The following is a 57,671-nucleotide window of genomic DNA, read 5'->3' on the forward strand; positions in this document are numbered from 1 at the left end:
GCGTGTAACGTGAACGTCTTCAATAAGATTTAGTTGTTGTTCGACAAAGTTTGCAGACAATAATGAAATCTCGTGCTCAGAAGAGCCACCGCCGCATAGTAAAAGAATATTTTTAATCATGAATCCATCTTTCCGTGACCTACAAAAGATACTATTTATTATGATAAACCTTTGAAGTGTGACGTACAGTAATTTTAATGTGAGGAATGTTGTTCGAATAGGATTTGAGCAAATAAATAAGGGAGCTATTCGCTCCCTTATTTGATGTGTTAATTTAATTTGTTAAGCGTTGGGTAAGCTGAGTTTTTGATTGCATCAATGCTTTTAACAAATGGTCTTAACTGCTGAAATTGAGCTGGCAAAGTCGAAATCGCTTGCTTGGCTTCTGCGCTTGTTGCGTAGTCTCCGTATAAAACTGAGAACCACTTAGTACCGTTGACGACTTTGTAGTTTTCCCAAATTGGCTGACCGTTCTGTGGCAGCTTATTTGCAAACTGATCGACTTTAGCTTGGCTACCCACAGCTGCGACTTGAATGGTATAGCCGAATCGTTGAATGCCAGCTTGCTTTTTACTTGGTGGTACGATCTTAACTGGCTTCGCCTGCTCTTTTGGCGTTAGCTTGACTACTTTCTTTTCTTCAGGCTTTGCCGTCATTTTCACAACAGTTGGTTGTACGTCTTTTTCTACTACAGCGTTTTCAGACGCCATAATTGGTTTAGAGATACGATCTGATTTGTAGTCCTCTCGGTAACTTTCTGAGGTCACATCCGTGATGTAAGTTTCAGATGCACAAGCAGAAAGCAGAACTGACAAGCCGATGATTGCGATTTTTTTCATGAAGTAACAAATGCTCTGGATAAATATTACGATAAATCATGCCGATAGCAGGGCCGTTTATCAAGCATCAAATACAATAATCTGTGATTTTGATGTGATGAATAACACAAACTCCATAAGCATCGTACACATTTTCTGCAATGTCTGGTCTGAAGATGTTTTATCAGTAAATTATTCGTTTATGATTGATATGAAACCGAGAAGCCAACGTGACTTACAAACGGCTAGGAGTCAGCATGAATAAACTACATAAACTCTTTAAACCCAACTCTGTGGCCGTTATTGGGGCATCTCAAAAAGCATTGCGAGCAGGACATGTTGTGATGCGCAACCTTCTACAAAGTGGATTTGGTGGCGCGATTATGCCAGTAACGCCGCGATATAAAGCCGTATCTGGCGTGATCGCTTACCCTAATGTAGCTTCCCTGCCCTATACGCCAGATATTGCAATTTTGTGTACGAACGTTTCACGTAACGAGCAGTTGCTTAAAGAGCTAGATGAGAGAGGCACACCGTTTGCGATTGTTATCTCTGATGACCCTAAGCCTTTAGATATCTCATCATTGAACATTCGAGTCTTAGGCCCAAACAGCTTAGGTATCATCCTTCCTTGGCACAATTTTAACTGCACGTTTTCCCCTGTTGCAGCTAAACCTGGAAAAATTGCTTTCATCTCACAATCCGCGGCGGTTTGTACCACGGTTTTAGACTGGGCAAATGATAAGAACATTGGTTTTTCTTCGTTCATTTCGATTGGGCGTGGACAGGATATCGATTTTGCAGATTTGCTCGACTATTTGAGTATGGATGGAAACACAGAAGCTATTCTGCTTTATGTTGATAATATCCAAGACGCTCGCCGATTTATGTCTGCTGCGCGCGCCGCTTCACGTAACCGACGTATATTGGTGCTAAAAGCGGGCCGCTCTAAAGAGATGAATACTTTTGAGCAGCAAGACGGAGATACACTTGACGTAATTTACGATTCTGCTATTCGCAGAACTGGTATGTTACGAGTCAGCAATACGCATGAGCTTTTTGCCGCGGTTGAAACACTCACGCATTCTGTGCCACTTCGTGGAGAGCGTTTAGCGATCATCACCAATGGCGGCGGCCCTGCTGTTATGTCCGTTGATACTTTGATTGAACGTGGTGGCCAACTCGCAACGCTTGATGACGCTTCCATTGAGCAATTACAAGCAGTACTTCCATCCAACTGGCGTGCTCGAAATCCAATTGATCTGTCTGGTGACGCAACCCAAAAACGCTATATTGATACCATTAACGCACTGATGAATAACGACTGTGCAGATGCGATATTGATTATGCATAGTCCTTCTGCTGTTTCTGATCCTCTTGAAACTGCTCAAGCCGTTATTAATGCCATCAAATCTCACCCTCGGCATAAGCATTTTAATATCTTGACCAACTGGTCAGGAGAACAAACGTCGAGAGAAGCGCGACTGGCATTTACTCAAGCAGGTATTCCAACCTATAGAACACCTGAAAGTGCGGTTGTAGCATACATGCACTTGGTCGAATACAGACGAAACCAGAAACAACTAATGGAAACGCCAACGACGGCAGAGCCATTACATTCTGGAAGTGTGAGTTCAGCAAAAGAGTGGGTAAACGAACGACTACTGGATAAAAACACAGTCACCTTGGATACGCATCAAACCAGCCCATTATTTAAGCTGTTCGGGTTTAACGTTTTGCCTACGTGGATTGCATCTGACGACATTGAAGCTGTTCATATGGCAGAAAATATTGGATACCCTGTTGCGGTTAAATTACGTTCTCCAGACATTCCTCATAAATCGGATGTTCACGGTGTCGCTCTAAATTTAAGAAACAGTCGAGAAGTTTCCAACGCAGCGCTATCCATTTTAGATACCGTAAAGCTCAGTTACCCTTCCGCCAATGTACATGGGCTGTTGGTACAAGGGATGGCAAAGCTCGGCAGCGCTGAAGAGCTACGGATTAGTATTGCAGTAGATAAAGTCTTTGGACCAGTGATCTTGCTTGGTCAAGGCGGCTCTGAGTGGAATATAGCCCAAGATGCCGTCGCTGCACTTCCTCCTTTGAACATGACGCTTGCGCGCTACCTTGTCGTTGTTGCCCTAAAGTCTGGAAAGATTCGCCTGCAGAAACACAAAGATGCGCTCGATATTACTGAGTTGTCGAAGTTCTTGGTTCGTATCTCCCAAATGGCAGTTGAGTTACCAGAAATACAAAAACTGGATATCCATCCAGTACTAGTGTCCGGAAGCGATTTAACTATCCTTGATGCAGATGTCACACTGTGTAAGTACGAAGGAGACGCCCAAAAACGGCTAGCGATTCGCCCTTTCCCGGCAGAGTTTGTCGAAACGGTGACGCTTCGAGATGGCCAACCTATCCTGCTCCGTCCTATCTTGCCAGAGGATGAGCCGCTGCATGCTCAATTCATTAATAGCGTATCGAAAGAAGATCTCTATAAGCGTTTCTTTTCTGAAGTTGGAGAGTTCAACCATGAGGCTTTGGCAAACTTTACTCAAATCGACTACGACCGCGAAATGGCGTTTGTTGCGGTAGCGTTTAATACTGACGGACCGTCTATCATAGGGGTAGCCCGCGCATTGATTACACCAGACAATAGTGACGCTGAGTTTGCTATTTTGATTCGTTCAGATTTGAAAGGAAAAGGTTTAGGCAAAGTGCTGATGCAGAAAATAATCAGCTATTGCAAAGTTAAAGGCACAAAGCAAATGTCTGGAATGACCATGCCAACAAACAGAGGGATGTTGATGTTGGCTCAGAACTTGGGGTTTGAGATCGATGTCCAGTTTGCAGACGGTACGGCAGATATGGTGCTCCCTTTAAATGGAAAAGCTCAGCATTAGCGATGACTTTTACTTCTTACATTCGATAATCAATGGGAATCTAAGAAGTAAAAGTTACGTTGTTACTTTAGTTTCCAATTCTTTTTTAAGTACTGAATACACCAGGATTTTGCCTCACCCATAGTGTTCCGGCGCCATGCCAAAATAATATCCATCGGCTGTTCTTCAGTGCCTTCGATTCGTTTCAATACACCACTATCAATAAGAGGTTGTGCAATTTGGCTTGGTAATGTACCAATACCTAAACCTGCAGTGAGCGCTTCTACTTTTGCCGTAAAGTTGGTGACGGTCAAGCGAGGCTGTTTTTGAATGATATTAATTGAGAGCGCTGGTTGCTCACGTGCGGTATCTGCAATAGCAATAATCCGATACTTTTCTCGCGCTGCTTCATCAAACTTACCACTACGCTTGTGAACATAGTGATCAGCGGAAGCTACCCAATACATACTCATTTTACCAATTTTTTCTGACTTAACTTCTTGAGGAAGCGTATCCAGTGATGGGCAAATCAGTAAATCAGCTCTCCCCGTATTCAACGACTCCCAGCTACCAGCCAGAATCTCCTCTTGCAGCCTGACTCGAGTTGAGCTGACCTCGGCCAACGCATCAACCATCGGGAAAAAGTTGGATATAGGAATAATGCCATCGAAGGCAATGGTAATATCCAGTTCCCAGCCATTCGCCAATAACGTTGCATCGTTCACTAACTTTTCACTGGCTTGTAAAATGGCTCTTCCTCTTTCAAGAATAAGCTTACCTGCTTCAGTAAAATGGGCTTTGTGACCAGAGCGATCGAAGATAATAATGTCTAAGTCTTGCTCGAGTTTCTGGATTTGATAGCTCAGCGATGACGGGGCTCTGTCTAACTCATTCGCAGCAGCAGCAAAACTCCCTCTTCGATCAATAGCATCTAGAATATGGAGTGCTTCTAACGTAATTGGACTCTGCACATGGCCTCTCTTAATGTGATATCCATCACATTCGTTGTATTTGTATGAACTTATCAAGAACTAACGACAAATAATATAACATATTGATAACTAAAGACTAGGAATGCTCATAGCCAAAGAAGAAGATTCAATACAAACCAATAAATGACAATGGTAATGATAGTAATTACCATTTAGATCCATTAATATCCGCGTGTTGTTACCTATTATGGATCTAAGGTATTGAAGCCAATGTATAAAAAATCAATTTTGTCAGCCTCCATTTTAGTTGCCCTTTCCCATACTGCTTATGCGGAAGAAGCTTCTAAGTTTGAAGAAGTCGTTGTGTCGGCCACCCGTACCAACCAAACCATAAACACTGTTGCTGCTTCTGTTGCTGTTGTATCAGAGAAAGACATCGAAGAAAACATGGTAAAGGACTTGAATGACCTATTCGAGTATACGCCAGGTGTTACTGTTAATGGCACTCAACGCCAAGGCGTCCAAAGTATTAACATTCGCGGGATGGAAGGTAAACGAGTTAAAATCTTAGTAGACGGTGCATCTCAACCAGGTGTATTCAGCGGTGGACCATATTCGTTTATCAATTCTAGTGCCGTTACTGTCGACCCCGATATGCTAAAGAGTGTCGAAATTGTTAAAGGAGCAGCTTCTAGCCTACATGGTAGTGATGCAATTGGCGGTGTTGTCGCATTCGAAACAAAAGATCCGAAGGATTTCCTCAAAGATGGTAAAGACTTTGGTGGTCAAGCTAAACTCTCTTATTCATCGGAAGATAACTCTTTTAGTGAGCATGTAGCTTTAGCAAAGCGTTTCGGTAATACAGAAGCACTTATAGCCTTTACACGCCGTGATGGTGCAGAGCTACAAAATTTCTCTAAGGCGCCTTACGATAACTATTCTGTGGACAACCAAAATTATTACAAAAACGATCTATTGGTAAAACTTCAATCTCAATTGAATGACGCTCATCGCTTGGAGTTCTTGGGAGAAGTTATTTACAACGAGACTGACTCAGAGATCGCACATAAAAGTTACAAAAACTTCAACGCTGAAGACACAACCAAGCAAAATCGCATTGGGCTCAAGCACATTTGGTTTGCAGATGCAGCTATCTCGGATACGCTCACGTCCAAGCTTACATGGATTGGTAAAGAAGAAAACGGCGTCTCTAATCGCTTTATCGAAGCCAGCCCTGGTTACCCACCTTACGTACCGCCTAGTGGTGACAACCAACAGAAAAAAGATTACGAATATACTGAAGACAAATTTGAATTCGAAACTCAGTTAGATAAAGAGATTCAAAATCACTATATTGTTTACGGAATATCGTACAAACATAGTGACATCAGTAATACCAATCGCGAGTTTAATTCCGATCCTGGCACGCCAGATACTGTTTACGTTTACACACCGGATGCAAAAGAAGAAAGCTTTGGTTTATTCTTGCAAGATGAAATTTCGCTTCTTAATGACAAGCTAATTCTGACTCCAGGTGTGCGTTACGATTACTTCTCTACTAATCCTTCAAATACTTCTGAAGAGTCATTCGAGAAGTTTAGCGACTCTGCATTAACTGGTCGTTTAGGAGCAACTTACTCTATATCGCAACCAGGCACGATCTTCGCGCAAGTGAGCCAAGGGTTCCGAGCGCCATCGTTCGACGAGCTTTACTACACCTACGATAATCCGGCTCATGGCTATACCAACCGCCCTAACCCAAATTTGGGATCTGAAAAGAGTTTGTCTTATGAGCTTGGTTACCGTCATAACACTGCAGCGTCGGCAACTGAAGTAGCGTTCTACTACAGTGATTACAGTGACTTTATTGAGCAAACGTCATCAAACAATGGTGGTTTAACTGAATTCACAAATATCAATATTAGTGAAGCAAACATTAAAGGGGTTGAGCTCTCTAACCGTCTTGATTGGCATGCTATTGCTGGTCTTCCATCAGGCGTGACAACTCGCTTTGTTGCAGCATACACAGAAGGTGAAGATGGTGATGGTAATCCTTTGAACAGTGTAAACCCATGGAATGCCGTAGCTGCTGTAAATTACGATTCACCAAATGCACTTTGGGGGACAAGCCTAAAAGTAAACTACACGGCTAAGAAATCGAACAGTGATATCAACTCTGATGGTGATAAAGGCGGAATCAAAGACCAAGTTGCTTTGCCGTCTGCGACAGTCGTTGACTTAACGGCGTACTACAAACCAATGAAAGATATAACCATTCGTGCTGGTGTTATGAATCTAACGAATGAAGAATACCATCTTTGGAACGATGTTCGCGGTAAGACTGAGTTAAGTCGAGACAAAACGCAAGCTGAGCGTAATTACAACATTAGTGTTAAATACGAGTTCTAAACCTTAAAAACACAAAAGCCAGCGTAATGCTGGCTTTTTTTATGGCTTTCATTTCAAAAATGTAAAGAAAAGTATGAAAAATGAAAGTTTACTGTTTTGCCATCTCTTTTTTCACCATTACTGCTGCTGCAATGATGAAAGTGATGATCAGACCGAGTTCCATGAACTACCCCAATAGCTATGAGAAAATTTATAACCCAAATTAAGAGTCGGGCATAGTTTAACAGCTCTATATATACTTGCTACCTTTTAACCAGTAATTTACGATTTTTTCCGATTAGGATCAAAAAAGACGCAATCACGCGCCTTTTTGTTACTATTATGTAAATTAAAGATTAGGCATCTGGATAACCTTGAGGGTTAGTAGACTGCCAGCGCCATGTATCGCCAGTCATTTCTTCTAGAGTGCGAGTTGCTTTCCAACCTAACTCATTCATCGCTTTTGATGGATCCGCCCAACACTCTGCAATATCACCTGGACGACGCTCAACAAGTTGGTATGGGACATCTTTACCACTTGCGGCTTCAAATGCTTTCACCATGTCCAGTACACTGTAGCCGTTACCAGTACCGAGGTTATAGATATGAAGGCCAGCTTTGCTACCTACTTTTTCTAATGCAGCAACGTGACCATCAGATAAGTCCATTACATGAATATAATCACGTACGCCTGTGCCATCTTTGGTCGGATAATCACTACCAAACACAGAAAGGAACTCTCTGCGCCCTACCGCAACTTGAGAAACAAACGGCATTAAGTTGTTTGGAATACCTTGAGGATCTTCACCTAGCTCGCCTGTTGGATGTGAACCTACCGGGTTAAAGTAACGAAGAAGTGTAATGCTCCAGTCAGGGTTCGCATTTTGGAAGTCGGTCAAACACTCTTCTACCATTAATTTGCTGCGCCCATATGGGTTAGTTGCGCTAGTTGGAAAGTCCTCTGTGATGGGTACAGATGCAGGATCACCATATACAGTCGCTGATGAACTAAATACCAACGATTTAACTCCGGCTTCACGCATTGCATCAACCAATACTAAAGTGCCATTAACGTTGTTGTCGTAATACTCTAAAGGTTTTGCTACAGACTCACCGACGGCCTTTAAACCTGCAAAATGGATAACAGCTTCAATATTGTGCGACTTTAGTGCTTCTACCATCGCCAATTTATCTCTGATATCGGCTTTAATGAAGGTTGGCTTTACACCACATACCTTTTCAATTCGATCTAATACCGTAGATTTACTGTTGTACAGGTTGTCTAGAATCACTGGCGTCATGCCAGCTTCGATCATTTGAATACACGTATGACTACCGATATAGCCCATACCACCCGTAACGAGTACTTTCATTTTATTATTCCTTCTGACGCGAATTGGGTTAGTTTAAAGCTTTGACGTTACGATTTAAACTGTCTCTTGTAATTCGCATCCCATTAATATTGCTTGGCCTTTTCCGGCTTTCTTTGCTTGATACATTGCCGTATCCGCACTTTTTAAAACTCGAGTAGCATCGCGCTCATTTACGCCGACTAATTTTACGCCGATACTAACGCCAACTTTGAGTAAGTGACCTTTGTACTCAATTGGAGCACATATGCTCTCGAGCAACTGTTCTGCTATTCGGGTGACCACTTTTTGATTGGCGGGATTTACCAACATGACAAATTCATCACCAGAAAGTCTTGCGATTAAATCACTATGTCTCGTCGCAGATGTTAGACGCTCGGAAACTTTTTTCAAAACTTCATCACCTGCATCATGACCGTAGGTATCGTTAACTTCTTTAAATCCATCCAGATCGAGGTACAAAACTGCAAATTCGTCACGCAAGTATCCAGAGCGTTGTACTAGTTGTTCCAACTCTAAATGGAACTTAGATCGATTGGCTAACCCCGTTAAAGCATCGTGATGAGCTAAATGCTCCAATCGTTCCATCTCTTTTGCGCCGGAAAGGTCGGTAAGAACAATAACCAGATCATAGAAACCATAGTCTTCACACTTAACGATACGATTGACTCGAGCAAACATCGGTACAAACTGACCAATATGGTTCTTCTCGATAACTTCACCTTGCCAAACGCCATAATTTTCTATCGACTCGATGATACTAGGCATCATTTCCTGTAACTTGCGCCACTTTAGCGTTTGGATGAATGACTTCCCAATAAGCTGATCCACCTCTAAGCCGACTAATTTAGTGACGGCAGGGTTTGCCATCGTAATGACACCGCGATGATTAAGAACAATGAGACCATCTTGGCTGCTTTCAAAAACGCGTCCCGCAACACGTTGCCGGTTTATGGCTTCTTCAATTTCGGTGATATCTTGAATCGAAAACAGTAAGTATTCATGTGTCGAGAGGCGACGACTGGTTAGGCTCAACTGCTGTTCGTTATCTGCATTTTTGAGGTGAATATCATCGCACTCTAGGCCTCGACTCAGGATCTGACTCAGCTCATTCGGTGTTTTGGTTTTAATTAGATCACGAATATTGGCATATTTAAGTTCATCTAATTTTTTTTGAAATATTTGCTGGGTCGCCGTATTACAATGAATAACACGTCCGGAATTGTCTGTAATAACTAATGCATGCTGAACAGATTCGATAACCTCTTCTGAAAATGCGCGCTTTTGTTCTAGTGTGTCTAGCGAATGTTGCCGCTGCTTCTCACGTACTGTTAACCTATTCATCATTTGATTGAAAGAGCTCGCGAGGTCTCCAATTTCATCCTTGGCGTAATAGCGAGCTTGATGTTCCGTGTTTCGTCCGTGTGTCACATTCTCTATTACGCGGTTGAGTTCCATCACGGGCTTGAGAACAAGCCTCTCGATACTTATGTAAAAAACAGTGCCACCAGCGATCAGAAACAGAAGAAGTAAAGCGCCATCTTGAAGTGAAGATTGTATGGCTTCTACAATTGGGCGATGAGAAAGCGTAACTCTCATGCTACCAATGACATAGCCATCATGGATAATCGGCTCTAGAACATAAAGAAATTTGGTTGATAAGGCATAGCCTAGAGCGTGCAACCTACTTCTTTCGGTTTGACTGGGAACGGGTGCTAGTGCCCCACTTATCTCCATAACAGCGAATGGTTGGTCATCTTGGTCGTAAAGTTTGACCCGCGTTACATTTGGCTGGTTTAAAAAGTTGGCGAGAATAGTTTGAGCTTTTTGCTTGTCCTTTGTTGTCAGCGCATCTTTAATTGAGAAAGAAACATTGTTAATCAGCTTTCTTGTCTGCTCGACCAGTTCATGCTTAGACGATTGGTATACAGTATACGAGGTGTAACCTTTTGAGATAACAAAGATAGCCGTTAAAAAGACCAGAAGAGGCCAAATAAGCTTCGCTCGTAATGACATATATATTCCTGTCGCAGACAACCACAAAAATGACAGAAGAACCATTATGCAATCTATCACCCATGAAGGGCGACAAGATTAACACGATGCTAATGCAAAATAACCTTAAATTCTCAAAAATTGGATGGAAAAGAAACGAAATACCTCAAAATTCGGATCAACTCAAATAACGGCAACATCTTTATGGACTAACGTGATCTTTTTCGTCACCTATCTGCTCAAAAAGCCTCGTTTTCATGATAGAAGAATGAAGTGAGTCACTGAACCTAGATGCATTTTCCTGCATCGTAAACCCATTGCTTGTGTAGAAATAAAACGTATGACATTGAATAAACAGCAACTTACATTGAACTGTGATATGGGCGAGAGCTTTGGCTCTTGGAGTATGGGCGCAGATGAAGACGTGATGCCCCATGTTGATATGGCGAACATCGCGTGTGGTTTTCATGCCTCCGACCCTAATGTCATGCACGACACTATCACCCTAGCGAATGACAACGATGTTGATATTGGCGCACACCCAGGTTACGCCGACCTACAAGGCTTTGGCAGACGAAGCATAAGCATGACGGGTGATGAAATTACGAACATGGTTATATATCAGGTTGGTGCTTTACAAGCATTATGCCGGGCGCAATACACAGACATCAGTTACATAAAGCCTCATGGTGCTCTATACAACGACATGATGAAAAGTGATGCGATATTTAGAGCGGTAGTAAAGGCGGCAGCACTGTTCAAAGTACCGTTAATGATCCTAGCTTCACAGGAAAATGAAAAATACTTAGAAATCGCAGACGATTATGATGTTCCCTTGCTATTTGAAGCATTTGCAGATCGTTTATACCAAGATGACGGCTTACTGACTCCTAGAACACAGCCCAATGCCGTGTTAAAAAGCGAGCACGCGATACTTGATCAAGTCCGGACCTTAGCTGACTCTGGGCGTGTCAAAACCGCTTCAGGCGGTTACATATTATTGGAAGCCGACACAATTTGTGTTCATGGTGACAATGAAGAGTCGATCGCGCTGATCCAAAAGATCCGCCAAAGCCTATACGCTGGAGGAAATTAATGCATAAAGAGAAATTTAATATCTCTTTGATCTCCGAGTGCAGTATTTTCATTAAGTTTGATGAGAGTATTTCTGAAAATGCAGTCGGAGAGCTTGCTCGCAGCATAAGAGAAACTTTCGCTTCAATTGTTATGAACGTTGTCCCCTCCTATCAAACTATTCTCATTGATTACTTACCTTTTCGAATCAACGAAAAGAACTTAGTCAATGAGCTGCAACAAATCGTGAGCCAGTTTGATACTCAATCACTTAAGCTTTCCCAGCCGAATCACATTACTATCCCTGTATATTACTCTGAAGAAACCGCGTTAGATCTATCTCGTTTTCAAAAGCGAGGTCTGTCATTAGACGATCTTATTACCCTGCATACGAAAACCGAGTACGCGGTTTCTGCAATTGGCTTTGCTCCAGGCTTTGCATTTCTCTCTGACGTTGATACTCAATTGCACATGGCAAGGCTTGCCACACCAAGAACTCAAGTGCCGGCCGGAAGTGTAGGAATCGCAGACTCTAAAACGGCCGTCTATCCATCAGATAGTCCTGGCGGATGGAACATTATTGGTAAAAGCCCGCTTGCGCTCTTCTCCGACTCTCCTCCTTTTATACCGTTTGAAGTGGGTGACAAGGTCACCTTTAATGCTATTTCAAAACAAGAGTTTATCGATTTAGGAGGCGTACTATGAGTTACGGTGGATTACTGGTGGAAAAGCCAGGACCGCTCTCTTTAGTTCAAGACTTTGGTCGTTTTGGCTTAGCGCATGTCGGTGTGACTCAAGGTGGCCCGGTCGACGACTATGCTTACAGTTGGGCCAACCATTTGCTTGGTAACGTAGTCAATTGCGTTGCGATTGAAATTACTCTGGGTAACGCTTGTTTTATTGCATTGCATAACTGCCACCTTGCTATATGTGGCGGTGACTTAAATGCGAAAATAGATGGTGAACCTATTTCAAATTGGTCTGACTTTACGTTGAAAAAAGGACAGAAGCTTCAGTTCGGAGTCGCAAGGAATGGACTTCGCTCCTACCTAGCGGTTAAAGGTGGATTCAATGTTGCTCAGCACTTAGGAAGCGCATCGACCGTCTTGCGAGAATCTCTAGGTGGTTATGATTCAAATGGTGGCGCTTTGAAAGCTGGTGATATTCTTCCCTTTGTCCCTCATAACTTACCGAAACGTAAACCAAGGCAAATGACGTTTCGCTTTAAGCCAGATTACAACTTACCCATTAAGCTGAGAGTGATTGAAGGCTATCAGAACGAGGACTTTGATGAAGACGCTCGCCAAGCATTTTATAACAAAGCATTCATCATCTCCCCAAATTCGAATCGCATGGGCTACCGTCTTGAGGGCAATAACATTCGTCCACCTTACGAAGGCGTCCTATCAGAGGGAATTGCATTAGGTTCAATTCAAGTACCTAGCGATGGTAACCCTATTGTGCTGCTCAACGATCACCAGACTATTGGCGGGTATCCTAAATTTGGCTGCGTAGCTCGTATTGACTTACCTAGACTGGCACAGGCGAAACCCGGACAAAAAGTCAATTTTGTGAAAGGAGATAGACTAGGCTTGCAAGAAGTATGGTGCCAATGGGCTCAGTTTTTTGGGTATTAATACAACCACTGAGCCCAAACACAGCCGATTATGCAGGCATACCATAACGCACTGCTAAAGCTTGTGGATAGCCTCGCTCTTGAGTGAGTTTAATCGCGTACTGCTCGACCTCTTGTTCAGACCACTTCACAGCGACCGGATGCTGTGTTTCCACATTTTGGTTAGGATCGATGTCAAACCAGAATTGAAGCATTTTTTGCGCTGCGAGTAGTGTCGATGACGCTTTTACCACCTCTATTCTCGCGTAGTGGTTATCTTCAAAAGTCACATCTGCCGCTCTGAGTACTGGGTCTGTTCCGGGAATTTGCTGAGCGCCAAATAATGCTTTTCCTCCTTTTACAGCAGAGTGATAGTCGGGAATGAACTGTGCCATGTGTTTGATGGCGTTGTTCGTTCGCTCTTCTAACACTTCTTCTCTCCAGCCGTTACGGATCTTCGAGAGTAAAGGCATAGGCAGTTCAGGTTGAGCAGATGAGTTCGTGCTCTCCACTAAACCATCTTCAAACAGCGTGATTCCTTTTGTCATACCATGAAGTTGAAAGTAACCATCGCCATAAGGCGTCAATTGAGCCATTCCTTTATCGGTTCCACGCGGGCCATGAAAAATAACTTCTGGCCATTGTTGTTGACAGTCTGCCCACCTCGTAACGTAAGCGGCTTTAAACTCCACCAACCTGTCACGCTTGGCACCAACTGTGTTGTCAATTGAGCCTGTTTCAAAGCCACACGCGTTAACCAAGTAGTCGCATGTCATCAGGTAATCGATACCTTCACGTTCATAGCCAAGTTGCCAGTGTTCCCCCATCCAATCGGCTTGCTTAAACGTTGCTTGTGTGAAGACCGAAGCATTAGGAAGCGTATCTAGTGTTAAGTTGGCAATTGCGGCGAGGCGAAAAACACTCCAACCATATTCTTGAACTGCGACAACAGGATACTTTAGCGCTTCAAGATCAGCATGTTGAGCAAAAGGAATGCACCACTCATCGAAGTTTGTAGGATGACTTGGTTGAGTACGTTGCGCGAGAGCTTCTAGCTCCGCTTTTGAATACAGTTTGTAGTATTCGCTTGGCTCGCCGAGCACTTTATTACTCTCATCTTTATCAACGAGCGTCTGATAAGCACTTTTCACAACCTCTAATCGCGGAACTAGTGTGGATGGGTCTCCACCATCGGAATGAGGAACCGCGATGATTGTCGGACGAATATTCAGTGAAAGCGGATACAGGCGAACAGTATCGATAGATTGTGCTAACAAGTCTAAGCATTGTTGCTCGGAAATCTCTCGATATAAATTACCACCAGCATGCAAATGACAAATGGGTGGACCATTTACTAGTGATACGCCCTTCTCTATTACGGAAACTTTAAAACCCAGCTCCGCAAAATGAATTGCTGCTGTTGCACCTGCTACACCGCCACCAACAACAGCGATATGCTTATCTTTATAACTTGGAAACTCAGACTTCATTGCTTCACTAAAAATTTTATAAGGAAAATTCTTTACTAACGGTGGATTCTACTCGTGTTTGGACTTGATTAAAATCACAAAAAGTTCATGGGTTTGCGAAATATCCAACAGCGCCTGTAAAGTGCATTAAAGTAGAAAAAATTTGCGAAAAAGTACTTGACGACATGGTTAAGAAGACACTTTTTTGTGTCTATGTGAATAAGAATTTCACTGTAAGACCCATGGCGCAAAGCCTGCAGAAACACCCCACTTTTTACCCCATTTAGTTATCCCAAAAGTTATCCACTGTTTTTGTGGATAACTAAAATAAAAGTGTCATGGAGTGTTCCAAACTTGATAACACTCGCTGCGATTAAGTGTTTACTGGCGTTAACAATCTTTTCAACAAACTCATCACTACAAGTGCCAACGTAACAAATGTTGCAAGCGGTAAAGCTATCCACAATTCGGGGTGAATTTGTGCATTGAGATCGAACCCATATGTCATGACTGCGGCCACACAAACTTCCGCAGCGAATACCGCAACACCACTAGCAATCAACGCCATAATTCCGTACTCGGCCCACAGGGTTGTGTTGATCCGTTTCTTACTTGAACCTAATGTGCGATACAAACGAATCTCTTGTTGGCGTTGGGACAAGCTTAACCTCAGTAGCGTAAAGATGAGCAGCAGACCAGCAACAACGCCTAAAAGAGCAAGGATGGTGATTGCTGATACGATTTGCTGAATCAAAGCCTGAATTTTCTCGCCCATAGTTCGGATATCTAAAACAGAGACCGTTGGGTGAGCACGTGACATTGACGTCAACAACGCTTCATTTCCTTCTTCAATCCTATAACTGATGAGGTAAGAACCAGGTAAATTAGCCATCACGTCAGATGAGAAAATAAAATAAAAGTTAGGCTTCATGTCACGCCATTCGACATGACGGATGGTATCTACTACTGCATCGTAATTCTGACTGTTTATTACAAAGCGCAGCGTATCACCGAGTTTGATGCCTAAGTCATTTGCTACATCCGCTTCTACAGATACACTCCCTTTGTTTGTCCATTCACCCGAAAGCACGTCATTATATTCTGGTAGGGTATCTCCCCATGTCAGGTTTAGCTCTCGACGTATCGCGTCAGAACCTTCTCCTTCGTACTCAACCTCTTTAACATTTTGACCGTTAATCTCTGTTAGTCGTCCACGAATTATTGGATAAGCTTGTGACCGCGTAACTCCATTTTTATCTAGGGTTTCTAGGTAGTTATCGAGCTCATAATCACCAATGTTTAAAGCGAACACATTTGGCGCGTCTGCAGGTAAGGTTCTCTCCCAATCAGCGAGAATATCGCTGCGCACAAGCCAAATGATAGACAGCAACATCAAAGATAATGCCAAAGCACCAAACTGTAGACCGCTGGTTACTGGCGTCCGGTTGATACGACTCAACGCAAGCTTCATTGCAGGATGGGTTGACACACGTGCAAACAGCTTTGTGAGTGTGACGCTAACTGCTGCGAGTACCACAAACAGTACCGCTATACCAGTGAGCACGATCCAAACTAAGGTGTTATCTGCATACAGTAAAAGCAATGGAACAACGGGAACTAGAACAAGTAACATTCGCTTCCAGGAACGTTGCGCTTTGCCCTGCTGTAGCACTTCTAACGCGGGAGTTTTAATCAAGCCTAACAATGGTATACCGAGAGCGGGAACAGTAATCAAGACTGCAGAGATAAATGCCACCAAAAATGGTGTGACGCCGTAACTAGGGAGTGGATCGGGTAATAAGTCTTTGAGTGGAATGCGTAATAAATACTCCAACCCGCTCCCTAGCAGTAGGCCGACGACACTGGCACTAATGAGAAGGATTGTGACTTGAATAAATAACCACTTTTCAATCCATCGGCGGCTCGCACCAAGACTTTTCAACATCGCGATAGTTTGTGTCCGGCTGTTCACGTAATTTTGACAAGTAAGAACCAATGTTGTCGCCGCCATAATGATGACAATCGCTACGGTCAACGACAGATACTGCGTCGTGCGTTCAAAAACCTCATTACTACGACTGGCAGTATCTTGCGTGCGCCAGCGATCGCTCGGAGAAAGCTGCGTATCATCTTGCAAGCTCTTTAGTGTTTTGTCATCGGCTTGTAAAAACAGACGGTATTGAACTCGGCTCCCAACTTGAATTGCTCCTGTTTTATCTACGTCACTTTGATGAATGTATGCAGAAGGCATTTGCTGAAATGGATTAAAGCTCAAGCCTGGTTCCATCAATACTGCGCCTGATACAGTAAACTCGGCATCGCCTATCGTGACGCTGTCACCTGATTTTACGTTTAGTTGAGTCATAATCCGCTCATCAAGCCAGAGTTGGTTCTCTTTAACGCGACCGGCTGGATTATTTTCAAGAACGAGCTCTCCCATTAAAGGGTAATTATCATCCACCGCCCTTACAGAAATAAGCTGCATACCATTATCGCTAAATGCCATAGTGGCAAAGCGTGTCATCGTCGAACGTTCAAGGCTTTCAGTCGAGGCTAACAACATGTCCGGAATGGGATTAGCAGACACAAACACCGCATCTGCCGTTAATGCGTCCTTCCCCTGCTTGACGATCACCTGCTCCATTCGTTCTGCTAATGCAGAAAGCGCAAAGATACTCGCAATCACGAGAATAAGAGCAACGCTAATAGGCCAAAGATTCCCCTGCCTTATTTCGCCGAAACTCCAGCGTATCAAACTTTTATTCGGCGAGTGCTGTGTTGTACTGTTTTGCTCTGTGGATGTTGCTTCACTTGATGATACTGCAGACATTATATCTCCTCCTTAAGCTCACCCGCCTCCATACGATAGATACGGTCACATCGGCTTGCTAGGTGACCATCGTGTGTTACTAAAATCAGAGTTGTCCCGTGCTGTTCATTAAGATCGAATAGCAGCTCAATCACTTTGTCTGCGGTTTGATGGTCAAGATTGCCGGTAGGCTCGTCTGCGAACAACAGTTCAGGCTGTGTCATAAATGCACGCGCTAGCGCAACTCGCTGTTGTTCACCACCAGATAACTGGCTTGGTAGATGGTCGACTCGTTTTTCCAATCCAACAGCAGATAATAATTCCGCTGCTCTTGCTTCATCTTCGGCTTCACCACGTAAAAGACAAGGAAGCGTGACATTACGTAATGCACTCAAACTCGGGATTAACAAGAAACTTTGGAAAACGAAACCTAAAGAGTCAGCCCGAATTTTCGCACGTGCTTCATCGTCCAGTTTTGATAATTCATGACCTAATAAAGTAATTTCGCCTGATGTCGGCGTATCAAGACCAGCTAGCAACGTCATCAATGTTGACTTACCTGCACCGGAAGTTCCGACGATGGCGATTTTTTCTCCTTTTCGGATGTCAACATTTACGTCTTTGAGGATTGTTAATTGTTCTTGATTAGTAGAGACTTGTTTAGAAACCAAATTGGCTTGAACAATAGGTGCATTAAGTACAGGTGTTTGCATGATTCGTATACTTTCCTTAGTTCTATTTTTTTGTTTTTCCGCTACTGCACATGCGAGCGAAAAGCTACTTGTCTTGGGTGATAGCTTGAGTGCAGGCTATCAGATGCCGATCGAAGAGAGTTGGCCTAGCTTACTCCCTGATGCGTTGTCAGAACATGGTCAAGATGTAACAGTTATTAATGCCAGCATTTCTGGCGATACAACCGGCAATGGCTTAGCACGGTTACCTCAGTTGCTAGCTCAGCATAGCCCTGACATGGTACTTATTGAGTTAGGTGCCAACGATGGCCTAAGAGGTTTCCCTCCTAAACTTATTACGTCGAATCTTTCAAAAATGATTACCATGATAAAAGATTCTGGTGCGGACGTTGTCATGATGCAAATTCGGGTTCCACCTAATTATGGTAAGCGCTATAGCGATATGTTTTACGATATCTACCCTAAGCTTGCACAGCATCAACAAGTTGCCTTGATGCCATTCTTCTTAGAGCATGTTGTCACCAAACCAGAATGGATGATGGATGATGGCCTTCACCCAAAACCAGATGCACAACCTTGGATCGCTGATTTCGTTGCTCAAGAATTAATTAAACATCTCTAATTTTAATGGTCTAGCTCAATAAGTTTTACGTAACTTTACGTTAATCTATTTTCAATTCCACTCATCGAGGATAGATAACAACATGCGAATAGAACCGTTAATTCAAGGTGTTGTTGCTCGCTCTGCGCACCCCAAAGGGTGTCATGCATCTATTAAAGAGCAAATTGAATACGTAAAGCACGCCCCACAGATCAAAAAAGGCCCAAAACGGGTTTTGATTATTGGTGCCTCCTCTGGTTTCGGCCTAGCGGCACGAATAGCCCTAACGTTCGGTGGCGCTAACGCCGATACCATTGGCGTCTCATTTGAGCGTGGCCCTTCAGAGAAAGGGGGTGGGAGTGCGGGTTGGTATAACAACGTCTTTTTTAAGCAAGAAGCAAATCAAGCCGGGCGTACCGCAATAAATATTGTTGGCGATGCATTCTCTGGTTCGGTGCGCAATCAAGTGATTGAAGCCATTGAAACGTACTTTGAGGGTGAAGTTGACTTAGTCATCTATAGCTTGGCAACCGGTGTTCGACCTAAACCTGAATCTGATGAGTTTTGGCGCAGTGTCATTAAACCTATTGGTGAACCTGTCACTGGCGCTTCTATCATGCTCGAGAACGATAAGTGGATAGAAACCACCTTAACGCCTGCAACAGAAGAGGAAGCCAATGCCACCATTAAAGTAATGGGCGGAGAAGACTGGGAAAGCTGGATTGACACACTCATCAATAACGACTCTATCGCAAACGGCTGCAAAACCATCGCCTTTTCTTACATGGGCCCTGACATTACGCACCCAATTTATCTCGATGGTACGTTAGGTCGAGCGAAAATCGATTTACACCAAACCAGTCATTCATTAAACCTCAAACTCGCCAACTTTGACGGCGGTGCTTACGCAACCGTGTGTAAGGCGTTGGTGACGAAAGCCAGTGTATTCATCCCTGCGCTAAGTCCCTACCTGTTAGCGCTTTATCGAGTGATGAAGGAAAAAGGTACTCACGAACGCTGTATTGAACAAATGCAGCGACTGTTTACTACGAAGTTATACGATCAAGAGAAAGTGCCAGTTGACGGCGAACGCTTGATTCGAATAGATGACTTGGAACTTGAACCGCAAGTTCAACAAGAAGTCCACGCTCTTTTAGAACAGATGAATGCTGAAAACTTTAAAGAGATTGGTGATTACCAAGGTTTTAAAGATGAGTTTATGAAGCTCAATGGCTTTAACTTTGAAGATGTCGACTATTCGCAAGACATTTCTATTGAATCGTTAATGTCGCTTAAGCCTTGATACTTGTTACCTGTTTCAAGGATGAGATATGTGACAACTATTCCTAGTCCTGAACACTTTTCAGGACTTTTTTTTGTTTCGAGCCCTAGCCACCCTATACTTAATTAAAAAGCGAGAACAAAATAGAGCAGTCTGCATTTTTAATTCACAGGAAGTGAAACCACGTAAAGGATGACCTATATGGGGAGATTGCAAACATTAGACTACGAAATCCCTGAGTCTATGCGAAGAAGTTGGCAGGAAATCGTCAACTTACTGGCTCAAATAACACACGTACCCACCACATTAATTATGCGTATCCATCCGGATCGCATAGAAGTAAATACATCTAGCGAAACTCTAGGTAATCCTTATCGTACTGGCGATGCAGAGCTGCTTGGTAACGGTTTGTATTGCGAGCAAGTTATAGAACAGAAAGGCGAGCTTGTAATCCCCAATGCGCTTGAAGATGAAGAATGGCAAAATAACCCAGACATCAAACTAGGCATGATTTCTTATTGCGGCTTACCGCTATTCTGGCCAAATGGGGAGACATTTGGAACAATCTGTATGCTTGACTCTGAGAGAAACGAGTACAACGATAGTTACCGTCAGTTGCTTGAAACTTTCAAAGATTCAATCGAAGCACAGCTTTCAGTTGTGTACCAACAACATAAACTTCAGCGACTTAACACCGAGCTAAAGAGTCGAATTGAAAATCGTACCACGGATTTAGCCCAGTTAAGTTACTCCTTAACACAAGAAATTGATCGCCGTAAAGCCGCGGAAAAACAAGTGAGCTACCAAAAAACACATGATCAGGGGACTGGGTTTCTAAATCGCTCTGCACTTGAGAACATTGTCCAATACACCTTACAGTCCCTTGATAGTGATCAGCAATCGCTTGTGGTCATCAACATTGGTTTTAGTAACGCTCGCAGTATTCAGACCAGGCACGGGTTCGAGGTCTTTGACAACATTTTAAAAGAATTTCACTCCAGATTAACCAGACACGGTGCTAGCGGATTTATCACTGGTAGACCAAGTTCGAATGACATGGTTTTATTGATTTGGGGAGAGGATATTGAAGCTCGGTTAAATCAACTATTAGATGATATCACTAAAATTAGCGTAGATGGATTTGTCTTCAACAAAACAGAAATACATTTGCACACGTATATCGGTATAGTTCAAGCTTACAAAGATTGCAGCAATGCTAAGCGTATCCTTCAACATGCATGTTACGCGATGCTTCTATGTAAAGAATCCGGCGAACCTTTTAGTTATTTTAGAGAAAATCATTCGGCGGATCTCAATAGTCACAATGAACTGGAAAGTTACCTTTTACAAGCAGTGCGTAACGACGATTTAGTGTTGTACTTTCAACCTCAAGTAGACTCCAAAACACGTAAATGGATTGGCGCAGAAGCCTTGCTTCGCTGGAGACATCCAATACTTGGCGACGTTTCCAACGAAGCATTGATACATATGGCGGAACAAAACGGGCTTATCTTTGAAGTTGGCTCTTTTGTTCTGCGTACCGCGATAGACAAAGCGAAACAATGGTCTGAGTTAATCGATAACTTCAAAATTGCCGTCAACGTTTCTCCCATTCAATTACAAAACGTAAATTTTGCAGAACAAGTGCAACACCTACTCGACACTTTCCATTTGCCAGCACACTTTCTCGAACTCGAAGTAACCGAGAGCGCTCTAATTGCCGATGAAATAGTAGCACGCACAACGTTAAATAAGTTGCACAAACTAGGTGTGACATTGTCACTTGATGATTTTGGTACAGGATATGCCTCGTTCAGCTATTTAAAGAAATATCCGTTTGATGCCATCAAAATTGATAAAAGCTTCGTCCAGCAAATGGAAAAGTCAGATGATGATCGCGAGATCATTTGTTCAATCATACACATTGCAAAAAAACTGGAACTCCAAGTAGTGATCGAGGGCATTGAATCCCACCAACAAGAGCAGTTTCTTATTGGTGAGGGTTGTGATATCGGACAAGGTTTTCTTTATGGTAAACCTATGCCTTGTAATGAATTTGAGCAAAGTTTGTTTAATCAGCGCCTTTCTGGCGGGCAATACGCCTACTCTTCCTAAGCATTCTCTTTACTATGAGGGCGGTGGTTTCTATAATCGCCGCCCGCTTCTATTAAAAGGCCAATATCTTCATGGATCAGTTGACTGCCACGCTTAAGAAAATTGAAAAGCAGAACTACCGAGCTTATCAGCAAATCAAAGGTCAATACGACTTCACTGATTTCACTTTGTTTATCGATCATGTACAGGGTGACCCTTATGCATCGGCGTCACGTTTTCGTGCGACTCGCGCATGGTCTTTGACTGGTCTTGAGTGGCTAAGAGACGAGTCTCCTGCATTTCAAAGAGGTGCACGTGATTTTATTGCGCGTAGTTTTGAACAGTTTGCTAAACAAGAAAACTCAGTATCAATTTCACTGACAGGCCAAACTGTACTGGATAGCACCGCGGTGTTGTTTACTGAAGAAGGTATTGAACTGCGTTTTCGAGTTAACTTACCGGCTGAAGGTCGTTCAGTATTGGGGAAAAAAGCCAACAACATACTGACTTTCCACCTGCCTAAGTTTATCCGTCGAGCAACTTTAGAGCGTGAACTCGACAAAGCCGCTTTAATTAAGCACTGCCAAGTTGTTGAAGACCAAGATGCCCTGCGAGAACAGTTAGAGGCCAATAACTTAGTCGCGTTTGTCGCAAACGGCAGTATTCTTCCTCGAATTGCAGGTAATTGCGACCTTCCAATGAAAGAAGCCGTTGAGTTTAAAGCCCCTGAATCTCTACAAGCCACTTTACATGCGCCAAACAAGGGCCATGTCACAGGATTAGGAATTCCAAAAGGTATCACACTGATCGTAGGTGGCGGCTTCCACGGTAAATCTACCTTATTAAATGCAATAGAGCGTTCAATTTACGATCATATTCCAGGAGATGGCCGCGAATACATTGTTGCCGATAACAAGGCTATGAAGATTCGTGCCGAAGATGGCCGATGCGTACACCACTTGAACCTGTCGAACTACATCAACCATTTACCGATGGGTAAAGATACGGCGGACTTTTCTACTCAAGACGCATCAGGCTCAACGTCGCAAGCCGCTTGGCTTCAAGAGTCTATTGAAGCGGGTGCAAGCACATTATTGATTGATGAAGATACTTCTGCTACCAACTTCATGATTAGAGATGAGCGTATGCAGGCATTGGTGGCAAAAGGTGATGAGCCAATTACTCCTCTCGTCGACCGCATTGGTCAATTACGAGATGATCTTGATATCTCTACCATTATCGTTATGGGTGGGTCGGGCGACTACTTAGACGTTGCCGATACCGTCATTCAAATGCACGACTACCAAGCCGTTGATGTGACTGAAAAAGCGAAAGAAGTTATCGCTCAGCACCCTACTCAACGCCATAACGAGTCAGAAGAACGTTTACAGACCTTCCCACCTCGAGCACTGAACCGCGTTGCGTTGATGAATATTCTGACTGACGGCAAGTTCCGTGTGAATGCGAAAGGCAAAGAGTCACTTCGATTTGGTAAAGAGTTTACTGATCTTAGCGCTTTGGAACAGATAGAGTCAGCCGATGAAGTCAACACAATTGGCTGGTTATGGTTCCAAATTGCTCAACTTCCAGGTTGGTGTAATCATCCGGCGAAGGAGATTGAAGAAATGCTGTCTGGTGAGTGGCATGCCGCTCTTCCTAAACAAGGCGACTTAGCCAAACCACGCACACTAGACGTTATGGCTGCCCTCAACCGCATGCGAAAATCTCAGTTTAAGTCATCATGCTAGTTTTGATACGCTGACAGAGACAGTTCAATCAAAAGGCAGCTATAGTTAGCTGCCTTCCTTTATCTTTATTCTTAGCGAATCATTCGTTTCTCAGTACATTCCACGCTTCACAAAGAACTCTAAATCTTTCTGCATCGCCATTTTCTCGATCAGGATGCCAACGAAGCGCGAGTTTTCGCCATTGTTTTCTAATTTCCGCAGGCGTAGCGTCAGTGTTAAGTTCAAATAGTGACAGTGCCTTTGTCTTATCTACGCTGGCTACTGACGAACCACCGATGAACTTTTGATAAGTTGTCCAAAATTCATTCAACAGTCGACGCACTTCATCTTCGTCCGCTTCGTAATTGCGCCAATCTAAGTAATACTCACGCAAAGGATCATGAATATCGATCTTATGCCTCAAAGCTTCCATCGAAGACATGAGCTGAATATCCATGGCTTCGACTTGAAGCCAGCTATCCGGATACAGAGTGTCTTGCAGTTGATATAATGCATTCATGATCAGGAAGTTTCTTTTGAATAAATCCTTATCGGGAGAGTCGTCCAGCTTTGAAATATAACCTTGTTCACCCAACGAGCTTGCCAAGGTGTGCACTTTCCAATTAGAGGGCTGTTTTCTCAGAATTTCTAACATTGGCCAAAGCAGCGGATTTTCTATTGCATGAGGCTCAATACTATTGACAGTACGTTGTCCTTCCATTCATCCTCTCTGACACGAGTTTAGGGCCCCATTCACGGCACAAAAAACATAGTTTCCACTTTGTAGCATAAATGCAAAAAGGCCGATAGTCATTCACCATCGGCCTTTGTAAGGAGATCACGTAAAGGTTAAATAACCCCTAGCTCACGTAAACGTTCCATAAGGTAGCTATGTGCAGTGTAGCGCTCAGATAACACCACTTCCGGCTTTGGATGCAGGAACAACGGTAATGAGATACGTGACTTTTCTTGACGGCCACCCGTAGGGTTGATTACACGGTGAGTCGTTGAAGGGAAATAACCACCTGACGCTTCTTGAAGCATATCACCAATGTTGATGATTAAGTTCCCGAAGTCACATGGTACATCGATCCAATCACCCTCTTTACTCTTTACTTGCAGTCCAGGTTCATTAGCAGCAGGCAAAACCGTTAACAGGTTAATGTCTTCATGCGCAGCAGCACGAATAGCGCCTGGCTCTTCTTCGCCTGTCATCGGTGGGTAGTGAAGCACGCGTAGTAATGTTTTGTCACTGTTATTGATCATTTCTGACAACGCGATAGAGAACTTCTCTTGAACGTCCTTAGGTGCGTACGCTTCAACCCAACCTAATAGCTCTTGAGCAAATGCATTGGCACGCTCGTAGTACTCTAAGATTTCAGCTTTAAGCTGCTCTGGGATCTGCCCCCAAGGGTAAACATGAAAGTACTCTTTGATGTCTTTCACTTTGTGCCCTTTCGCCACTTCAGACACAGAAGGTGGGAAGTAGCCATCTTGGGTGTCTACGTTAAAGTGAAAATCATTCTTTTGATCTGAACAGAAAAACTCATGCCAGTTTTTGTAAATTGACTCTACAAGCTCTTGTGGAATCGGGTGGTTTTTCAACACACCAAACCCCGTTTCTCGTAGAGAGGTAACGAACTGTTGAGCAGCATCGTCAGCAAGATAATCGACAGTTTCCAGTTTCATGGCTTTACTTCTTTTTTATTAGACTGAATCATGGATTCTATGGATGGGCATGTTGTAAATCAAACTTTAATGAAAAGTGCACGCGCAAACGTTTTAATGTTGAGCAGTTTGCCAATAAATCAACATTTTCAGTGATCAAAAAACCCATTAAAATATCAATTGCACACCGTTCAATTAAGTGCAATCATTAACACAATCTATGGAGTCCCACTGTAAGATAAATTGAAGGATCAAATAACTCTATGAAAAGCACCTCGACACTCTTAGGATTAACGATTTTTTATGCCATCGTGTTTTTATTTTCTGCGTTGGAACCTAACTCACGTGCAGTTTGGTTTGCGGAGATTATCCCGGCGATTGGTATTCTTGTTGCTATTTGGGCGATTTCGATTCGCTATCAGTTCAGTAATACGGCTTACTTTTTAATGTTCATCTGGCTCTGTTTGCACACTATCGGTGCGAAATATACGTTCTCCGAAGTGCCGTTTGACTGGTTTAACGACATGATTGGTTCAGAGCGAAATAATTTTGATCGCGTTGCGCACTTTTCAATTGGCCTTTACGCATATCCGATCGCTGAATACTTGATAAACAAAAAACGGTTCAACAAGGCGTTCTCTTGCTGGTTTGCTTTGTTTGCTATCATGTCACTTGCTGCTGGCTATGAGATTATCGAATGGTGGTATGCGGAGTTGGCTGGTGGCGATGAGGGAATTGCCTTTCTGGGCTCGCAAGGTGACATATGGGACGCCCAGAAAGATATGTTGTGCGATACCGTTGGTGCAGTGTTGTCGTTATTCTTAATGTCGGCTCAACGTCGATTCTCTCAACCATTCTAAATAAGGGTTAAACCCATCAACAATTGGAACCTGTACGATTTGAGCGACCTCGTATTCGTGCAGGTTTTCTATTTTCTCTTCCACCAATTCATAAAGTTCTCGACGAGTTTTGATGACTAGCAACCATTCGTTGTCAGTACAAACCTCCCCTTTCCAAACGTAGTGGCTTTCAATAGGCATTGTTTGAATACACGCGGCTAATTGGGCATCTAGCAAACCTTTAATGATCTGATCTCGATTTTTTTCATTACTGGTTGTACTTAAAACCATGCAATAGTCATGTTTCATACTCATTTTCTAGCCCTTCATTATTTCATTGTCACTTTGCCGCCAATCATTTTGTAAGCGGGGGTTCCTCTTACTAAAGTATCTCTTGCAAACTCTTGTCCGCAAGCGGGGCAAATACATGGGGTTTGTGTGAAATCGTCAACAATGCGCTCTTTGAAGCATTTAACCAGTGCGCCTTTCCCGCCTTTACGGTACTTAAATAGTTGAGTTTTACACTTTGAGCAATAGATATCGACGGTTTTCGTCGGCTGCTTCTTATTCGGTTTCGCCATGGTTACTTTCTATATCCGGTTTGACCCATACATTATTAAAATCAAACCAACCTAAGGCATTACACTTTGCATTTTGTAACGCACCGCTGTGGTCTTTATTCACGCCTAGCCAACAGTGAAACATAGGAATCACCTGACAGCTTTTTACTAACTGTCGTCCTAGCTCACGCGCAGGAAAGTCTGTGTGCATCCCAGCACGCCATTGATCGACAAGTTTAGCCCATTCACTAAAATCGTAACCTGAACTGAACTTCTCAATATCACTGTAATCCAGGAGCCAGCCCGCCAACGCGTCATTTCGGTTCGTTGCAATGCCCATAGCTTTCACCCAGATATCCACTTCCTCCGGTGCGGGCGGTTGAGAATCATAACGAATAAACTCAACCTCTATACCGTGCGGTTTTAAGAGTGTCTTGATGGCCTTGGCAACTACTGGAAACATCGGATGCTTTTTCTGATACGCTACGGAAATTACCTTATTAGCCTGTGGTACGCTGCCCGCTTCTGCTGGCCTAAGATCAATCCAACCGGGCTTAAGGCCAAAGGCTTGCAATACTCCCAGTTCCATCACTTTATCTTGTGGGACATGCGCGTAAATCTGGTGACTGTTGAGGGTTTGCGAGAGGAACTCTGCCCAACGTGGATCTTTTGCAATCCCAGTGTTTTTGTTTAGTAATAGGAATGTACAGCCAGGGTCCAGCTCGACTTCATCGGATGAACCTTGTTTATCCATCTTCGGCTTTGACAGGCTTGGATAAACCATTGAAGAATAGGCTTCATCGATTACCCACACCTCCACTTGGTCAAGTAAAGGGCGAAAACCAAAGTAGCCATCAAAAGCAGTCAAAATAAGACGCTTATCATCATTCATTTTAACTTGGAACGGCCCTGTCCCTATCGGTTGTCTATCAAAGCTTTCAGAACGCAAAGCACTCGGTAGCAAAATTTTTGCTTGCGACTCACTCAGAGCCAGAGGCAGGTAGCGATCAGGACGGACGAGCTCAATATCAACGGTCCACTCTTGTGGTGAAGACACCCGCTTTATGTGAGAAAACAAGTTCAAGCCATTTAACGCAAGCACACTTTCAAGAACACAACTGGTTGTTAACGGTTCACCATTATGAAAGCGTACTCCACGACGAAGATAAAAACGCCAATGAGTATCAGAAATTGCTTCCCACGTGTGGGCTAAATCTGGTTGAAGTTGTTCATTTTCATCAAGGCGAGTGAGTCCGCTAAAAATTTGTCTGGCGATGTGCTGTTCAGAACGCCGCATCGGTTTCTGCGGGTTTAACATCGACAATGGTCGATAATAAGGCAAACGCACGACCTGCTCGCCCTGTCGATGCTGAAGCCCTAAATAACCTTGGATAACCTGCGTCAATCGTGCCGCATCGTTATCAAGCGCATCTAGAGCCTGACCGATTTTCCCTTCATCGAGATAACGCCTGGCGAGGTTTTCGCTGACGTCGCTTCGATTACGTTTAAAAACGAGTTTCGAAAGTTTTCCTCGACCCGCTGCCGGATGCCACTCAATCCAGCCCTCTTCTTCAAGTTTATTTAGAACAATACGAGCATTACGACGTGTACAAAACAACGCTTCCGTGATGTCTTCGAGCTGAACGTCCGTATCGTGACCGGAAAATTTTTCAAACAGTGTTTCGAACTGAACACGTAAACGAGGGCTACTCATAAAGAGGAAATTCTTATCTTGTTGTCGATAAGCTAAGTTTCCTCATTTTTTCCAAAAAGTGCAAACATCACACTATAAATTATTGAATATCGATACCAATTTCTCGCGAAAGTTCAGCCAGTTGTACCTCGTTGTCCAGCTTGATAGACCATTTGCACTCTGCTCCATGAGATAAAACAACGTTCGCTCCTCTACCCAGCAGCTGAATTGCATCGGTTTGCGCTTGCAAGGTTACCATTGCACTGCCGGAGAGCTTAATCACTATTTCACGCTGGGTTGCAATGATTTTTCCTAATGAAAACTCAATCACCATCTTAGTTTATACCGACTTTGTTTTGTGTTGTTTCACAGCGATGGTCAAGCGACTGGTACACACTAAACGGCCTCGCTCATCAGTGATATCGATTTGCCACACTTGCGTTGAAATACCCAGATGAAGCGGTTTTGCCGTACCAATCACATGACCACATCGCATGGCTCGCACATGGTTCGCGTTAATATCTAAACCGACGCAGTAGCTGCCCTCATCGACAGAGAAGTTTGCAGCCAATGAGCCTAATGTTTCTGCGAGCACGACTGATGCACCACCGTGAAGCATTCCTAAAGGTTGATGAGTAAAGCTGCATACGGGCATGGTTGCTGTAAGGGAGTCGTCAGTGAAATCTGTATATTTAATTTGTAGGTGCTCGATCAGGGTATTTTTTGACGTGGCATTCAGAATCTCTATGCTTACGGGCTTTTTCCATATACTCATTGTTTTACTCTTAGTTTCACAAACTGGTTTGTTAGGTTGTAACGATGTGCTAAGAAGCTAGCATAGACGCTACCTGGGCATAACTTCAAGACGTAACATCTCACCTTATTTATTAATCAGATGAATAACTTGATCCATGCATCATGTTACTATTTGGGTATATACTATTGCTTCAAAACAAAAAATTAAATGGAGCCTGTTATGAAGGTATGGATGAAAGCCTCTGCTCTTTTAACTATCGCGGGTTTAACAGCGTGTAGCGCATCACCGATGGGTCGCAACCAGATCCTGATGTTTTCAGATCAGGAAATGTCATCGCTTGGCGCTAAATCTTTCGAACAAATGAAGAAAGATATCCCAATCAGCAAAGATCGCAAAACGAATGCCTACGTTCAATGCGTTGCCAAACACATCACTGACACCATTCCCGCTCAATCTGGATTTAAAGACTGGGAAGTCGTTGTTTTTGATAGTGAACAAGTCAATGCGTTTGCTCTACCAGGTGGGAAGATCGGCGTGTATACCGGGCTTTTAGATGTCGCGAAAAACCAAGATCAGTTGGCAACAGTCATTGGTCACGAAGTCGCTCACGTCCTCGCTGACCACAGTAATGAACGTCTCTCACAAAGTCAGTTAGCAAATGCAGGGTTGTCTCTAGCAAACGTTGCCATTGGCGCTTCCGAGTACAAACAGTATCAACAAATGACGATGGCGGCACTTGGTGTCGGTGTTCAATACGGTGTTATCTTGCCATACGGTCGTACTCAGGAATCCGAGGCTGATATTGTCGGGCTGGAATTCATGGCAAAAGCAGGTTTCGACCCACGTCAAAGTGTCGATTTATGGAAAAATATGAGTGCTGCATCAGGTGGTTCTCAACCACCTGAATTCTTCTCAACCCACCCATCGCACAGTACGCGCATTAAAGATTTACAAGCAACCATAAATAAGCTGCCTGCGTATAACGCGAAAGCACCAAGATGTGGCTAATTCATTGCTACTATCGTCTACTACTTAAGCTTGCCAAATAAAAAAGCTCCCTAGGGAGCTTTTTAATGATTCTAATCAAGTGCCCAATATCTGTAGCGGCAAACTTAACAAACTATCTCCGAGAGTGGCAAAGTACCAGATGATAGAAACAAAACCTCCGACAGAGACCAAGTACCAAGCAAGTGAAAATAGTTGCCCATAACGGGTTAATGGCAATAAATGGCTTTGATGTCGAGCTCTCCATTCCATCACCACTTCCAACATTCCCATTAACAATAAAAACCCTAGCAACGTCAGACCGAAATAGTAACTGATAAAAATGCCTAATAAAGCGGTCGCAATACTGCCAACTAACCCGACCCAAGTATTCATTGAGAAGGTAATACTTTTGAGCACATGGCCACCATCTAATGGTAAAATAGGCAGCAGATTAAATAGGTTTAGCAAGGCGTTAAACACAGCAAGCCCAGCGAAGATCACCTCACCAGTCATCCAATAAAGCAAAGTAAAAACAACACTAAGTACTAAACCGAAAAATGGTCCCATGATTGAGATAACCACATCCTGCCAGCGCGTGTTTATCTTTTCGTCACTTAGCGCCAAACCACCTAGGAATGGAATCAAATAGATCCCTTTGGTCTTCATTCCAAAATACTTCATCGCTCTAATGTGACCATATTCATGAAAAACCAAACAAGCGATCAACGCTAGCGCGAATTCGATGGAAAATAGCCAAGAATATGCAGCGAGACTTGCAGACGCTAACGCCACTTTAATAACTTTCGCACTTTTAAGTGCTTTCATCCCAAGAGATACGAGGCCTATTACACTTAAACGCTTTTCGGATGGTGGCGTAACTTCTGGCACTTGGCGCTCGATGTCTTTTTCATTTCGACAACCTTCGTTGACGAGCTCACCGTTAATTGTGACCTTGTAACTCAATTCAAACGGTTGCCATGTTAAAGAACACTCTAAATGACAGTTCAGGATTTCCTCACCCGCAGAGAGCTTAAACTGGTGTAGACAAGTCTCTGCGGTATTGTCACTGGCATCGATTTGAGACACCAACGTATTATCCCAATATAACTGCTGCCACCCAGCCATTGATCCTTCGAGCCTTAGCGAACGACCTAAAAATTCAACATTCAGTAATTCCAATGCGGTTCCTATTGCGTCTATTGAATAACTACATAGCGAGCGCGAATTATGCCTGTGAAGTGAAGAAACAGCAAAGCGAGCTATCTCTTGATTTGATCGTTATTTAACTATAAAGCTCGCAAAACAATTCTGGTCGTACCATTCTCTTCAAAAATATAACGATAATACATGCCCTTACAAGCCATCGTTTGACCTATGCATCATATTTAAAACGCAAAATACGCTCAAACTTTGACAAGTTATTAAACATACAATTAACATTAAATTTACATCACCGTTGTATTTCGCGTATTAACAATTGGTGTAAGTACCACACAACAATTACAAGGACTTCGGTCCAGCATTATGACACCCTAGGAGGGTCAAGGATGAACAAGAAGCACTGCTCTCTGCTTACAATTTCAATATTGTTTGCGTGTAATGCCCACTCAGCGGGCTTCCAGGTAGCTGAACATTCGGCATCTGGTCTTGGTCGAGCATTTTCAGGGGAAGGGGCTGTCGCAGATAATGCAAGCGTCCTTGCTCGTAACCCTGCAGCAATGACACTTTTCAAAGAAGCTCAATTTTCGGGCGCGTTATCTATCATCGACCCTGAAGTCGATGTATACGACACTGTAAACAATGAACACGCGAAAGATGTCGCCCCTTTACAGATCGTGCCAGCAGGTTATTACATCAGCCCTATCAATGATAACTGGGCTTGGGGTATCGGTATGTTCACAACATACGGTGTTGCTACTGACTATCCAAATGATATTTCCGCTGGTGATATGGCGGGTGACACTTCCCTACTTTCAGTAAACATCAACCCTAATGTCGCTTACCGTATCAACGAGTCTTTCAGTGTCGGTGGTGGTATCAACCTAGTATACGCTGAAGCAGAGCTGACTCGCCACAAAGGCGCACTTGCCGGAATTTTAGGTGGTAATAAGTCCGATAACCTTGTCGGCATGGAAGGTGAAACTTTCGCTTGGGGTTGGAATGTCGGCGCTTTATTTGAGCTAAATGAAAACAACCGTTTTGGCTTTGGCTACCGCTCTAAGGTTGATCTAGATTTTGATGACGGTGAGTTTAGTAGTTACGACTCTGGTCGAGCTTCATCACCAAAAGTTGATGGCCGTTTAAAAATTTCTCTCCCTTCAATTATCGAATTATCGGCTTTCCATCAACTGAATGAACAATGGGCTGTACATTACGGCTGGCAACAAACCGACTGGAGCACATTTAAAGAACTAAAAGCGACCAGTAACGAATGTAATGACGGAGTATGTTTCTTTAAACCTGAGAAATATGAAGACAACAATCGCTACTCCGTTGGTGCAACTTACATACTTAATACAGACTGGACATTCCGTGCAGGCTTTGCGTACGACGAACAAGCAGGTGAAGCAACATTGAGTATCCCTGACAGTGACCGTTTTTGGTACAGCGCGGGCCTAACTTACGCAATGAATGAGAATTTAACTTTCGATGCAGGCTTTGCACTTGTTAAGAGTAAATCAGGCTCTTTCACTGAGAAAAATGCTCTGGGTGAAGAGATTAAGTTTGACTCAGAAGGTACTGCTTACATCAGCGCGGTACAGATGAACTACACCTTCAAATAATGGGATTACGGAGTAAACCAATGAAACACACGTTTAAATTATCAATGCTTTGTTCTGCAATCCTTCTTGCTGGTTGTGGTGATGATACCTCCAGCTCTGGTACTTCCGACAAAGTTCAATTTGAAGATGAAGTCCAAGCATTGCTTGATCGCGAAACATCCATCAGTTTTACGCTTCAAGGAGCGAACGCAGATGTACCGGCACCGTCTTACTTATTAATGGACACAAGCGATGGTACGCTTGGTCTGCCAACTGATGGCGATGATGCTTTAACCAACCCTAGAGCCTCAATGAACACGATGGATGGATGGTCAACGTCTATGCCAATCGTTCTTAACTTCAACGGCGACGGTTTTGCAACGGGCATGCTGTCGTCTGGTGTTAAAGTCATCAAGATTAACCAACGCTTAACCGAGTGGGACGGTAAATCTAACCCAATCGAAGAGGTACTCGTTCAGAATCAGGACTACGTAGTTCAAGCAAAAGGTAGCTCTCTATACATCCAGTTCTTGGCTGCACTTGATGAGTCAAGCGAGTACATTTTTGCGGTTACACAAGATGTTACTGACGTGAATGGTGAGCCAATTGGTACATCAGCCAGTTATGCGACAGGTAAATCGAAAGAAATCGTTTATGAAACTGGCGACCTTGCTTCTGTTCAAGCAGTCACTCAGGCGGTTGAAGGCATTTTTGGTCTAGCTCAAGTTAATCCTAACGACATCGTTTACTCCTCATGGTTCAGTACCCAGTCTGTAGGTGATACGTTAGCGGCAGTCAAAGGAGTAACCGCTACTGGTTTTTCTACTGGCGCAAACACACTAAATACCGTTTACAAAAATGACTCAAACGAAGGTTCAGTAGACTTATCAACGGCCTACACAATAACGCTCGGTGAAACCCAAGACTTTAGCACTGCGCTAGACTCTGACGATGACTTTAGTAAATACATTAGCGATCTAGACGCAGCTAAAACGGCAATTAAAGGCCTTTACATGCAATCAGGTGCCGATGTAAGCGTGACACAAGGTGTGGTAAGACTGCCTCATTACTTGGAAAAAGGCGCAAGCTGGAACATGCAACCAATGGTATCTGCGATGCCAAGCCTAGCGAAGCTAAGCGCAGCATTAGCGGATCCGAACGAGCAAGCAAACATGGTTCAGCAGCTATCAACAGGCGTTTTTGCAAATGATCCTGTTGATGTGACAAAGCTTGCTACAGATCCTACAGAGCAGCTAAAACTTGTTGGAGCTAAGCTTACTCTTACCGATGGTACCCAGCTTGATAGTGAGCGTATTATTACTCGCTACTCGCCTGTTCCCGTAGTGAAATCGGTTGAAGATGTCGAAGTACTGGTCTTCACACCTAAATCTGGCGTCGCGACAGACGTTGTGATTTATCAACACGGCATCACCTCAGCGAAAGAGAATGCGTACGCGTTCGCGTTCAATATGGTAAAAGCAGGTGTGGCAGTTATCGCTATTGACTTACCTATTCATGGTACGCGCAGCTTAGATGAACAACGTTCCGCAAATGCGAATGTACTGGCTTATCTAAATCTTTCCAACTTAGCCGTTGCGCGTGACAACCTACGTCAGAGTGTTCTGGATGTGTTAGGTTTGCGCGCTAGCTTAGTAGTATCTGCTCAAGGCGGTCTTTTTGCTGGAGGTCCTCTGCAAGGCTTCAACCCAATGACGGGTTCAAAAGTCAAAATGCTAGGTCATTCACTTGGCGGTATTGTAGCTACATCTGCCGTTGCAGCAGCAAACAATACACTGGGCAGCCCTTCTGCGGATGCGCTGTACACCTTTAGTTCTGCATCAGTACAGAACTCTGGTGGACAAATTGGTAATTTGTTACTGGGTTCAGACAATTACGGCCCTCAGATCAAACATAACCTCGCTTATGCAGCATCAAAAGACTATGCGAATTACGCTGATGCATCATGTGCGGATCTAGAAGATAAAACATGTTACGAAGCTTTTGAGGCTGCGGCAACGGAAGCTCAAGTAGCAGCGCTAGAAGCAGGTTTCTCACAATTTATCTATGCAGCACAGACTACACTAGACACTGTCGATCCGTTCACAAACGCTTCAGATTTAGTGGCATCTGGTTCGCTAACGACACCATTCTTTATGACAGAAGTGGATGGCGATAGCACAGTACCAAACAGTGTTCCAAATGCACCATTCGCGGGTACTGAACCGCTTGCTAATAAGCTAGGGTTGAAGACTGTGAACAGTACGGACACTGATGTGAATGCAACTGCGAGCTTTGTACAGTTTAATGCTACTGCATCGCACAGTACTTTTGCTTCGCCAAATGGCACTCTGTCTGATATTGATCATCATGTAGAGATGCAGATGGAAAACACTGACTTCTTAATGGATGACGCACTAACAGGTGTCACTAACACTTCTGTTTTGAAGTAATCGCAACATCCTTCCTACCAAAGCCCAGTTTCTACTGGGCTTTTTCATTTCAATTCTATTCAAACCCACTCATATTTCCTCTGCTATAGTTAAATCGATGTCTTTGCCTAACTCACTTGTTTAAAAGGAAAACTCTATGCGCGTATTGACTGTTATTGCCACTGTATTACTTCTTGCTGCATGCGGAAGTAGCCAATATCTGATGTCGACAAATGAAGGGAAAATTATTACCTCTTACGGTAAACCAGACCTGAACGAGGAAACGGGTATGTACGAATATGAAGACATGGATGGTAAAGAAATGAGTATTTCAAAAGAGCAAATTGTCCAGATTGTCGAACGTTAACGACAGGCCCTCTGTAAATTAGAGGGCTATGTTCTAGCCACCCTCTCTCTACATTTACCTCTTTTAGGCTTGTAATCGTTGTAGAAATTGACACAACTAATTCATAAGCCAAAACAATTAATAGTGTCTTTTATACTTCCGTATTATTTATTTAGCGAATATTTTACATCTTCACCTTAATCAGGTTGGAGTATTGTAAAATCTAGTCTTTAATTCGCTAACACCCTTTTATTTCTCAGGATAAAGTGGATAATACCGCCACAAAATAACATTACTAAGGTGAGTCCTTATGTCTATTGAAGCTACTCTGCTTGCGCGCTGCGAGTCAAAATGTGAACTGTGTTCTTCTGAATCTCAACTAACTGCATACGCTGTCCCACCTCACGGTAATGTGACGGTTGATACTGCCATCATGGTTTGTGATAAGTGTCTGGGTGAGATCGATGAGCCAAAAGACATTAACCACTGGCGTTGTCTAAACGAAAGCATGTGGAGCCAGGTTCCTGCTGTACAAGTGACTGCATGGCGCCAACTCACTCGCCTAAACACAGAAAGCTGGGCTCAAGATGCTCTTGACATGATGTACATGGAAGAAGAGCAAATGAACTGGGCAATGAAAGGGATGTCTGCTGACGATAAAACGGTTGACTGTAACGGCACTGAACTTAAGAAAGGTGACGATGTAACAGTAATTAAAGACCTACCAGTAAAAGGCACTAACCAAGTAATCAAACAAGGTACAGTGATTCGTGGTATTAGCCTTGGCGATGATCCAAAGCTAGTTTCGGGTAAGGCAAATGGTGGTCAGTCGATGTACGTGATCGCAGAATACTGCCGCAAGAAGTAATATCTCACTTCAGTCAAGTCAAAACGGGGCACCAATGGTGCTCCGTTTTTCTATACAACACTTAATCTACTATCATGTCTACCTCCTCTAGAGTGTTTCTTTTCTAAGGCGTAGGTTGAGTAGGCATGTTATACAAATAAAAAAATACCGGCTCATAGGCCGGTATTTCTTACACTATTTCAATATTAACGGTACATACCGATGTCTTTTTGAATATGTGTTGACAAGTCTTCTGCGTAGTAACTGCGTGGCGCAGTATTATCTACAAATAGAATGTCCAGTAAGTGAGCAATCAGTCCTTTGAAGTTAACCGCGTAGGTTTTCTTATCCATAGAGGTTGGTAAAGCTACATTTGTCATTTGCATTGCTTGTGCCATGATTGCCTCTCTTTAAAAGCAGTAGTCTGTTTAGTTGGTTGTATATTAGTCAGTTTCTTATTGTTTAAGAAATGACAAATTTTACCCATTCAAATTAGAATTTCTAATAAAACAAACTCATTACAAAACTCAAAAATACAAATGAATAATAACGGCATAAATAATCACAATTGCTGTTATTACATTGAATAACTGAACATTACCTGCATAATCGCCCCTTAAGCAACAACATATATTTAACAATATTTTTCGTTATTTCTTTTGATTTTAGTGCTTACTTTATATTTTTTGATTAGTAATATTAACGCTAGTTTGACGCTTCGCTTTATTTTTTAGGAGTGATGCAACCACTGCCGATGTCATCACAACAACTAAAAATGTGAGAGACCATGCTGTCGGAATCTCATATTCTGTTCCAACCAATAGCATTTTTACCCCGATAAACATCATGATTACTGATAATGCTGGTTTTAAGTATACAAACTTGTCTAACATTGCTTGAAGAACAAAGTACAGCGATCGCAAACCCAGTAATGCAAATACGTTCGCGGCTAAGACTAAAAATGGCTCTCGTGTTACCGCGAATATAGCTGGTATAGAATCCAACGCAAACATAACGTCCATTACTGCAATGACACCAACAACGATCAGCATCGGTGTTGCCACCCACTTACCAGCTTGCTTTAAGATTAAGCGATTTCCTTGGTAGTCATCTGTAACTGGCAATACCTTTCGAATCAACTGCTCCGGATATGGATTAACCTCTTCTGCTTCGCCTTTGTCGCGAGCTAGCTTAACACCCGTCCAAATAAGAAAAGCAGCAAATAAGTACAATACCCAGTGATACTGTGAAAGTAACTGAGCACCAACCGCAATCATGACAGCGCGTAAAACTAGCGCACCTATCACCCCCCAAAGCAATGCTCTCGGACGCAAGTGCTCCGGCACACTGTATTGTGCAAAGATGATGGCAAACACAAACAAGTTATCCACGCTTAGCGACTTCTCTAGTAAGTAACCAGTTAAGAATGAAATCGTTGCTTTGTCGTTCGTATAAGCGCTATGTGGCGCGTAAAAGTCCCAGAATAAATAAATAGAACCTGCAAAAACAAAGGCAAGCAAGAACCAAAAAACACTCCAAACGATGGCTTTTTTCATCGTGATAACGCCACCACGTGTTTGATAGATATCAAGCGTAACAAGAACAAGGGTAAATAAACCAAAAGCACCATACATCGCTAATGATTCTTGAAGAGGCACCGATTGGCTCAATTGGGTGGTATTTTCGATAAGAGACATATTTCCTCCCATGGCGGAAGGACTTCGTTTGGTGACCTTCCGCATACAATAACAACCAACAGCCACATAACGATTATGTGCTGCTAGTCAATGAATGCGTTGGTCTCGTTGAAGTGTTGATGTGAATGAACCACGTAACACCTTTACTTACCGGATAAGCTGATGCTTAACGAGATGACGATAAGTAAACTTGCGCTAACTACTCCCCAAACGCCGACATAATAACGCCGAGCGTCAGGCTTTCCAACAAAAAAGCCTTGTCTTATCGAAATAAAATTCTTATCAAAAATCAGGAAGCACTATAAAAAGAAAGAAATGGATTCAACCACCTGAACTTTAGTAAACAGACAAAAAGCAGCAAATGGATCAAGACAAACTCTTCATTGGTTAGAGCCCTAACGGGGAAGATAGATACAAAAAAGGAGCATTACTGCTCCCTTTTGTAACATCCACATTCTTAGCAATTCAAAAGCCGCTTAGAGGCACAAAGTAGACCAGTGTTGACCAAATTGCGATCCAGGCAACCACGACTGCCGTATCTGCCCAATCTTTATTCCACATACTGCCATCCTCATCAACCCATGTAGTAAGTGGAGAGCAGCAAAATCAATACCAGTATCTATTATCGACGTCGCTTTGTGTAAAGTTTGTGACTTTGATTCAAACAGTTTGGCTCATCGGTCAGGAGTTCAATAAAACAATCAGCCATGGACAAACTGGTCACACGCCCTTCTCCTTTCATCTCCTGCAATGCGTCATACCCCTCTTTCCCTTTCATCGTATAGGCAGAAGAAGTCCCTCGATACCAAACATCATCTTGAACACCTACCCATTGTTTGCCATCAAAAATCACTAATGATTGAACTCTTTCACCTTTTGGGGCATCTGCGTGGTACTCGAAGTTTAAATTGTAAGTGTACGGATAACTGCCAGATCCAGTGCCTTCTACGCCATTGTTGAGTGCATTATTTATCGCGCCTTCAAGTGCACGGCGAATAGCGCTGCCTTTTACATCGTAAAAGCCGATAGGAACGGCAAAAGGCAACAGTCGTCCGGCAATGTCTGCCACTGTGATGTTGCCAGGGTTCAAAGAGGTTCGCACGCCACCCGCATTATGAATTGCAAATTGAACGTCATATCCACGTTTGTTTAAACAGTGCAGAAATGAGCGGGCAACGGAGGAAGCCAACTCACTCTCACCAAATTCATCGGGAATTCTCACATGACGCTTTTTGGTGTCAACACTAGCAATGACTTGTGACTGTAACTGCCTGACCTGAGGAATATACTTATCGCTCAGGATCGCTTGAGTTTCCGGGTGTTTCTTACAAACCACGACATTCGGTTGACCATGGATGAAGTCGCACGCGGTTTCGAATACACCTTGGTCGAGCTGTTGGTTTAGCGTCGAGTCCCAAAAAATACGTCGACCAAGCAACAGTTCATTTTGTCCACTCAACATCGTTGCTTTACCGTGTTCATCAAACTCAATGACGCAGTGCCCCATTGTCAAAGCATGGAAACCCGCTTGCACCACATAGGTATCATTAATTTTGATACCGTAGGGATCGTCTTGTCCTAACCCTATTGATGAAAAATCACCTTGCAACCGGTGGCTGTGTCCACCAACAATTATACCAATACCTGCGACTTTCTCAGCTAACTCTAAATCACCTTCATAACCTAAGTGGCTCAGAAGAATAATATTTTTTATACCTGATGAATGGATTTGTTTTACGGTCGCCTTGGCGGTTTCAATTGCTGAGTGAAAAGGCGTGTCTGCATCAGGGTTTGCGATGTCGCTCATTTTATCTATGGATAATCCGAAAATCGCGACCCGCTCACCATGGAATTCTTTAACAATGTATTGAGCGCTCTGTGTATCCGGTTGGTAACTATATACATCCTTGCAATCACTGATACGGTGAGTTTTTTTAAGTGATTCATTGGATAAATCCCAGTTGCCAGCAAGCAATGGGAACTGAGTACGTTGGCAAAACAATGCAACTGGCTCATTCCCCATATCTAATTCATGATTGCCTAACGCCATTGCATCAATCTTTAATGCGTTCAATAAGTCGGCATTGGCTTTGCCTTTAAATAGTGAGAAATACAGCGTGCCTTGGAAGCAATCTCCGGCATGGAGGAACAACATCCCGTGACCTTGGCGCTGAGCATCATCTCTTAACTGCTCGACTCGGGTTGCGATACGAGAAAAGCCGCCAGCACTGACATAAGGCTCTAGCGTGAGTTCATTGTTTATCTTAAGCTTTAACTGTAATGACGTTGGTTCAAAGTAGGAATGTGTGTCATTGATGTGTGCCAGTTTGATTCTCACTGGCTTATGATTGTTATTCATCTTCATCTTCTCTTTTTTCATTCCTTATAATAATAAGAAGTGAATCATGACAGAATCATGAATTTTATGAAACTGCGATTTAGGATTTCATGTTTAAGTGATCACGATGCTGTCCCCCGGCTTTGAAAGCAAGCCTCGCTTGTAACGGTCTCTATTCAGTAAGAGGCTCTCGTAATTTTGTGAACTGAGCTTAACTCAAAAATTTCGAATTCATATATGCTTAGGAGTAGCAAAATAACTCTCGATAATTCAAATAATTGCAAGGAGGATTGAGATGAGACTAGAACGCATCGAAATCTCCGGGTTTAGAGGCATCAAACGCCTTTCACTCTCTTTTGACGAACTCACCACGCTTATCGGTGAAAACACGTGGGGCAAATCATCATTACTCGATGCCCTTTCCATCGCATTACCTGCCAATGGCTCATTGTATCAATTCAAACTGAAAGATTTTCACGTTGACTACTCAATTTCTCATCCACAAACACAACACTTACAGATCATTGTTTGTTTTAAAGCACAGGATAAAAACGAAGTAAAAGCGGGACGCTACAGACGCATAAAGCCTACATGGTGCACCAACGAAGATGGTGAGCAAGTCATTTACTATCGTATTAGTGCGTCTCGCGATGAGCACGGCATTAATACAGAGTACGCGTTTTTGGGTCATAACGGCAAACCCAAAAAACTTCACCACTCAGAGAAACTCGCTATTGAGTTAATGACACTTCATCCTGTAATCCGACTACGTGACTCCCGACGCTTCCCAGATTTAAACCATGTCAACGGCGATGGTAAAAATGCTCGGATTGAAAAACGAATCAACAATACCTGTCGACGCTTATTGGCTATGCCTGGCCATGTAAATAAAGGTGAGATTCGTAGTAGTCTCGACTCAATGCAAACGCTTGTTGAGCACTATTTTGCGTTCAGAAGTGTCAGTAAAGGTAACCCACGCAAACCTCGCGATGGTCTTTTCTATACAAGCCCTTCCTCTGATAAAGGTTTGAGTCAGTTCTTGAAAGAAACCAATGACAAACAAAGCCGCTTGCTTTTAATGGGGTTACTCAATGCCTATCTTCAAGCTAAGGGTCCCACCGATTTAAGGCGCTGCGCGAGACCAATACTGATTATTGAAGATCCAGAAGGTCGACTGCATCCAACTCATCTAGCGAGAGCGTGGTCCTTATTGCAATTGTTGCCAATGCAAAAGATATTAACCACCAACAGTGGCACGTTACTCGGTTCTGTTCCACTGTATTCAATTCGACGTTTAATTCGGCTATCAGACAGAACCATCGCTAAGAGTTTAAACTCAACAAAGTTTGGTCGAGATGAGTTGCGCCGAATTGGTTTCCATATTCGTTTTCATCGTTCAGGAGCATTATTTGCGCGGTGCTGGTTACTTGTTGAGGGCGAAACCGAAGTTTGGCTTTTTCATGAACTGGCTCGTCAATGCGGGTATGACTTGGCTGCCGAAGGGGTTCAAATCGTTGAGTTTGCTCAATCAGGTCTAAAATCACTCATCAAAGTAGCAAAAGAGTTTGGTATTGATTGGCATGTCGTTACCGATGGCGACCCAGCAGGGAAAAAGTACGCGCATGCAGTGCGAGCACAGCTCGACCATGATCAGGAAAGGCATCGACTTACGGAGTTACCCGACCGAGACATCGAGCACTTTCTGTACAACAATGGTTTTGAACTTTTCTTTAAGGACATCATCAAAGTTCCTCATGACCACCCTATCCCTGCTAAAAAAGTCGTAAATCGTGTTTTGAAAAAACATGCAAAACCGGACTTAGCTTTGGCTATTGTTTCTCATTGTGAAGAGAAAGGCATGGAGTGTATTCCTGTTCTTCTGCGCTGGACACTTAAACGCGTTGTTACCATGGCCAACGGCAATACATGAGTTAGACGTATTTTACACTCAGCGTATTGTCTTGTAATACAAAAAAAGCACACCAATTTGGTGTGCTTGTATCAAACATCATTAATTTTGATTAAGGGTATTGAGAGGGATAAAACTCAATACACAGTGGATACCAATAAGATCGGGGGTTCACTACTGTGCTTGCTCAGCAAGCGAAGAAGAAGTAGCGGTTGATTTCGTATGCAACCATAGCCCTGTCGCTTTCATTAGATAGCCAAACACACCACCTAGCAACAACGATGGAATGACAAGTTGCCAGTTTCCGTCAGCCGCAAATGTTGCGCATGAACCAATAAAAGTACCAGGGATGTACGCGAGCCAAGCTTGTTTAGCTTGAATACACATGAAGAATGCCACAATAGCGGTAATCACATAGCCAATAATTTCCAACCCCACGTAAGTGGAACCGTGAATAATTACCATTGCCCAGAATACGCCTGTCATATTAGTGATTAAGCTGATACCTAGTCCTTTCAATCCGCTAGTTGGCGCTGCAAAGTAGCTCGTGCAACCTAAAAAACCAGCCCAAGAAAGCAAACCTAAAGAGATGGCGATCCAACCCCATACGCCAGATAAAATTCCAGTAGTGATAGAAATAGCTAAAAGTGTCGTCATGGTAGTCATACCTACTCGGCTATTATCGTACCTATATGGTTCAATAACTGCCTTCATACATTGAAATCAAGGAGACATGTTAGATACATCAGCTCAGCTTATCGGTGATATTGATCACAATAAAATATTATTATTTTCACAATTTACATTAAAAGTTTGACGCAACCGATAAATCAACAGATTTAGGGAATAAACCCAACTCATCTCGTAGGCATGTTTAATCAACCTTTAAAGAACTGAAGGCTTCCCTTTCATCATTCGTAGTCCCTCTCTTTTAATGCAGTCGACTAATGGGTTTTCTGCCATATCTGAACGCCATATAAATGAAAGCGTCCTTTCCATTTTTAACTCAGGTACATTTAATGCCACAAGATGACCTGCTTCTATATATCGCTCTACATCTAAATACGGTAAGCAAGTAAGGTACTGACCATTAGCAACTAAACTACGTAACACCGGAACGTGTTCGTACTCGCGCCACACATCCAAATCTTCAATAAGGTGGTGAATAGAACTATCAAATGTTTTTCGTGTGCCAGAGCCATGCTCTCTTAGTACCCACTTCGCTTGCTCTAACTGCGCAAGGCTAACAGACTGATTACGCGCAAAAGGATGATGAGAAGCTGCGACAACAGTAAGATGATCACGACACCATACTTCTTGGTGTAAACGGTTATCATCACAGCGCCCTTCAATAATCCCTAAGTCATACTTGTAATCTAATACCCCATCAATCACCCCTTTTGTACTTTGTACACCGAGGGAAATACGCATTTCTGGAAAGTCATTATCAATGATACTAATAAGGTCGGGAACTAAGTGCTCTGCTGGTGTTTGACTCGCTCCCATACGAATCTCACCACTCAATAAATGTTGCTCATAGAAGCCCATTTCAATCTGCAATGCGTCTTGTAGCAAGCGTTTTGCTTTTGGTCGTAACCACATCCCCCAATGGGTTAACGCCATTTGCTTGCCTTGCCTCTCAAACAACGGCCTGCCAAGCATCTTCTCTAATTGCGCAAGCGACATACTCGTCGCTGATTGTGTCAAAGCCAATTTTTCTGCGGCTTGGCTTACACTGCCGGTATCTGCAACTGCGTCGAAAACCGCTAATTGCTTAAGTGAGTAGCGCAAAGTGTCCTCCATTATTAGTGGGTATTTCCCAATCCCCACAATTGTTAAAGCATGCCCCAATAAGCAATAGAGTTCATTTTACCTAGCCCCGTAAAGTTATCAATTAATTTGATGAGGTTTCTAAATATTATCAATTTTACCTTACTAACCGTTCTCCCTATTCTGAGTACGCGGTTCGGGAACACCGCAAGCCTCAATGGTTTTGAAACCGAAGTCATTGAGGCTCTTAATAAAAACAACAATTTCATTTTTGAGTTAATAACCAAGGATTTTTTATGCGATTACAAATTAAGGAGTCAATATGGCGGTGACCAGTTCTCAAAATCACCAGTATTTTTCTCCAAAAGAGATGATGGTTGAAGCGGAAAAATTTGCGTTAAGTAAGGCAAACAAAACCAGCAGTATGACATTAAGCCTCGCCATTATGGCCGGCGCGTTCATCGGGTTAGCATTCTTGTTTTACATCACGGTGACCACCGGTAGTACGGGCGCTGGTTGGGGCTTGAGCCGCCTAGCTGGTGGACTCGCATTTAGCATGGGATTGATCCTCATAGTGATCTGCGGTGGTGAATTATTTACCAGCTCCGTCCTATCCAGTATTTCTTGGGCCAATAAGCAAATATCGTTCGGTAAGATGCTTTCGATCTGGGGCAAAGTTTACGTTGGTAACTTTATTGGTGCGATGTTCCTACTTGCGCTGGTTACTGCTGCTGGTCTTTATCAGATGGATGGCGGTCAATGGGGATTAAATGCGCTTAACATCGCACAACACAAACTTCACCACACTCTCATTCAAGCGTTTGCACTCGGTATTCTCTGTAACCTGTTGGTCTGCCTAGCGATTTGGCTGACATTTAGTTCTGCAAATGCAATGACAAAAGCAGCAATGACAATTTTGCCTGTGGCAATGTTTGTCAGCAGCGGTTTTGAGCACTGTGTTGCGAACATGTTTATGGTTCCACTTGGTATTGTTATCGCGAATTTTGCACCTGAATCTTTTTGGGCATCTGTCGGTGTGCCCGCGTCACAATACACAGACCTAAACATTAGCCACTTTATTACCGCTAACTTAATTCCTGTCACGCTTGGCAACATCGTCGGCGGAGCGGTATTAGTTGGCCTTTCAAACTGGTGTATTTTTCGCCGACCAGAACTAAAAGCAGCTAATATTTCTTCTATCACTACAACTACAACACTGTCGTCAGTTAAGGATTTCACCATGAAAAATGCCTCTTTTGTTAAAGACATTATGAACCCAAAACCAATCACCATTCGTGCAGAAACGCCAATTGCAGCCGCGCTGGATGTGTTACTTGATAACAACGTAACTAGCGCACCTGTTGTAGACGTACAAAATCGATTAGTTGGCTTCTTCTCTGCTCACGATGTGATGGTAGAACTATGGTGTGAGGACTACATTCCGGTGAAAGACCAAAAAGTCGTCGACATCATGAGCAGAGATGTGGTCGCAATTGACGCTGATGATCGCCTCGTTGATGTTGTGGAATTCCTATGTATCGATAAAGAGCAGTTGTACCCAGCGAGCAGTATGGGTATCGCCACTCGCTTGACGTCTTTGTCTCTCGAAGAACGCGCTAAAAGTATCAAAGTAAGTAAGCCACAAGTGCTTCCTGTGCTTGAAAATGGGCAGATGGTCGGGGTGGTTACTCGTACTGAAGTATTAAAAGCACTACGCCCGATTTTTGGTGAGCGTTTAAACCTAGTGGAAAAAAGCGAGTTAGAAACAGCGTAATTCGCTAAACATTTACAACGTTTATTGGCTTTCAATCGCTATCACTGACGGGTTTATCGATGTTAGTGATGTGATTAAGATAATAAAAAAGCGCTCTTCAAGTGAAGAGCGCTTTTAGTGTATCTAAAAGGAACTAATTACTTCTTAATACCTTCGATATGAAGTTCCATATCGACGTAGCTTGAAGCACCCATTACTGGGATGTCAAAGTCAGCAAGCTCTAGGCGAGTGTTGCCAACAAAGCCAGCGCGCTCGCCGCCCCATGGGTCACTACCAGCACCAACGAATTCAGCCTCAATAGTAATAGGCTTAGTAACACCGTGTAGCGTTAGATCACCAGTTACATCTAGTTTGCCATTGCCTTTATCAACCACTTTTGTGCTAGTAAAGGTTGCTTCACTGTATTTGCCAGCATCGATGAAGTCACCACTACGAATGTGTTTGTCACGTTCAGCATGGTTTGAATCTAGGCTGGTTGTATCAACAACAACATTTACTTTTGAGTCAGCAATGTTGTTTTCATCAAAAGAAAAGTCACCAGAAAATGTATTGAAACGACCTTTGATGAAACTGTAACCCAAGTGGCTAACTTTAAAGTTGATTGAAGCGTGAGCACCTTTGGTATCGATGACATAATCTGCAGCTTGCGCACCAAATGGCAGTGCCATAGCGATAGCTAATCCTGTAGCGAAAAGTGACTTTTTCATTTTGAAGCTCCTAACATTTTTCTTAATGTGTTGTCTTTATCGATAAAGTGGTGTTTTAGTGCAGCAATAGCATGTAAGCCTGCAATCAGGATGACTGCCCAAGCTGCATAGAAGTGAATCTCACCTGCAATATCTGATTGGCCTGGGAATAACTCTCCCGCTCCTGGCACGGTGAACCAATTAAACACTTCGATGCCGCGTCCATCAGACGTTGAAATGAGGTAACCTGAAACAAAGATGGTGACCAATAGTAGGTACATGACACCATGCGCTGCTTTAGCAGCAAGCACTTCGTAACGTTTGCCTTCTACCTTTGGTGACGCCGTCACATGTTTCCATACTATGCGTACCAAAGTTAAAATAGCGAGTAAAATACCGACAGAGCGATGGTAATGCGGCGCAGTTCGATACCATTCGCTGTAATAGCTAAGGTCGACCATCCACAAACCCACTGCAAATAGACCAATAATGCACAGCGCTGATAACCAATGCATCACGCGTGCAGTAAGGTTGTAATTCTTTACCAGTGTATCCATCTCAAGTTCCTAGATATATTCCTAAGTTAATGCTGAGCAAGAAACACTACATTAACCTATTTACGTCATATGAAACAGATTATTTACCATCATTTACATCCAGCCAATGGTACCGTATCTATCAAGTTGTTCGAATTTTTTGAAGGAACTTTAAATCGTTTGTAAAACTGAAACTTACAGCTTAATTTCTTGTTCTATCTCATACAGCTCTTCGGAAACTTCTAACATTCTGCGTTCAACCAGTAACTTAGCATCTTCAACACCCTTATTATAATAAATTGGTCCTAGTTTTTCTGTAATAAAATCAATTAGAAACTCACTATCGAACTGGCCAATTTCAACATCTAGCTCGTCTTGCATGTAATCTTGAATGGCGGTGGCCAACGCCTCTTTTTGTGCGCGTTCTAGCTTTATCATTTTTTCCCTTTCAAATTTTTGTTCAACTTCTGCTTCTTTCGTGTTGCTCTATTAAAGATTAAACACGGTCATTTGTGAGAAATTTGGTGTTTAGATCAAGAAGTTGCCGAAGTAAATTAGTCTATTCTCAAAAGACTATGCTAACCTTTTGCAGTTCGTTTTGTAATTATTAAGGGATATTCTTTGCTACTCGACCTAGTTATTCAAAGTGTTAATGATTTTCAAGACGACTGTCTTAAGCTGTGTGAAAAGCATTACCCTGCGGTGCATAACCAAGGCATGAGTGAGCATCATCTTGGTCTCGCGTTTTCAAGAAGGATGGAACATACTTTTCGTCACTTTGGATACAACTGCGTGATAAAGCCAATCGAAGTGTTGGATTCTCCAGACCTTCCCCATCACTATCGAATTTCATCCGACATCGGCACTGTCTGGGTTCTGAGTCACCATATGGTCAGTGCCGGAAAATCTTGCCGGGAAAACTTACTCTCATCAATTACGGAATGGCAGAGTGAATATGGCTATGCCTTACAGCCTAATGACCTACTCTTTTTGGTTTGCGATCATTGGATAAGTCGCAGCAAAACGAGCCGAGAATTACTTCATTGGTGGGTGGGGGAACTACCCGATCAGATCAACGAATACACAGAACAAGGAATCACACTGTACACCAGCGAGTCGCAACTCACGCAATCTTTGGACACTCGATTCGGTATTAGCCCTTGTTACATTAAGTTTGGGCATCCTTTACGGCGTTCGAACAAACAGCAGTTAGTCAGAAAATATTTGCAGTTGTATGCCGTACTGCAATGGTAGCATCAAATTGAAGTGCTGAGATTATCAATTATTTCAGCAATTTGTTTGATATCACTCGACAAAACTACCCATCCATTACCATCGTTCTTGCTTGAGTTAATGAGCACACTTAGATTCATTGCCAATGAAATAGAAAAATTAGCGCGATAACGCTGATGTTGAGACATTGATTTAGGTTGTGGTAACAATGATGAGCATCTCGCAACTACTTAGTTGCATCCGGAAAGAAGCCGACGGGCAGTATATTGCGAAATACGCGAACTTCACTCTCCGCAGTGTCTTTCAACCCATATATAAGAACGATATTTCCATCGTTGGCCTTGAAGCACTGGTAAGAATTAGCAATGCCAATGGCACCATGGTTAGGCCAGATCAGTTTTTCCAATCCAAAGCGACTCCCACTCAAGATTTGCTCAACGTTGAACGCTTAAGTCGCCTAATCCATATCAAAAATTTCTCTCAGTCTCGCTTTCACACAAAACAATTGTTTCTCAATGTATTACCGGTAGCGGCAGAGATACTAGTTAAAGACATCACTTATAACCGACTGCTAAAACAAACCATTTATGAATCGCATTTGATGAATGAACAAATCGTCATGGAGTTACTTGAATTGAAGGTGGAGGATGAACTCTCTTTGTCTCAAGCTGCTCGGGAGTTAAGTCTTGAAGGATTTAAATTAGCGATTGACGATTATGGCGTCAATGCATCGACAACTGAGCGAGTGAGAAGCGTTTGCCCAGATATAATCAAGATGGATCGCTCTTTATTGCTAAGGTATGAAAACGGTGATTTTAAAGCGCTTAACGATGCATTATCACTCGCAAAAGCGTTATGCTCTAAAACCGTTATCGAAGGAATTGAAACCGAGCATCAACTTCGCTTAATGAAAAAGCTCGGTTTCGATATGTATCAAGGGTACCTACTTGCTATCCCCCAAACGTTAGACGTCTATGAAGAGGCAAAAACAGCCTGACTATGTAAGAACAAAAGTTTGCGCGGTTTAGCGAGAGCTACGTGATTTACCACGATTCTTATGAATCGCCAATTTTGCTTTTAGCTTACGCTTCTCAGATGAACGACTACGACGACGCCCACCCCCATTTTGTTCAGGCTCAACTTCTTCTGCAAGGCTTGGTTCGAAACCTGCCAGCCATTCTTGGGGTAAGCGTTGATCAAGCAGGTTCTCGATAGCTTGCAACAAGTACTCCTCATCTCGACTCATCAGAGAAACCGCCAAACCTGACTTTCCTGCTCTTCCAGTGCGGCCAATTCGATGGACATAATCTTCTGCTTTGAATGGCATATCAAAGTTCACGACTTGTTCTAGCTCTTGAATATCTAACCCTCGTGCTGCCACATCGGTTGCAATCAAAGCACGTACCTTACCTTGTTTAAATTCATCCAAAGCTCTTTGGCGGGCACCCTGTGATTTATCACCGTTGATAGAAACCGCTTTGATGCCATCTAACTTGAGCTCTTTCGCTAACTCATCACTGCCTTGCTTCGTTTTTGTAAATACAAGCACTTGCTGCCAATTCCGCGAGCCAATTAAGTACGCTAGCAATTCACGTTTCCGTTTTTTATCCACTGGATAAACCATTTGTGTTACCGTTTCAGCAGTCGTATTTGCTGGTGAAACTTCGACTTCAACTGGCGATTCCATGAGTTTATACGCAATAGTTTTGATTCGCTTCTCAAATGTCGCAGAGAACAATAGGATCTGTTTCTCAGCAGGCAAACGTCGGAAGATGCGCTGCAAGTCAGGCCAAAATCCCATATCTAACATACGGTCGGCTTCGTCTAACACGAGCATACCGGTTTTAGAGATGTTTACGTTACCATTAAACAGGTGATCCAAAAGGCGGCCTGGCGTGGCAATCAAAATATCAGCGCCCTCTTCTAACTTTCTCTTTTGTACGCCAATGCTTGTACCACCATAAACACACACAATGCGAAGTTCTGTTTCTGCCGAGTACTGATTCAAATTATCAAATACCTGCTGTGCAAGCTCGCGTGTTGGAACCAAAATCAATGCTTGAGGTGTGCCATTAAGTTTCTTTTGCTGAACGGTTTGTATGATAGGTAAACCAAACGCAGCCGTTTTTCCCGTACCAGTTTGTGCAGCAGCAAGTAAGTTTTTTCCTGCAAGGACGTGTGGAATTGACTTTTCTTGCACTGGTGTTGGCGTCACGATATTTAGATTGCCTAGCGTCTCGATTAGCTTTTGTTCGATGCCTAAATCAGCAAAATTAACAGACATGTGTAACCTCATTATTTTTGGAGCGCAGAGTTTACCAGAGCCCCTAAAGCCATACTACTTTTCTATCTCATTGAGTTGAGTCATTAAGCTGTTGCTGAAAATCATACGACTGGCGCAAAACATCTCGATAAAGTGACGAGAACTTCTCTTCTAATTCGGTGTAATCACTTTCAATCACTTTAAATGTTGTGGTTAAGTCTGCCATTCTAGGACTTCTTTGCGACATCCGATGTAGTGCAAATTCTATATTGTCTAGATCTTGATAGGATTGAAGCCATCGGCCATGCCACATTCTGCTGTGGAGCACCAAAAAACGTGGCGGCAAATGTTCATGAACCTCTCGGTTTACTCTCTCGTATGCCGTTTTTACAAAGTGTTCGAGAGGCACGGAATGAAAGTCGTTCCAGTGTTTTGCGAGGCAATGATCCCAAAACATATCCAAAGCGATAGGTGCAAAACGTCGCGCAACACCAGTGAAATGAGGCTTACATTCGTTGACGATTGGATGATGGTCGGTAATACGGTCAACAAATCTATGTAATCTGATGCCATTTGAGATATCGCGATCATACAGCTTGCTTGGATCTCCTTTTACGAAGTCTCCAAGCAAGTTTCCCAACAAATGGCTGTTACTGTGATCTGCGATATGCAGGTGGGCTAGAAAGTTCATTCGACGCCAGTTTTGGCCTCTAGGGCTTGGTGTGACATGAACCTAGTATAACGTCAATTACGACGAGATGAGAGTGTTCCGCTATTCGGCTTCGTTGTCTGAGCCAACGTATTCCGACAAGATAATGCCAATTTCAAGCGCATCTAGCAGCTCTAGGCTCTCATCGTTTTGGTATTGGTCGCTCATTGTGACCTCCTTTATTTTAAGCTCTCTTGCTTTTACTTGCTGACGGCCTGGCTCTTGCCATATCCACATCAGCAACTCCTTTTTATAGTCTTTATATGACACATTCATGACAGCGAGAAGTAAAGATTTAAAAACCTATGAGCATAATCAAAAGTAAACGATTGCAATTAGATTTCATATCCGCTTAACACTTTAGAGAAATGACTCTTTTATCAACATTCATGTCAATTTAAAGATATAACATACTGTTATAGGCGTCCTTAGATCTCATTTCTTAAACTAAATTTAGTATTCGTTACATATTTTGCTGATTAACTTCGCATATTTTGTTTCGATATAGCAATAGATTTGGTCAATATCTTTTATCTCTAATGGAGCTTTAAATGAGAGAAGTTGAGTTTAGAACGATAGACAGGCTGTTTATCAAGATGTCTATCAACGACAAAATGTGGGTTATATTCCTACTGTTTTTAGTAGCCCTCACTTCAGTGGCTGGAAGCCGCTACTTCAATGAAATACAACAATTTAAGCAGCAAGCCATCTCGGCGAGCGAAGCGAAGCTTTCTGGTATCGTTGATGCTCAATCAAACCGCGCTACAGAAATTGACGGCGTATCGAAATCGAACCGCGTAAGCGAGAGTTCTTTTGTCGATGGGTCTGTCACCGCTTATGCCAAGTTGCATTCTGGAGAAGTGATTAAGCTGACTCAAAATGTGTCCACACAATACGAATCGGTAAAATCATCAGCTCTATCGTCACTATTACTCAGCTTCTTATGGGTTATTCCTTTTGCCCTATTCTCTTACTGGGTGGCAACGTTTATCGGAGGAGCTCTGTGGGTTTTATATACAACAACCGAAAAAATTGGTGACGGTGACTTAACCTCTCGTCTTGGTTTTCACCCTGGTCGAGATGAATTCGGTACCATCGGCTGTGCGCTAGACAAGTCTATGGATACCTTAAGTGAACTGGTTAATAGTGTTAAAAATAATGCAACGATGTTGAGCGAGACATCTTCTGCATTCGAAAAAGATATGCAGTTGAGTGAAACCCAGATATCTCATCAATATCAAACGCTTGATTCAGTCGCGACGGCAATGGAAGAAATGACAGCCTCTGCAAAGGAGGTATCAAGTATTTCTCAACAAGCAACGACGCAGTCAGACCAAGATGCCCAGAAGATCGAACTAAGCAGAAGCCGTGTACAAAACGTGATTGGCGAGATAGAGACGTTATCTAGCTATATTGAACAAGCCTCTACGTCAGTAACCAATTTAAACGAGAATACGACGCAGATTAATGACGTGATCACAACGATTAACGCCATTTCAGAACAAACTAATCTGTTGGCACTAAACGCAGCAATCGAAGCAGCCCGTGCTGGTGAACAAGGTCGTGGATTTGCAGTGGTTGCCGATGAAGTACGTACATTAGCAAGCAGAACTCAACAGGCAACAGTAGAGATTCAAGCCATGATTGAGAAGCTTCAAATAGAGAGTCAGAACATTGCTTCAATCACCAACCGAACCGTTCAGCAAGCTCAAACCAGCAGCCAGCTTATTGATGAAATCGGCCATGATGTTACCTCTATTGCCGAGTCAGCACGCTCATTAATGGACATGAGCATTCAGATTTCCACATCTGCTGAAGAACAAAGCGCAGTGGCTAACGATATTGCATCGGAACTTTCAGAAATTCGTAGTCAATCAAGCACAATCAGAGAAGTGGCGGAGCAATCTACCGCTGGCGTCGCTAATCTCACGCAAGCCTCCGTTTCTCTTGGTGAGATATTACAACGCTACCGCACCGCATAACGTTGTGAGGCTTATGATCAACAAGGGCTCCTTAAGGAGCCCTTTTCTTTAAACCGTGTTCAACTATTACCTTCGATATTTTCTACGACATCCAAGTGGATATTTGAAGTGAATCTCAAGTTCTCGCTGTACCCGATGAAATAATGTTCTTAAACAAAGCGTTCCGCTATGCTTGATCTTGCCAATTCCAATTTGCTGCTGGAAAACAATATGAATAATTACAAAGACACAAAAGACATAGAGAACCTGAATTGCCCACTCTGCCAAGGAGATGAATATCTCATTTCATCGGATGGCGAGAAATTCACATGCGCTGCTTGCGGATTTCATACAAAAAACTTCTCATCTATCCAATGTCTACATCAAACGCCTTCCCTACAGTCTAAACTTAAGCACATCCACAGCTTAAGTCCGGTTTGCCATTAATAGGTCAAACAGAGCAGCCACACAGCTGCTCTTTTAATTCATCTAAATGATGGATGCGAATTACACGCTCGTCATCAACAAGATTGATAGCTTCACCATTAAATAACTGTATCGTTTTGATACCGGCGTTTAGTCCCGCCTCAACTCCTTTAGGCGTGTCATCAATATAAAGACAGTCACTTGGTAAAAAGCCCATGCTCATAGCACTGTACATGATTAAATCGGGCTCAGGCTTCCAACTATTCGCATCGAATGCCGAGAACACTTTGCCTCGGAAAGCATCGAGTAAACCGGTTAACTCCAAAGCGTATTCAATTTTATCTTTAGGTCCATTAGACGCCACACAATATTCGATATTATGCGAATCCAAAAACTGAATTAATCGTTTTGCGCCATCCATCGGCTGTAAGTGACGCACAAAAAGAGACTTGACTTCTTCTCGGTATTGCGGCTCTAAAACATCAATTGGAACTTTGATATCTTTCAATTCTTTAGTATCTAAAAGGATGTCAGCGAGCTTTCCTCCTTTAAAGTGAGAAACGCACTCTTCCATCGTTAACTCAGCCCCATGCTGGTTAAAGACATTGACGAGCGCTTGGCAACACAGTCTTTCGCTGTCGACCAACGTACCATCACAGTCAAATATCACGCACTTAATATTGGTAATTGCCATAGCCATCTCCAGACGTCTTAAAGGCTCAAGCCCAAGCTGATTTTAAGAATGTTTGGATTAATATTATTTGAGTTTGGGATTGTTGAAACGACGAGCTTGGCATTTCATGGAAATAGAAGGTAGCAATTACAGTTTTTCTAAGCAAGATCACCCAACGTCATCTTGCTTTACTTTTTATGCACATTGACGTGTAAGTTAGTTTTCGATAACCACTGAGTCTAACAGTTTTTGCTCGGTGCTTAGTCTTTTAGCCAGATCAGCCACAAACGAGCTTTTGTATTTTGATTCAGAAACAGCAACATCAGAGATGAGTGTATTTCCTTCGAGATGGCTAACAATAGCAGCACCAATTGGGACTCCAGATTTAAAACCAACATATAATTCAAAATCTGGCGTGAGGATAATCTGTGTCAGATATTCAATGATCATATCTTTATCATACTGCTGTTCCCAGCGCTGAGATTGCAAGATAGAGAACATAATGGTCAGTCGATGAAAATCGACCAGAAAAATGTCGTCGGGGTTAAATTCAGAGTCACTTTCCAGTAGTGTGTCTTTGTCGACTACTTGATACGTTGCTTTTTCTAGCGTTTTGAAATAGACATCGCGCCCTTTCAAACTCTCTGGTGTCGGAAATTCAACTTCGACCAGATCATACAGCCATGTATTTTTACGCTCGATACTGGCTAACTGTTGTTCATTCATCTTGATACCTTCGTTTAGAGCAGTACATTAGCATGAAGCCCGCAACAAACCTAGCGCACATAGACCTTTCCGTGGCTAAATTTTGTTTTAGGTGCAAACCTCTGATAGATTTCATCAATATCTTTCCTAGTTAAGGACAAAAATAATGAAAAAGATGCTGTTAAGTGCATTGCTTGCTACTACTCTAGTTGGTTGTTCAGATAACGATGTTGCTGACGTGGGGCTCGGTTGGTTTACTTTGAAAGATGTATAAGTTATTACCAACACTAAGACATTTTAAACAAACATTCCCCCAGGATTGTAATATAAACATTTAGTAACAAGGAGTTAGCATGAAGAAACTAATGACTGCTCTATTCCTTTCGGGATTGCTTTCTGGTTGTTCAGAGAATGAGGTTGGTGACGTAGGATTGGGTTGGTTTACCTTAGAGGACATTTCAATTTCGAGCTTGGTTGATGAAGAAGTTACAGGGGTAACGTGTCATATCGCTTCGATTGAAGCAGATTTGAGCCTTGCCGATCCAAGTGACAGTTCCATTTCTTGCCGACAGACAGGTGATATTACTCCTGAAATGATAGCCAAGATTGCGAAGAATTTACGACCCTGAGAATCAAACCCTCCTCAACTTGTCATACACGACGAAGTAAACAGACGTTAGTTTCAAACACAGCCTTTCTACGGTCCCTCTATGGGTACTGCTGCTTACATTAAACCAAGTTCAATACAATAAAAAATGCCGCTATTATTAGCACTCAATTCTTGGAACACAATACTCTTGATCATTATTTCCATTACTACCTACACAAGTGCTTAAGACAGCGATGAATGCTACAAAAAACAAAATTTGCATAACCTTGGCAAGTATATTGATTGAAGCATCGGTTGCTCTTCTTTTGACTTTTCGAACTTTCTCATCGTGGCTTGGTAGTTTTCGATAAGGCCAGTCTAACGTACCATCAGATCGAACTATACAATACCACCCAGTACCATCTGTGAATCTGATATGTAGATCTACCTCTCCGTCTTCCCAAACATAACGATCTTGCATACCTTTAAAAGTAACACTTTCTATAGTTTTTACCGCTTTCCAATAGCTTTTCATACATACTTGCGATTGAATTGGGAATGTGTCTAGAAACAGACGTAGAGCTGTTGCAACCTGTTCTCGGCTCGGCTCGGGCGCTGCCTCTTTTCTATAATCAACAATCATAATTTCCTCCACAAAAAGCACTGATATAAACGGGTATTATCATTTTGCTCTGGTTCTCAATAGGTTGAATTATATTCATATTAAATGCTTATCTACGATAGTAACTAAAACGTAAAAACTGTCGAATTTGTTAATTTATCTAACTCACACCAAATTACCAATCGAATTGCATATTTTTCTACTCTAAAATCTGGTTGAATATGACTATATATCTGATCTTGCGGGAGTTTAGCTATGTTGTGTAGCACTCAAAGAATGGGAATTCGATTTTGCCTTAATGACGATGGGGTTTTGATAGACTCAAAGGAAAGCAATGACTTAATAGGTCTTTGTCGTGTTTGCGGCGAGAGCGTCCAACGTGAGAAGAGTTTTCAACTATTTCAGCATTCAGATAAGCAATGTGAGCACCTAGTTCTATCCGAAATCTGTGAACGCTTAACCTACTTAATTTCACATCAACAACGACTAGCCATACCCATTGATTACACTTGCACAAACAGTATTAGTGTAGATGTGGCACACTGTTCGCTATTAATCGACACAGATACCAGACCACTAATCGAGTTAACACTGCAAGATAATCAAGCGATCTATATTACAATAGCGTTAGAAGACTCCGAAGTTGACCAAAACCAGATTCAAGCACTCAGAAAACGGTTCGATAGTGTGATTGAGCTGAATCTTAGCGATCTTGCAGTCCCGTCTACCGACTTTACTTCTTATCTAAGCGACAAGGTTTTAGATGACCAATTTCACAAACGTTGTACTTGGCTTTCTTTCAACCCTCTTCACCCCCTAACCAGAAATATCGCATCAATCGCACAATCCTCGATTGAGAACGAACAGCAACGAGCTTTAAGTAAACTTGAAAAGGTAAATGAAAAAATCAAAGTTGCTAACCATACACTGGAACAAATGAATCGTGACATTGTAACAACGCAGGCGACCTTAACCCACTATCATAACCAGAAACACAAGTACGACTTAAGTAAAAATATAGAAGATCTGAAAAGACAAGAAAGTGAGCTATTTAAGAAAATCTCGACACTAAAACGGCAAAGAAGCGAATTATTGAGCGGTAATACAACATCTACACTCAGCGATAAAGTTGAAGAATTGC

Annotated in this window: 51 protein-coding genes and 1 pseudogene (2 of these 52 only partly in view); 22 read left to right on the plus strand and 30 right to left on the minus strand. The window is 42.8% G+C overall.

The annotated features are described in order from the left end of the window. Together R7P35_RS03895 and R7P35_RS03900 are read right to left on the minus strand one after the other, a co-directional pair. Positions 1-120, minus strand: the 5' end (the start) of a protein-coding gene (locus tag R7P35_RS03895; protein ID WP_033907069.1) for a D-alanine--D-alanine ligase. It extends 870 nt beyond the left edge of the window; 120 of the gene's 990 nt are visible here — the first part of the coding sequence; the start codon lies at positions 118-120; its stop codon lies beyond the left edge, outside the window. Between the two features lie 149 nt (positions 121-269). After that, complete coding sequence (locus R7P35_RS03900) at positions 270-839, minus strand: SPOR domain-containing protein (protein ID WP_005390018.1); 570 nt, start codon at positions 837-839, stop codon at positions 270-272. A 236-nt stretch (positions 840-1,075) separates the two neighbouring features. Between R7P35_RS03900 and R7P35_RS03905 the strand changes: the two genes are divergently transcribed. Next, complete coding sequence (locus R7P35_RS03905) at positions 1,076-3,724, plus strand: bifunctional acetate--CoA ligase family protein/GNAT family N-acetyltransferase (RefSeq protein WP_042520869.1); 2,649 nt, start codon at positions 1,076-1,078, stop codon at positions 3,722-3,724. A 62-nt stretch (positions 3,725-3,786) separates the two neighbouring features. On the opposite strand, the gene R7P35_RS03910 is transcribed toward R7P35_RS03905, so the two are convergent. Then, the gene (locus R7P35_RS03910) at positions 3,787-4,674 is read right to left on the minus strand and encodes a LysR family transcriptional regulator (RefSeq protein WP_017634152.1); all 888 of its coding nucleotides are present in this window, start codon (positions 4,672-4,674) and stop codon (positions 3,787-3,789) included. 231 nt (positions 4,675-4,905) lie between these two features. On the opposite strand from R7P35_RS03910, the gene R7P35_RS03915 reads away from it, so the two are divergent. Next, entirely contained in the window at positions 4,906-7,044 is a 2,139-nt protein-coding gene (locus R7P35_RS03915; protein WP_042520867.1) for a TonB-dependent hemoglobin/transferrin/lactoferrin family receptor, read from the plus strand. 335 nt (positions 7,045-7,379) lie between these two features. Here R7P35_RS03915 and galE read toward each other — a convergent pair whose 3' ends face one another. After that, on the minus strand, positions 7,380-8,396 hold the full coding sequence (galE, locus tag R7P35_RS03920) for a UDP-glucose 4-epimerase GalE (RefSeq protein ID WP_005376309.1): 1,017 nt from the start codon (positions 8,394-8,396) through the stop codon (positions 7,380-7,382). 54 nt (positions 8,397-8,450) lie between these two features. Further along, positions 8,451-10,409: a diguanylate cyclase domain-containing protein gene (locus R7P35_RS03925; protein ID WP_017634155.1), complete on the minus strand. Its 1,959-nt coding sequence runs from the start codon at positions 10,407-10,409 to the stop codon at positions 8,451-8,453. 319 nt (positions 10,410-10,728) lie between these two features. Here R7P35_RS03925 and R7P35_RS03930 point away from each other — a divergent pair, with 319 nt between their 5' ends. The 3 genes from R7P35_RS03930 to R7P35_RS03940 are packed head-to-tail and all read left to right on the plus strand — an operon-like array spanning position 10,729 to position 13,099. Further along, entirely contained in the window at positions 10,729-11,484 is a 756-nt protein-coding gene (locus R7P35_RS03930; protein WP_318091685.1) for a 5-oxoprolinase subunit PxpA, read from the plus strand. Then, positions 11,484-12,167 (plus strand): 5-oxoprolinase subunit B family protein, encoded by a 684-nt coding sequence (locus R7P35_RS03935; RefSeq protein ID WP_005386313.1) that lies wholly within the window; start codon positions 11,484-11,486, stop codon positions 12,165-12,167. The genes R7P35_RS03930 and R7P35_RS03935 overlap by 1 nt, the downstream gene beginning before the upstream one ends. Beyond that, a complete protein-coding gene (locus tag R7P35_RS03940) occupies positions 12,164-13,099 on the plus strand; it encodes a biotin-dependent carboxyltransferase family protein (protein WP_005376316.1) in 936 nt (311 codons plus the stop codon). Before R7P35_RS03935 ends, R7P35_RS03940 begins: the two co-directional genes overlap by 4 nt. Positions 13,100-13,127: 28 nt before the next feature. On the opposite strand, the gene R7P35_RS03945 is transcribed toward R7P35_RS03940, so the two are convergent. The 3 genes from R7P35_RS03945 to R7P35_RS03955 form a co-directional block, all read right to left on the minus strand. Further along, a complete protein-coding gene (locus R7P35_RS03945) occupies positions 13,128-14,567 on the minus strand; it encodes an FAD-dependent oxidoreductase (protein WP_042520863.1) in 1,440 nt (479 codons plus the stop codon). A gap of 352 nt (positions 14,568-14,919) precedes the next feature. Next, on the minus strand, positions 14,920-17,376 hold the full coding sequence (locus R7P35_RS03950) for an ABC transporter permease (RefSeq protein WP_042520861.1): 2,457 nt from the start codon (positions 17,374-17,376) through the stop codon (positions 14,920-14,922). After that, a complete protein-coding gene (locus R7P35_RS03955) occupies positions 17,376-18,068 on the minus strand; it encodes an ABC transporter ATP-binding protein (protein ID WP_025767777.1) in 693 nt (230 codons plus the stop codon). Before R7P35_RS03955 ends, R7P35_RS03950 begins: the two co-directional genes overlap by 1 nt. Between R7P35_RS03955 and tesA the strand changes: the two genes are divergently transcribed. From tesA to R7P35_RS03975, 4 genes are all read left to right on the plus strand, one after another. Then, positions 18,067-18,669, plus strand: a complete 603-nt coding sequence (tesA, locus tag R7P35_RS03960; protein ID WP_025767778.1) for a multifunctional acyl-CoA thioesterase I/protease I/lysophospholipase L1 — start codon at positions 18,067-18,069, stop codon at positions 18,667-18,669. The two genes, R7P35_RS03955 and tesA, sit on opposite strands and share 2 nt — an antisense overlap. An 82-nt stretch (positions 18,670-18,751) precedes the next feature. Next, on the plus strand, positions 18,752-19,951 hold the full coding sequence (gene fabV / locus R7P35_RS03965; protein WP_025767779.1) for an enoyl-ACP reductase FabV: 1,200 nt from the start codon (positions 18,752-18,754) through the stop codon (positions 19,949-19,951). A 180-nt stretch (positions 19,952-20,131) separates the two neighbouring features. After that, positions 20,132-22,045, plus strand: coding sequence for a sensor domain-containing phosphodiesterase (locus tag R7P35_RS03970; protein ID WP_017634164.1), 1,914 nt, complete (start codon positions 20,132-20,134; stop codon positions 22,043-22,045). Positions 22,046-22,116: 71 nt separating this feature from the next. Then, the gene (locus tag R7P35_RS03975; RefSeq protein WP_025767781.1) at positions 22,117-23,772 is read left to right on the plus strand and encodes an ABC-ATPase domain-containing protein; all 1,656 of its coding nucleotides are present in this window, start codon (positions 22,117-22,119) and stop codon (positions 23,770-23,772) included. Between the two features lie 79 nt (positions 23,773-23,851). Here R7P35_RS03975 and R7P35_RS03980 read toward each other — a convergent pair whose 3' ends face one another. Both R7P35_RS03980 and R7P35_RS03985 read right to left on the minus strand, forming a co-directional pair. Further along, the gene (locus tag R7P35_RS03980) at positions 23,852-24,472 is read right to left on the minus strand and encodes a DNA-J related domain-containing protein (protein WP_005376328.1); all 621 of its coding nucleotides are present in this window, start codon (positions 24,470-24,472) and stop codon (positions 23,852-23,854) included. Positions 24,473-24,600: 128 nt separating this feature from the next. Continuing rightward, positions 24,601-25,440: an isopenicillin N synthase family dioxygenase gene (locus R7P35_RS03985; RefSeq protein WP_005376329.1), complete on the minus strand. Its 840-nt coding sequence runs from the start codon at positions 25,438-25,440 to the stop codon at positions 24,601-24,603. A gap of 242 nt (positions 25,441-25,682) precedes the next feature. Here R7P35_RS03985 and R7P35_RS03990 point away from each other — a divergent pair, with 242 nt between their 5' ends. Beyond that, entirely contained in the window at positions 25,683-26,279 is a 597-nt protein-coding gene (locus R7P35_RS03990) for a DUF2238 domain-containing protein (RefSeq protein WP_005376330.1), read from the plus strand. On the opposite strand, the gene cutA is transcribed toward R7P35_RS03990, so the two are convergent. The 5 genes from cutA to R7P35_RS04015 all read right to left on the minus strand — a co-directional run bounded on the left by cutA (position 26,241) and on the right by R7P35_RS04015 (position 29,286). Continuing rightward, positions 26,241-26,573 carry a divalent-cation tolerance protein CutA gene (gene cutA / locus R7P35_RS03995; RefSeq protein WP_017634166.1) on the minus strand — a complete coding sequence of 111 codons (333 nt, stop codon included), beginning with the start codon at positions 26,571-26,573 and terminating at the stop codon, positions 26,241-26,243. The genes R7P35_RS03990 and cutA overlap by 39 nt on opposite strands. A gap of 14 nt (positions 26,574-26,587) precedes the next feature. Then, complete coding sequence (locus R7P35_RS04000; protein WP_017634167.1) at positions 26,588-26,839, minus strand: hypothetical protein; 252 nt, start codon at positions 26,837-26,839, stop codon at positions 26,588-26,590. Beyond that, positions 26,823-28,532 carry an SgrR family transcriptional regulator gene (locus R7P35_RS04005; RefSeq protein ID WP_005386283.1) on the minus strand — a complete coding sequence of 570 codons (1,710 nt, stop codon included), beginning with the start codon at positions 28,530-28,532 and terminating at the stop codon, positions 26,823-26,825. Before R7P35_RS04005 ends, R7P35_RS04000 begins: the two co-directional genes overlap by 17 nt. Before the next feature lie 79 nt (positions 28,533-28,611). Then, on the minus strand, positions 28,612-28,845 hold the full coding sequence (locus R7P35_RS04010; protein ID WP_005386281.1) for a DUF3389 domain-containing protein: 234 nt from the start codon (positions 28,843-28,845) through the stop codon (positions 28,612-28,614). A gap of 6 nt (positions 28,846-28,851) precedes the next feature. Beyond that, a complete protein-coding gene (locus tag R7P35_RS04015; RefSeq protein WP_042520857.1) occupies positions 28,852-29,286 on the minus strand; it encodes a hotdog fold thioesterase in 435 nt (144 codons plus the stop codon). Positions 29,287-29,487: 201 nt separating this feature from the next. Between R7P35_RS04015 and R7P35_RS04020 the strand changes: the two genes are divergently transcribed. Next, the gene (locus R7P35_RS04020; protein WP_149192557.1) at positions 29,488-30,276 is read left to right on the plus strand and encodes a M48 family metallopeptidase; all 789 of its coding nucleotides are present in this window, start codon (positions 29,488-29,490) and stop codon (positions 30,274-30,276) included. A 75-nt stretch (positions 30,277-30,351) separates the two neighbouring features. On the opposite strand, the gene R7P35_RS04025 is transcribed toward R7P35_RS04020, so the two are convergent. Further along, positions 30,352-31,380, minus strand: coding sequence for a site-2 protease family protein (locus R7P35_RS04025; RefSeq protein WP_042520855.1), 1,029 nt, complete (start codon positions 31,378-31,380; stop codon positions 30,352-30,354). A 422-nt stretch (positions 31,381-31,802) separates the two neighbouring features. On the opposite strand from R7P35_RS04025, the gene R7P35_RS04030 reads away from it, so the two are divergent. The 4 genes from R7P35_RS04030 (at position 31,803) to R7P35_RS04045 (ending at position 36,660) form a co-directional block, all read left to right on the plus strand. Further along, on the plus strand, positions 31,803-33,038 hold the full coding sequence (locus R7P35_RS04030) for an outer membrane protein transport protein (protein ID WP_042520853.1): 1,236 nt from the start codon (positions 31,803-31,805) through the stop codon (positions 33,036-33,038). Positions 33,039-33,058: 20 nt separating this feature from the next. Beyond that, positions 33,059-35,467 carry a VolA/Pla-1 family phospholipase gene (locus R7P35_RS04035; protein WP_042520851.1) on the plus strand — a complete coding sequence of 803 codons (2,409 nt, stop codon included), beginning with the start codon at positions 33,059-33,061 and terminating at the stop codon, positions 35,465-35,467. Between the two features lie 136 nt (positions 35,468-35,603). Further along, positions 35,604-35,813, plus strand: coding sequence for a YgdI/YgdR family lipoprotein (locus tag R7P35_RS04040; protein WP_005376349.1), 210 nt, complete (start codon positions 35,604-35,606; stop codon positions 35,811-35,813). A 289-nt stretch (positions 35,814-36,102) separates the two neighbouring features. Next, positions 36,103-36,660, plus strand: a complete 558-nt coding sequence (locus tag R7P35_RS04045) for a PhnA domain-containing protein (RefSeq protein WP_005376350.1) — start codon at positions 36,103-36,105, stop codon at positions 36,658-36,660. Positions 36,661-36,845: 185 nt separating this feature from the next. Here the strand turns inward: R7P35_RS04045 and R7P35_RS04050 are convergent, their stop codons facing one another. The 3 genes from R7P35_RS04050 to R7P35_RS04060 form a co-directional block, all read right to left on the minus strand. Beyond that, positions 36,846-37,037: a hypothetical protein gene (locus R7P35_RS04050; protein WP_042520848.1), complete on the minus strand. Its 192-nt coding sequence runs from the start codon at positions 37,035-37,037 to the stop codon at positions 36,846-36,848. Positions 37,038-37,316: 279 nt separating this feature from the next. Next, positions 37,317-38,336 carry a TerC/Alx family metal homeostasis membrane protein gene (locus R7P35_RS04055; protein ID WP_062730983.1) on the minus strand — a complete coding sequence of 340 codons (1,020 nt, stop codon included), beginning with the start codon at positions 38,334-38,336 and terminating at the stop codon, positions 37,317-37,319. A gap of 622 nt (positions 38,337-38,958) precedes the next feature. Beyond that, the gene (locus R7P35_RS04060; protein ID WP_115386643.1) at positions 38,959-40,701 is read right to left on the minus strand and encodes a bifunctional metallophosphatase/5'-nucleotidase; all 1,743 of its coding nucleotides are present in this window, start codon (positions 40,699-40,701) and stop codon (positions 38,959-38,961) included. Positions 40,702-40,969: 268 nt separating this feature from the next. Between R7P35_RS04060 and R7P35_RS04065 the strand changes: the two genes are divergently transcribed. Further along, positions 40,970-42,604 carry an ATP-dependent endonuclease gene (locus tag R7P35_RS04065; RefSeq protein WP_042520844.1) on the plus strand — a complete coding sequence of 545 codons (1,635 nt, stop codon included), beginning with the start codon at positions 40,970-40,972 and terminating at the stop codon, positions 42,602-42,604. A 153-nt stretch (positions 42,605-42,757) separates the two neighbouring features. Here the strand turns inward: R7P35_RS04065 and R7P35_RS04070 are convergent, their stop codons facing one another. Continuing rightward, positions 42,758-43,240: a DUF1097 domain-containing protein gene (locus tag R7P35_RS04070; protein WP_017634175.1), complete on the minus strand. Its 483-nt coding sequence runs from the start codon at positions 43,238-43,240 to the stop codon at positions 42,758-42,760. Positions 43,241-43,468: 228 nt separating this feature from the next. Continuing rightward, positions 43,469-44,374, minus strand: a complete 906-nt coding sequence (locus R7P35_RS04075; RefSeq protein ID WP_005376369.1) for a LysR substrate-binding domain-containing protein — start codon at positions 44,372-44,374, stop codon at positions 43,469-43,471. A gap of 301 nt (positions 44,375-44,675) precedes the next feature. On the opposite strand from R7P35_RS04075, the gene focA reads away from it, so the two are divergent. Then, positions 44,676-46,127: a formate transporter FocA gene (focA, locus tag R7P35_RS04080; protein ID WP_005376371.1), complete on the plus strand. Its 1,452-nt coding sequence runs from the start codon at positions 44,676-44,678 to the stop codon at positions 46,125-46,127. Positions 46,128-46,264: 137 nt separating this feature from the next. Here the strand turns inward: focA and R7P35_RS04085 are convergent, their stop codons facing one another. The 3 genes from R7P35_RS04085 to R7P35_RS04095 form a co-directional block, all read right to left on the minus strand. Then, entirely contained in the window at positions 46,265-46,834 is a 570-nt protein-coding gene (locus R7P35_RS04085) for a YceI family protein (RefSeq protein ID WP_017634178.1), read from the minus strand. Continuing rightward, on the minus strand, positions 46,831-47,370 hold the full coding sequence (locus R7P35_RS04090; protein WP_042520838.1) for a cytochrome b: 540 nt from the start codon (positions 47,368-47,370) through the stop codon (positions 46,831-46,833). The genes R7P35_RS04085 and R7P35_RS04090 overlap by 4 nt, the downstream gene beginning before the upstream one ends. A gap of 174 nt (positions 47,371-47,544) precedes the next feature. Then, a complete protein-coding gene (locus tag R7P35_RS04095) occupies positions 47,545-47,787 on the minus strand; it encodes a DUF2164 domain-containing protein (protein WP_042520836.1) in 243 nt (80 codons plus the stop codon). Between the two features lie 183 nt (positions 47,788-47,970). Between R7P35_RS04095 and R7P35_RS04100 the strand changes: the two genes are divergently transcribed. Both R7P35_RS04100 and R7P35_RS04105 read left to right on the plus strand, forming a co-directional pair. Beyond that, complete coding sequence (locus R7P35_RS04100; RefSeq protein ID WP_042520835.1) at positions 47,971-48,603, plus strand: hypothetical protein; 633 nt, start codon at positions 47,971-47,973, stop codon at positions 48,601-48,603. A 187-nt stretch (positions 48,604-48,790) separates the two neighbouring features. Next, positions 48,791-49,579, plus strand: coding sequence for an EAL domain-containing protein (locus R7P35_RS04105; RefSeq protein WP_042520834.1), 789 nt, complete (start codon positions 48,791-48,793; stop codon positions 49,577-49,579). 27 nt (positions 49,580-49,606) lie between these two features. Here the strand turns inward: R7P35_RS04105 and R7P35_RS04110 are convergent, their stop codons facing one another. The 3 genes from R7P35_RS04110 to R7P35_RS04120 all read right to left on the minus strand — a co-directional run bounded on the left by R7P35_RS04110 (position 49,607) and on the right by R7P35_RS04120 (position 51,791). Further along, a complete protein-coding gene (locus R7P35_RS04110; RefSeq protein ID WP_042520829.1) occupies positions 49,607-50,866 on the minus strand; it encodes a DEAD/DEAH box helicase in 1,260 nt (419 codons plus the stop codon). Between the two features lie 67 nt (positions 50,867-50,933). Beyond that, positions 50,934-51,536: an ACP phosphodiesterase gene (locus tag R7P35_RS04115; RefSeq protein WP_054865345.1), complete on the minus strand. Its 603-nt coding sequence runs from the start codon at positions 51,534-51,536 to the stop codon at positions 50,934-50,936. 81 nt (positions 51,537-51,617) lie between these two features. Beyond that, positions 51,618-51,791: a hypothetical protein gene (locus R7P35_RS04120; protein ID WP_017820948.1), complete on the minus strand. Its 174-nt coding sequence runs from the start codon at positions 51,789-51,791 to the stop codon at positions 51,618-51,620. Positions 51,792-52,105: 314 nt separating this feature from the next. On the opposite strand from R7P35_RS04120, the gene R7P35_RS04125 reads away from it, so the two are divergent. Further along, complete coding sequence (locus R7P35_RS04125; RefSeq protein WP_042520826.1) at positions 52,106-53,536, plus strand: methyl-accepting chemotaxis protein; 1,431 nt, start codon at positions 52,106-52,108, stop codon at positions 53,534-53,536. Between the two features lie 430 nt (positions 53,537-53,966). Here the strand turns inward: R7P35_RS04125 and R7P35_RS04130 are convergent, their stop codons facing one another. After that, positions 53,967-54,635 carry an HAD-IA family hydrolase gene (locus tag R7P35_RS04130; protein WP_042520824.1) on the minus strand — a complete coding sequence of 223 codons (669 nt, stop codon included), beginning with the start codon at positions 54,633-54,635 and terminating at the stop codon, positions 53,967-53,969. Positions 54,636-54,830: 195 nt separating this feature from the next. Beyond that, a complete protein-coding gene (locus R7P35_RS04135; RefSeq protein WP_005376378.1) occupies positions 54,831-55,340 on the minus strand; it encodes a hypothetical protein in 510 nt (169 codons plus the stop codon). A 332-nt stretch (positions 55,341-55,672) separates the two neighbouring features. On the opposite strand from R7P35_RS04135, the pseudogene R7P35_RS04145 reads away from it, so the two are divergent. Continuing rightward, a pseudogene (locus R7P35_RS04145) lies at positions 55,673-56,071 on the plus strand (CreA family protein). Between the two features lie 15 nt (positions 56,072-56,086). On the opposite strand, the gene R7P35_RS04150 reads toward R7P35_RS04145, so the two are convergent. Continuing rightward, the gene (locus tag R7P35_RS04150) at positions 56,087-56,551 is read right to left on the minus strand and encodes a hypothetical protein (protein WP_140122806.1); all 465 of its coding nucleotides are present in this window, start codon (positions 56,549-56,551) and stop codon (positions 56,087-56,089) included. 666 nt (positions 56,552-57,217) lie between these two features. Between R7P35_RS04150 and R7P35_RS04155 the strand changes: the two genes are divergently transcribed. Continuing rightward, positions 57,218-57,671, plus strand: partial view of a hypothetical protein gene (locus tag R7P35_RS04155; protein WP_250158338.1) — the 5' portion only. The gene runs 404 nt beyond the window's last position; only the first 454 of its 858 coding nucleotides appear in the window; it begins with the start codon at positions 57,218-57,220; its stop codon lies off the right edge, out of view.

The organism is Vibrio sp. Vb0304 (assembly GCF_033338995.1).
Taxonomy (GTDB): Bacteria; Pseudomonadota; Gammaproteobacteria; order Enterobacterales; family Vibrionaceae; genus Vibrio; species Vibrio alginolyticus.

Excerpts from the sequence above, each read along its gene's own strand:
- tesA (WP_025767778.1), top strand. The coding sequence starts at position 18,067 with ATGATTCGTATACTTTCCTTAGTTCTATTTTTTTGTTTTTCCGCTACT.
- R7P35_RS03940 (WP_005376316.1), top strand. The coding sequence starts at position 12,164 with ATGAGTTACGGTGGATTACTGGTGGAAAAGCCAGGACCGCTCTCTTTA.
- R7P35_RS04135 (WP_005376378.1), bottom strand. The coding sequence starts at position 55,340 with ATGAATGAACAACAGTTAGCCAGTATCGAGCGTAAAAATACATGGCTG.
- R7P35_RS03955 (WP_025767777.1), bottom strand. The coding sequence starts at position 18,068 with ATGCAAACACCTGTACTTAATGCACCTATTGTTCAAGCCAATTTGGTT.
- R7P35_RS04120 (WP_017820948.1), bottom strand. The coding sequence starts at position 51,791 with ATGTGGATATGGCAAGAGCCAGGCCGTCAGCAAGTAAAAGCAAGAGAG.
- focA (WP_005376371.1), top strand. The coding sequence starts at position 44,676 with ATGGCGGTGACCAGTTCTCAAAATCACCAGTATTTTTCTCCAAAAGAG.
- R7P35_RS04020 (WP_149192557.1), top strand. The coding sequence starts at position 29,488 with ATGAAGGTATGGATGAAAGCCTCTGCTCTTTTAACTATCGCGGGTTTA.
- R7P35_RS03900 (WP_005390018.1), bottom strand. The coding sequence starts at position 839 with ATGAAAAAAATCGCAATCATCGGCTTGTCAGTTCTGCTTTCTGCTTGT.
- R7P35_RS03975 (WP_025767781.1), top strand. The coding sequence starts at position 22,117 with ATGGATCAGTTGACTGCCACGCTTAAGAAAATTGAAAAGCAGAACTAC.
- R7P35_RS03980 (WP_005376328.1), bottom strand. The coding sequence starts at position 24,472 with ATGGAAGGACAACGTACTGTCAATAGTATTGAGCCTCATGCAATAGAA.
- R7P35_RS04035 (WP_042520851.1), top strand. The coding sequence starts at position 33,059 with ATGAAACACACGTTTAAATTATCAATGCTTTGTTCTGCAATCCTTCTT.
- R7P35_RS04055 (WP_062730983.1), bottom strand. The coding sequence starts at position 38,336 with ATGTCTCTTATCGAAAATACCACCCAATTGAGCCAATCGGTGCCTCTT.
- R7P35_RS03970 (WP_017634164.1), top strand. The coding sequence starts at position 20,132 with ATGGGGAGATTGCAAACATTAGACTACGAAATCCCTGAGTCTATGCGA.
- R7P35_RS04050 (WP_042520848.1), bottom strand. The coding sequence starts at position 37,037 with ATGGCACAAGCAATGCAAATGACAAATGTAGCTTTACCAACCTCTATG.
- R7P35_RS04025 (WP_042520855.1), bottom strand. The coding sequence starts at position 31,380 with ATGGCTGGGTGGCAGCAGTTATATTGGGATAATACGTTGGTGTCTCAA.
- R7P35_RS04040 (WP_005376349.1), top strand. The coding sequence starts at position 35,604 with ATGCGCGTATTGACTGTTATTGCCACTGTATTACTTCTTGCTGCATGC.
- R7P35_RS04085 (WP_017634178.1), bottom strand. The coding sequence starts at position 46,834 with ATGAAAAAGTCACTTTTCGCTACAGGATTAGCTATCGCTATGGCACTG.
- R7P35_RS04030 (WP_042520853.1), top strand. The coding sequence starts at position 31,803 with ATGAACAAGAAGCACTGCTCTCTGCTTACAATTTCAATATTGTTTGCG.
- R7P35_RS04000 (WP_017634167.1), bottom strand. The coding sequence starts at position 26,839 with ATGGCGAAACCGAATAAGAAGCAGCCGACGAAAACCGTCGATATCTAT.
- R7P35_RS04090 (WP_042520838.1), bottom strand. The coding sequence starts at position 47,370 with ATGGATACACTGGTAAAGAATTACAACCTTACTGCACGCGTGATGCAT.
- R7P35_RS04095 (WP_042520836.1), bottom strand. The coding sequence starts at position 47,787 with ATGATAAAGCTAGAACGCGCACAAAAAGAGGCGTTGGCCACCGCCATT.
- R7P35_RS03930 (WP_318091685.1), top strand. The coding sequence starts at position 10,729 with ATGACATTGAATAAACAGCAACTTACATTGAACTGTGATATGGGCGAG.
- R7P35_RS03905 (WP_042520869.1), top strand. The coding sequence starts at position 1,076 with ATGAATAAACTACATAAACTCTTTAAACCCAACTCTGTGGCCGTTATT.
- R7P35_RS03985 (WP_005376329.1), bottom strand. The coding sequence starts at position 25,440 with ATGAAACTGGAAACTGTCGATTATCTTGCTGACGATGCTGCTCAACAG.
- R7P35_RS04130 (WP_042520824.1), bottom strand. The coding sequence starts at position 54,635 with ATGGCAATTACCAATATTAAGTGCGTGATATTTGACTGTGATGGTACG.
- R7P35_RS03950 (WP_042520861.1), bottom strand. The coding sequence starts at position 17,376 with ATGTCTGCAGTATCATCAAGTGAAGCAACATCCACAGAGCAAAACAGT.
- R7P35_RS04065 (WP_042520844.1), top strand. The coding sequence starts at position 40,970 with ATGAGACTAGAACGCATCGAAATCTCCGGGTTTAGAGGCATCAAACGC.
- R7P35_RS04115 (WP_054865345.1), bottom strand. The coding sequence starts at position 51,536 with ATGAACTTTCTAGCCCACCTGCATATCGCAGATCACAGTAACAGCCAT.
- R7P35_RS04010 (WP_005386281.1), bottom strand. The coding sequence starts at position 28,845 with ATGGTGATTGAGTTTTCATTAGGAAAAATCATTGCAACCCAGCGTGAA.
- R7P35_RS04005 (WP_005386283.1), bottom strand. The coding sequence starts at position 28,532 with ATGAGTAGCCCTCGTTTACGTGTTCAGTTCGAAACACTGTTTGAAAAA.
- galE (WP_005376309.1), bottom strand. The coding sequence starts at position 8,396 with ATGAAAGTACTCGTTACGGGTGGTATGGGCTATATCGGTAGTCATACG.
- R7P35_RS04045 (WP_005376350.1), top strand. The coding sequence starts at position 36,103 with ATGTCTATTGAAGCTACTCTGCTTGCGCGCTGCGAGTCAAAATGTGAA.
- R7P35_RS04150 (WP_140122806.1), bottom strand. The coding sequence starts at position 56,551 with ATGATTGTTGATTATAGAAAAGAGGCAGCGCCCGAGCCGAGCCGAGAA.
- R7P35_RS04060 (WP_115386643.1), bottom strand. The coding sequence starts at position 40,701 with ATGAAGATGAATAACAATCATAAGCCAGTGAGAATCAAACTGGCACAC.
- cutA (WP_017634166.1), bottom strand. The coding sequence starts at position 26,573 with ATGAGTATGAAACATGACTATTGCATGGTTTTAAGTACAACCAGTAAT.
- R7P35_RS03945 (WP_042520863.1), bottom strand. The coding sequence starts at position 14,567 with ATGAAGTCTGAGTTTCCAAGTTATAAAGATAAGCATATCGCTGTTGTT.
- fabV (WP_025767779.1), top strand. The coding sequence starts at position 18,752 with ATGCGAATAGAACCGTTAATTCAAGGTGTTGTTGCTCGCTCTGCGCAC.
- R7P35_RS04105 (WP_042520834.1), top strand. The coding sequence starts at position 48,791 with ATGATGAGCATCTCGCAACTACTTAGTTGCATCCGGAAAGAAGCCGAC.
- R7P35_RS03925 (WP_017634155.1), bottom strand. The coding sequence starts at position 10,409 with ATGTCATTACGAGCGAAGCTTATTTGGCCTCTTCTGGTCTTTTTAACG.
- R7P35_RS04070 (WP_017634175.1), bottom strand. The coding sequence starts at position 43,240 with ATGACGACACTTTTAGCTATTTCTATCACTACTGGAATTTTATCTGGC.
- R7P35_RS04015 (WP_042520857.1), bottom strand. The coding sequence starts at position 29,286 with ATGAGTATATGGAAAAAGCCCGTAAGCATAGAGATTCTGAATGCCACG.
- R7P35_RS04110 (WP_042520829.1), bottom strand. The coding sequence starts at position 50,866 with ATGTCTGTTAATTTTGCTGATTTAGGCATCGAACAAAAGCTAATCGAG.
- R7P35_RS03990 (WP_005376330.1), top strand. The coding sequence starts at position 25,683 with ATGAAAAGCACCTCGACACTCTTAGGATTAACGATTTTTTATGCCATC.
- R7P35_RS03915 (WP_042520867.1), top strand. The coding sequence starts at position 4,906 with ATGTATAAAAAATCAATTTTGTCAGCCTCCATTTTAGTTGCCCTTTCC.
- R7P35_RS04125 (WP_042520826.1), top strand. The coding sequence starts at position 52,106 with ATGAGAGAAGTTGAGTTTAGAACGATAGACAGGCTGTTTATCAAGATG.
- R7P35_RS03935 (WP_005386313.1), top strand. The coding sequence starts at position 11,484 with ATGCATAAAGAGAAATTTAATATCTCTTTGATCTCCGAGTGCAGTATT.